The organism is Pseudacidovorax sp. DMC4 (genome assembly GCF_056314265.1).
The window spans coordinates 540,771-596,494 of record NZ_JBQUYR010000002.1 but is presented as its reverse complement, the minus strand read 5'-3'; the positions used below and the strand labels follow the sequence as shown (position 1 = coordinate 596,494).

At 71.2% G+C, this 55,724-nt stretch carries 50 protein-coding genes (2 of these 50 cut by a window edge); 24 read left to right on the top strand and 26 right to left on the bottom strand.

The genetic code is table 11. The features are described from left to right. A protein-coding gene (locus ACT54X_RS06490) for a bifunctional helix-turn-helix transcriptional regulator/GNAT family N-acetyltransferase (RefSeq protein ID WP_476345625.1) crosses the window boundary here: on the top strand, positions 1–771 show its 3' portion. 198 nt of this gene lie to the left of the window's left edge; 771 of the gene's 969 nt are visible here — the last part of the coding sequence; its start codon lies beyond the left edge, outside the window; its stop codon occupies positions 769–771. On the opposite strand, the gene ACT54X_RS06485 is transcribed toward ACT54X_RS06490, so the two are convergent. The 4 genes from ACT54X_RS06485 to ACT54X_RS06470 form a co-directional block, all read right to left on the bottom strand. After that, entirely contained in the window at positions 761–1,543 is a 783-nt protein-coding gene (locus ACT54X_RS06485) for a 3-hydroxybutyrate dehydrogenase (RefSeq protein WP_294365532.1), read from the bottom strand. The genes ACT54X_RS06490 and ACT54X_RS06485 overlap by 11 nt on opposite strands. Before the next feature lie 64 nt (positions 1,544–1,607). After that, positions 1,608–2,357 carry an acetoacetate decarboxylase gene (locus ACT54X_RS06480; RefSeq protein ID WP_476345623.1) on the bottom strand — a complete coding sequence of 250 codons (750 nt, stop codon included), beginning with the start codon at positions 2,355–2,357 and terminating at the stop codon, positions 1,608–1,610. Positions 2,358–2,629: 272 nt separating this feature from the next. Beyond that, the gene (locus ACT54X_RS06475; protein ID WP_354320516.1) at positions 2,630–4,141 is read right to left on the bottom strand and encodes a DegQ family serine endoprotease; all 1,512 of its coding nucleotides are present in this window, start codon (positions 4,139–4,141) and stop codon (positions 2,630–2,632) included. Between the two features lie 102 nt (positions 4,142–4,243). Beyond that, entirely contained in the window at positions 4,244–4,720 is a 477-nt protein-coding gene (locus tag ACT54X_RS06470; protein WP_476345621.1) for an Lrp/AsnC family transcriptional regulator, read from the bottom strand. Between the two features lie 102 nt (positions 4,721–4,822). Here ACT54X_RS06470 and mdeB point away from each other — a divergent pair, with 102 nt between their 5' ends. Beyond that, on the top strand, positions 4,823–7,489 hold the full coding sequence (mdeB, locus tag ACT54X_RS06465; protein ID WP_476345619.1) for an alpha-ketoglutarate dehydrogenase: 2,667 nt from the start codon (positions 4,823–4,825) through the stop codon (positions 7,487–7,489). A gap of 27 nt (positions 7,490–7,516) precedes the next feature. On the opposite strand, the gene ACT54X_RS06460 is transcribed toward mdeB, so the two are convergent. From ACT54X_RS06460 to mltG, 7 genes are all read right to left on the bottom strand, one after another. Beyond that, positions 7,517–9,523, bottom strand: a complete 2,007-nt coding sequence (locus ACT54X_RS06460) for a putative bifunctional diguanylate cyclase/phosphodiesterase (RefSeq protein ID WP_476345617.1) — start codon at positions 9,521–9,523, stop codon at positions 7,517–7,519. Positions 9,524–9,729: 206 nt separating this feature from the next. Continuing rightward, positions 9,730–10,419, bottom strand: coding sequence for an ankyrin repeat domain-containing protein (locus ACT54X_RS06455; protein ID WP_304304293.1), 690 nt, complete (start codon positions 10,417–10,419; stop codon positions 9,730–9,732). Then, positions 10,416–11,222: a TatD family hydrolase gene (locus tag ACT54X_RS06450; RefSeq protein WP_354320520.1), complete on the bottom strand. Its 807-nt coding sequence runs from the start codon at positions 11,220–11,222 to the stop codon at positions 10,416–10,418. Before ACT54X_RS06450 ends, ACT54X_RS06455 begins: the two co-directional genes overlap by 4 nt. A gap of 54 nt (positions 11,223–11,276) precedes the next feature. Further along, positions 11,277–11,648 (bottom strand): PilZ domain-containing protein, encoded by a 372-nt coding sequence (locus ACT54X_RS06445; protein ID WP_234191809.1) that lies wholly within the window; start codon positions 11,646–11,648, stop codon positions 11,277–11,279. Further along, on the bottom strand, positions 11,645–12,670 hold the full coding sequence (locus ACT54X_RS06440; RefSeq protein WP_476345615.1) for a DNA polymerase III subunit delta': 1,026 nt from the start codon (positions 12,668–12,670) through the stop codon (positions 11,645–11,647). The genes ACT54X_RS06445 and ACT54X_RS06440 overlap by 4 nt, the downstream gene beginning before the upstream one ends. After that, positions 12,658–13,308 (bottom strand): dTMP kinase, encoded by a 651-nt coding sequence (tmk, locus tag ACT54X_RS06435; protein WP_476345613.1) that lies wholly within the window; start codon positions 13,306–13,308, stop codon positions 12,658–12,660. The genes ACT54X_RS06440 and tmk overlap by 13 nt, the downstream gene beginning before the upstream one ends. Positions 13,309–13,310: 2 nt before the next feature. Beyond that, positions 13,311–14,309, bottom strand: a complete 999-nt coding sequence (mltG, locus tag ACT54X_RS06430; protein WP_476345611.1) for an endolytic transglycosylase MltG — start codon at positions 14,307–14,309, stop codon at positions 13,311–13,313. Positions 14,310–14,432: 123 nt separating this feature from the next. On the opposite strand from mltG, the gene ygfZ reads away from it, so the two are divergent. Next, on the top strand, positions 14,433–15,350 hold the full coding sequence (gene ygfZ / locus ACT54X_RS06425) for a CAF17-like 4Fe-4S cluster assembly/insertion protein YgfZ (RefSeq protein WP_476345609.1): 918 nt from the start codon (positions 14,433–14,435) through the stop codon (positions 15,348–15,350). A 50-nt stretch (positions 15,351–15,400) separates the two neighbouring features. Here ygfZ and ACT54X_RS06420 read toward each other — a convergent pair whose 3' ends face one another. Both ACT54X_RS06420 and ACT54X_RS06415 read right to left on the bottom strand, forming a co-directional pair. Then, entirely contained in the window at positions 15,401–16,279 is an 879-nt protein-coding gene (locus ACT54X_RS06420; protein WP_476345607.1) for a YbgC/FadM family acyl-CoA thioesterase, read from the bottom strand. A gap of 39 nt (positions 16,280–16,318) precedes the next feature. Then, the gene (locus tag ACT54X_RS06415; RefSeq protein ID WP_476345605.1) at positions 16,319–17,275 is read right to left on the bottom strand and encodes an alpha/beta hydrolase; all 957 of its coding nucleotides are present in this window, start codon (positions 17,273–17,275) and stop codon (positions 16,319–16,321) included. Positions 17,276–17,463: 188 nt separating this feature from the next. On the opposite strand from ACT54X_RS06415, the gene ACT54X_RS06410 reads away from it, so the two are divergent. Continuing rightward, entirely contained in the window at positions 17,464–18,600 is a 1,137-nt protein-coding gene (locus ACT54X_RS06410; protein ID WP_294365508.1) for an iron-containing alcohol dehydrogenase, read from the top strand. Positions 18,601–18,694: 94 nt separating this feature from the next. Here the strand turns inward: ACT54X_RS06410 and ACT54X_RS06405 are convergent, their stop codons facing one another. From ACT54X_RS06405 to ACT54X_RS06390, 4 genes are all read right to left on the bottom strand, one after another. Further along, the gene (locus ACT54X_RS06405) at positions 18,695–19,939 is read right to left on the bottom strand and encodes an EAL and HDOD domain-containing protein (protein ID WP_294365507.1); all 1,245 of its coding nucleotides are present in this window, start codon (positions 19,937–19,939) and stop codon (positions 18,695–18,697) included. Positions 19,940–20,184: 245 nt separating this feature from the next. Continuing rightward, positions 20,185–21,255, bottom strand: coding sequence for a patatin-like phospholipase family protein (locus tag ACT54X_RS06400; protein ID WP_294365505.1), 1,071 nt, complete (start codon positions 21,253–21,255; stop codon positions 20,185–20,187). Positions 21,256–21,347: 92 nt separating this feature from the next. Then, on the bottom strand, positions 21,348–22,730 hold the full coding sequence (yjjJ, locus tag ACT54X_RS06395) for a type II toxin-antitoxin system HipA family toxin YjjJ (protein ID WP_294365503.1): 1,383 nt from the start codon (positions 22,728–22,730) through the stop codon (positions 21,348–21,350). 102 nt (positions 22,731–22,832) lie between these two features. Continuing rightward, positions 22,833–25,208, bottom strand: coding sequence for a Tex family protein (locus ACT54X_RS06390; protein ID WP_294365501.1), 2,376 nt, complete (start codon positions 25,206–25,208; stop codon positions 22,833–22,835). A 152-nt stretch (positions 25,209–25,360) separates the two neighbouring features. Here ACT54X_RS06390 and ACT54X_RS06385 point away from each other — a divergent pair, with 152 nt between their 5' ends. The 6 genes from ACT54X_RS06385 to ACT54X_RS06360 all read left to right on the top strand — a co-directional run bounded on the left by ACT54X_RS06385 (position 25,361) and on the right by ACT54X_RS06360 (position 29,863). After that, positions 25,361–26,260 (top strand): hypothetical protein, encoded by a 900-nt coding sequence (locus ACT54X_RS06385; protein WP_476345602.1) that lies wholly within the window; start codon positions 25,361–25,363, stop codon positions 26,258–26,260. A gap of 137 nt (positions 26,261–26,397) precedes the next feature. Next, on the top strand, positions 26,398–26,544 hold the full coding sequence (locus ACT54X_RS06380; protein WP_294365498.1) for a hypothetical protein: 147 nt from the start codon (positions 26,398–26,400) through the stop codon (positions 26,542–26,544). Next, entirely contained in the window at positions 26,541–27,377 is an 837-nt protein-coding gene (locus ACT54X_RS06375; RefSeq protein WP_294365497.1) for a metal ABC transporter ATP-binding protein, read from the top strand. Before ACT54X_RS06380 ends, ACT54X_RS06375 begins: the two co-directional genes overlap by 4 nt. Further along, positions 27,374–28,246, top strand: coding sequence for a metal ABC transporter permease (locus tag ACT54X_RS06370; RefSeq protein ID WP_294365496.1), 873 nt, complete (start codon positions 27,374–27,376; stop codon positions 28,244–28,246). Before ACT54X_RS06375 ends, ACT54X_RS06370 begins: the two co-directional genes overlap by 4 nt. Before the next feature lie 154 nt (positions 28,247–28,400). Beyond that, positions 28,401–29,345: a metal ABC transporter solute-binding protein, Zn/Mn family gene (locus ACT54X_RS06365; protein WP_294365495.1), complete on the top strand. Its 945-nt coding sequence runs from the start codon at positions 28,401–28,403 to the stop codon at positions 29,343–29,345. A gap of 116 nt (positions 29,346–29,461) precedes the next feature. Beyond that, complete coding sequence (locus ACT54X_RS06360) at positions 29,462–29,863, top strand: Fur family transcriptional regulator (protein ID WP_294365950.1); 402 nt, start codon at positions 29,462–29,464, stop codon at positions 29,861–29,863. A gap of 44 nt (positions 29,864–29,907) precedes the next feature. On the opposite strand, the gene ACT54X_RS06355 is transcribed toward ACT54X_RS06360, so the two are convergent. After that, positions 29,908–31,104, bottom strand: a complete 1,197-nt coding sequence (locus ACT54X_RS06355; RefSeq protein ID WP_294365494.1) for an amylo-alpha-1,6-glucosidase — start codon at positions 31,102–31,104, stop codon at positions 29,908–29,910. A gap of 20 nt (positions 31,105–31,124) precedes the next feature. Further along, complete coding sequence (locus ACT54X_RS06350) at positions 31,125–32,459, bottom strand: lytic murein transglycosylase (RefSeq protein ID WP_294365492.1); 1,335 nt, start codon at positions 32,457–32,459, stop codon at positions 31,125–31,127. A gap of 112 nt (positions 32,460–32,571) precedes the next feature. Between ACT54X_RS06350 and ACT54X_RS06345 the strand changes: the two genes are divergently transcribed. The 4 genes from ACT54X_RS06345 to ACT54X_RS06330 are packed head-to-tail and all read left to right on the top strand — an operon-like array spanning position 32,572 to position 35,541. Next, positions 32,572–33,618, top strand: coding sequence for an SAM-dependent methyltransferase (locus ACT54X_RS06345; protein WP_294365491.1), 1,047 nt, complete (start codon positions 32,572–32,574; stop codon positions 33,616–33,618). A gap of 10 nt (positions 33,619–33,628) precedes the next feature. Continuing rightward, on the top strand, positions 33,629–34,417 hold the full coding sequence (locus tag ACT54X_RS06340; protein WP_294365489.1) for a DUF1295 domain-containing protein: 789 nt from the start codon (positions 33,629–33,631) through the stop codon (positions 34,415–34,417). 8 nt (positions 34,418–34,425) lie between these two features. Next, positions 34,426–35,085, top strand: coding sequence for a DUF6134 family protein (locus tag ACT54X_RS06335; RefSeq protein WP_294365488.1), 660 nt, complete (start codon positions 34,426–34,428; stop codon positions 35,083–35,085). A 39-nt stretch (positions 35,086–35,124) separates the two neighbouring features. After that, the gene (locus ACT54X_RS06330) at positions 35,125–35,541 is read left to right on the top strand and encodes a DUF2177 family protein (RefSeq protein ID WP_294365486.1); all 417 of its coding nucleotides are present in this window, start codon (positions 35,125–35,127) and stop codon (positions 35,539–35,541) included. Here the strand turns inward: ACT54X_RS06330 and ACT54X_RS06325 are convergent. From ACT54X_RS06325 to ACT54X_RS06300, 6 genes are all read right to left on the bottom strand, one after another. Continuing rightward, a complete protein-coding gene (locus ACT54X_RS06325) occupies positions 35,519–36,739 on the bottom strand; it encodes a PepSY-associated TM helix domain-containing protein (RefSeq protein ID WP_294365484.1) in 1,221 nt (406 codons plus the stop codon). The two genes, ACT54X_RS06330 and ACT54X_RS06325, sit on opposite strands and share 23 nt — an antisense overlap. Continuing rightward, complete coding sequence (locus tag ACT54X_RS06320) at positions 36,736–39,171, bottom strand: TonB-dependent siderophore receptor (RefSeq protein WP_294365483.1); 2,436 nt, start codon at positions 39,169–39,171, stop codon at positions 36,736–36,738. Before ACT54X_RS06320 ends, ACT54X_RS06325 begins: the two co-directional genes overlap by 4 nt. 168 nt (positions 39,172–39,339) lie before the next feature. Further along, the gene (locus tag ACT54X_RS06315) at positions 39,340–40,293 is read right to left on the bottom strand and encodes a FecR domain-containing protein (RefSeq protein ID WP_294365481.1); all 954 of its coding nucleotides are present in this window, start codon (positions 40,291–40,293) and stop codon (positions 39,340–39,342) included. Continuing rightward, entirely contained in the window at positions 40,290–40,796 is a 507-nt protein-coding gene (locus tag ACT54X_RS06310) for a sigma-70 family RNA polymerase sigma factor (RefSeq protein ID WP_234191784.1), read from the bottom strand. The genes ACT54X_RS06315 and ACT54X_RS06310 overlap by 4 nt, the downstream gene beginning before the upstream one ends. A gap of 224 nt (positions 40,797–41,020) precedes the next feature. Next, positions 41,021–41,701: a ChrR family anti-sigma-E factor gene (locus tag ACT54X_RS06305; RefSeq protein WP_476345598.1), complete on the bottom strand. Its 681-nt coding sequence runs from the start codon at positions 41,699–41,701 to the stop codon at positions 41,021–41,023. Continuing rightward, on the bottom strand, positions 41,698–42,393 hold the full coding sequence (locus tag ACT54X_RS06300; RefSeq protein WP_476345596.1) for a sigma-70 family RNA polymerase sigma factor: 696 nt from the start codon (positions 42,391–42,393) through the stop codon (positions 41,698–41,700). Before ACT54X_RS06300 ends, ACT54X_RS06305 begins: the two co-directional genes overlap by 4 nt. A gap of 83 nt (positions 42,394–42,476) precedes the next feature. On the opposite strand from ACT54X_RS06300, the gene ACT54X_RS06295 reads away from it, so the two are divergent. From ACT54X_RS06295 to ACT54X_RS06285, 3 genes are read left to right on the top strand one after another with little or no spacing between them, the layout of a single operon-like run. Further along, on the top strand, positions 42,477–43,862 hold the full coding sequence (locus tag ACT54X_RS06295) for an NAD(P)/FAD-dependent oxidoreductase (RefSeq protein WP_476345594.1): 1,386 nt from the start codon (positions 42,477–42,479) through the stop codon (positions 43,860–43,862). After that, positions 43,859–44,740 carry a DUF1365 domain-containing protein gene (locus ACT54X_RS06290; RefSeq protein WP_476345592.1) on the top strand — a complete coding sequence of 294 codons (882 nt, stop codon included), beginning with the start codon at positions 43,859–43,861 and terminating at the stop codon, positions 44,738–44,740. The genes ACT54X_RS06295 and ACT54X_RS06290 overlap by 4 nt, the downstream gene beginning before the upstream one ends. Beyond that, a complete protein-coding gene (locus ACT54X_RS06285; protein WP_476345590.1) occupies positions 44,737–45,981 on the top strand; it encodes a class I SAM-dependent methyltransferase in 1,245 nt (414 codons plus the stop codon). The genes ACT54X_RS06290 and ACT54X_RS06285 overlap by 4 nt, the downstream gene beginning before the upstream one ends. Positions 45,982–46,081: 100 nt before the next feature. On the opposite strand, the gene ACT54X_RS06280 is transcribed toward ACT54X_RS06285, so the two are convergent. Then, positions 46,082–46,690, bottom strand: a complete 609-nt coding sequence (locus tag ACT54X_RS06280) for a Crp/Fnr family transcriptional regulator (RefSeq protein ID WP_294365456.1) — start codon at positions 46,688–46,690, stop codon at positions 46,082–46,084. Positions 46,691–46,932: 242 nt separating this feature from the next. Here ACT54X_RS06280 and ACT54X_RS06275 point away from each other — a divergent pair, with 242 nt between their 5' ends. The 7 genes from ACT54X_RS06275 to ACT54X_RS06245 form a co-directional block, all read left to right on the top strand. Then, a complete protein-coding gene (locus tag ACT54X_RS06275) occupies positions 46,933–47,985 on the top strand; it encodes a porin (RefSeq protein ID WP_294365455.1) in 1,053 nt (350 codons plus the stop codon). Between the two features lie 13 nt (positions 47,986–47,998). Further along, the gene (locus ACT54X_RS06270; RefSeq protein WP_294365453.1) at positions 47,999–50,164 is read left to right on the top strand and encodes an acetate--CoA ligase family protein; all 2,166 of its coding nucleotides are present in this window, start codon (positions 47,999–48,001) and stop codon (positions 50,162–50,164) included. A 41-nt stretch (positions 50,165–50,205) separates the two neighbouring features. Beyond that, positions 50,206–51,243, top strand: a complete 1,038-nt coding sequence (locus ACT54X_RS06265; protein ID WP_294365451.1) for a Bug family tripartite tricarboxylate transporter substrate binding protein — start codon at positions 50,206–50,208, stop codon at positions 51,241–51,243. 35 nt (positions 51,244–51,278) lie between these two features. Next, positions 51,279–52,643 (top strand): DUF1254 domain-containing protein, encoded by a 1,365-nt coding sequence (locus ACT54X_RS06260; protein WP_294365948.1) that lies wholly within the window; start codon positions 51,279–51,281, stop codon positions 52,641–52,643. Then, complete coding sequence (locus ACT54X_RS06255) at positions 52,640–54,001, top strand: DUF1254 domain-containing protein (protein ID WP_476345587.1); 1,362 nt, start codon at positions 52,640–52,642, stop codon at positions 53,999–54,001. The genes ACT54X_RS06260 and ACT54X_RS06255 overlap by 4 nt, the downstream gene beginning before the upstream one ends. Then, positions 53,998–55,272, top strand: a complete 1,275-nt coding sequence (locus tag ACT54X_RS06250; protein WP_294365444.1) for an alkyl sulfatase dimerization domain-containing protein — start codon at positions 53,998–54,000, stop codon at positions 55,270–55,272. Before ACT54X_RS06255 ends, ACT54X_RS06250 begins: the two co-directional genes overlap by 4 nt. Positions 55,273–55,337: 65 nt before the next feature. After that, a protein-coding gene (locus ACT54X_RS06245) for a Bug family tripartite tricarboxylate transporter substrate binding protein (RefSeq protein ID WP_294365439.1) crosses the window boundary here: on the top strand, positions 55,338–55,724 show its 5' end (the start). 582 nt of this gene lie beyond the right edge of the window; only the first 387 of its 969 coding nucleotides appear in the window; its start codon is at positions 55,338–55,340; its stop codon lies off the right edge, out of view.

Here is a 55,724-nt window from a genome sequence, read left to right as displayed (position 1 = left end):
GAGCTGGCCCAGGCGCTGAGCCTGGATGCGGGCTACCTCAGCCGCCTGCTCAAGCGTTTCGAATCGCTGGGCTGGCTGGCCCGCGCCACCGATGCGCGTGACGCGCGGCAGCAGCGGCTGTCGCTCACCGAGGCGGGCCATGTGGCCTTCTCACCGCTGCAGCAGCGCTCGCGCGATGCCGCGGCCGCCCTGCTGGCGCCGCTCGCGCCGGCCGCGCGCGACGAACTGGTCCAAGCGCTTGCACGGGTGGAGACCCTGTTTGAAGCCAAGCCCGCGCCCCTTCGCACCGCCGTGCTGCGCGACCCTGCCCCGGGCGACTTGGGCTGGGTGGTGCAGCAGCACGGCGAGGTCTATGCCCGCGAGTACGGCTGGGACGGCCGCTTCGAGGCCGCCGTCGCCGACATCGCCGCCCAATGGCTGCGCACCCACGACCCGGCATGGGAGAAGGGCTGGATCGCCGAGCTGGACGGCCAGCGCGTGGGCGCCGTCTTCGTGATCCGCCACAGCCCCGGGGTGGCGCAGCTGCGCCTGCTGGTGCTGAAGCCCGAAGCGCGCGGCCTGGGCCTGGGCGGCAAGCTGGTCGACGAATGCATCGCCTTCGCGCGCGCCCGTGGCTACAAGCAGATGATCCTGTGGACCCACAGCTCCCTCGAAGCCGCCCGCGCCCTGTATGCCGCGCGCGGCTTTGCGCTGGACACCAGCGAGCCGCACGAGGGCTACGGCAGCGGCCCGCTGGTGGCCGAGCGCTGGTCGATGACGCTCACTGCATAAACCAGCCGTGGCTGACCACCAGCGACTGGCCGGTCAGCGCATTGCTCGGGAAGGCCGCGAACAGCAGCGCCACCCGCGCCACGTCGTCGGTGGTGGTGAACTCGCCGTCCACCGTCTCCTTGAGCATCACGTTCTTCACCACCTCCTCCTCGGAGATGCCGAGGGTCTTGGCCTGCTCGGGAATCTGCTTTTCCACCAGCGGCGTGCGCACGAAGCCGGGGCAGATCACGTTGGCCCGCACGCCGTGCTTGGCGCCTTCCTTGGCCACCGTCTTGGCCAGGCCGATCAGCCCGTGCTTGGCCGTGACGTAGGGCGCCTTGAGCATCGAGGCCTCCTTGGAGTGCACCGAGCCCATGTAGATCACGCTGCCGCCACGGCCCTGCGCATACATGTGCTTGAGGCAGGCGCGGGTGGTGAGGAAGGCGCCGTCCAGGTGGATGGCCAGCATCTTCTTCCAGTCGGCAAAGCCGAATTCCTCGACGGGGTGCACGATCTGGATGCCAGCATTGCTGACCAGGATGTCGATGCCGCCGAAGGCCTTGACGGCTTCCTCGACGGAGGCGTCGACCTGCTGCTCGTCGGTGACGTCCACCGCCACGCCGATGGCCTGGGCGCCCGTCGCCTTCAGTTCGGCGGCCGTCGCCTCCGCTGCCTGCTTGTTCAGGTCGGCGATGACGATCTTGGCGCCCTCCTGCGCGAAGAGCGTCGCGATCTCCTTGCCGATGCCGCTGGCCGAGCCGGTGATGTAGGCGACCTTGTCCTTGAGTTGCATGGGGGTTCCTTTCGATGCGAGGTTGAAGAAATGGGAAAGGGGCTCGAGGCCAGGCGCAGGCTGACTACTTCAGATAGTCGAGTTCGACGGTACCCAGCGCCAGCGTCATATCGGCGATGTAGTGCACGGTGGACAGCACCTCCAGGACGGGCAGCTGGGCGACCGGCGCCAGCGCATGCGGATGCAGCTCCAGCGAGCCGGGGCCCGTCCAGGCGCCCTTGAGCTGGACATCGACCATGTGGTAGCGCACCAGCTCACAGATCCGGGCGGTGCCATCCACATGCGGAATGATCTTGAGCAGGAAGTTGGGCTGCGCAATGGCGTCGAGGATCGGCCCGTGTTCCAGCGTGCGGTGCTTGAAGCCCATCGTGGCGGTGGCCACGCGCACGGCGCCGTAGTCGAGCGTGCCGACGATCACATCGGTTTCGTAGCCGAATCGGGGCGTGGCCAGCTTCTTCGGAAAGCCCCACAGCTCCCGCCCGCCGGCGATGGGCGGATGATCGTTGAGGTACATGGCATGCACATACGCGCCCTTCTCCACGCCCTTGGCGGTGCGTAACTGCACCGGGATCACCTGGCCCGACTCGGTGTAGTCGCCGAAGCCGGTGGAATCGGGCATGCGGATGAATTCGTACTTGACCACCGGCTCTGCAATTTCCAGCGGTTCCGGCACCACGGCGCGCAAGGCGTCGGGATCGGTGCGGTAGGTGACGACGATGAACTCCCGGTCGACGAAGCGGTAAGGGCCAGGCGGAAAGGCCGGGCTGGAGAAGGGCATCGCGAAGGCGCGTTCGCGCAGGTCCGAGGCTTTCATGGGGTACGGGGGCAAAGTGGATGGTGAGTATTCATGCTGCGTCGCACAACTTAGCGCAAGCTGAAGTCGCCAGCGTGGCGACGCGAAAGCGGCGCCGTCCTACGCCCACGCCCCGGGCGCGCAGGTGACCACGTTGCGCGGGCCCGGCCACCGGCTGCGCTCTGCTGGCAGAAAAAGAGCCGACCGGCGCGCACGGCACCGGTCGGCTCCTGTGGAACATGGCCGCGGAGGAAGCGCCGGTGCTCGGGCGCTTCCTCCGGGCACGGTGCCCGTCAGCCGATGCGCACCGGCACGAAGATCTTCTCGTCGCCGCGCTGGATCAGCAGGGCCACCGACTTGTCGGACTTGGCGACGGCTTCGCGCACCTGGTCCACGCTCCGGGCGGGCGTGCCGTTGATGGCCAGCAGCACGTCGCCCTGCTGGATGCCGGCACTGGCGGCGGGGCCGCGTGCGTCCTCGATCAGCAGGCCGCCGTTGGTGCCGGCCTCCTTCTGCTCCTGGGGCTGCAGTGGGCGCAGCGCCAGACCCAGCTTGCCCTTGCCGACGGTCTCGTCGGCCTTGGCCACCTTGGTCTTTTCGCTGGCGTTGCCCAGCTGGGCCGTCAGTTCCTTGGCACCGCCATCGCGCCAGACCTCGATCCTGGCCTTCTGGCCCGGCGACATCTGGCCGATGATGGCCGGCAGGTCGCCCGAGGTGGTGATCGGCGCGCCGTCCACCTTCAGGATCACGTCGCCCGACTGGAGGCCGGCCTTGTCGGCAGGCCCGCCCTTCTCCACGTTCGACACCAGCGCGCCTTGCGGCTTGTCGAGCTTGAAGGAATCGGCAAAGGCCTGGTTCACCTCCTGCACGGCCACGCCCAGCTTGGCATGGTCGGCATGGCCGGTGGCGACGATCTGGTCCTTCACGCGCATGGCGATGTCGATCGGGATCGAGAAGGACACACCCTGGTAGCCGCCGCTGCGGCTGTAGATCTGCGAATTGATGCCCACCACCTCGCCGCGCGCATTGAACAGCGGGCCGCCCGAGTTGCCGGGGTTGATCGGCACGTCGGTCTGGATGAAGGGCGTGAAGCCGTCGTCGGGCAGCGAGCGGCCCTTGGCGCTGACCACGCCGGCCGTCACGCTGTTCTCGAAGCCGAAGGGCGAGCCGATGGCCAGCACCCATTCGCCCACCTTCAGGTCCTTGGGGCTGCCGAGCTTGACCGTGGGCAGGTCCTTGGCATTGATCTTGAGCACCGCCACGTCGGTCTTGGGATCGGCGCCCAGCACCTTGGCCTGGTATTCCCGGCGGTCGGTGAGCTTGACCGTCACTTCCTTGGCGCCATCGACCACGTGGGCATTGGTGAGGATGAGGCCGTCCGGGCTCAGGATGAAGCCCGAGCCTTCGGCCCGCGTCGGCACCGAGCGCTGGGGCCCCTGGCGATGGCCGGGCACGCCGCCGAACTGGCGGAAGAACTGATAGAACGGATCGTTGGGCGACATGCCGGGTGGCATGGCGGCGCTGCCGCTGTCGTCGTCGTCACCGCTGGTGTCCAGCGCCGTCTTGGTCATGCCCGAGACGCTGATGTTGACCACCGCCGGGCCCTGCTGGGCCGTGATGACCGAGAAGTCGGGCGCGGCGATGGGCGCCACCATCGGCGCTGCGGCCACAACGGGCGGCTGGGGCGCGGAGCCCAGGGCATGGGCGCTGGTGTAGGCCCCGCCGGCCGCGGCGCCGAGCACGCCTGCGGCAGCAAGGGCGATCACCAGCCGCTTGGGCGATTGCAGGATCGTCTGGGTGTTCATGGTGAGCCTCCTGGCTGCGTGTCGAGTTGCGATGGCGTGACTGTGGAAGCCATCGCTTAGGCACGACTTAAACCCCCAGGCCGGCCTTGCAGGCCGCCCCGGTCAATGCCGCGGCAGGGGCAGTGCGGTCTTGTAGCGAACCTGCTTCAACGCAAAGCTGGAGCGGATCTTCTCGACACCGGGGATCGGCGTGAGCTGCTCCAGGATGAAGCGCTCCAGTGCCGCCATGTCGGCCACGGCGACGCGGATCAGGTAGTCGCTGTCGCCCGTCATGAGGTAGCACTCCATCACCTCCTCATGCTCGGCGATGCGGCGTTCGAAGGACGCCAGCGCCTCCTTGCTCTGCGTGCGCAGGCTGATGGAGATGAACACGTTCAGGCCCAGGCCGAGGGCCGGCGCGCTGCACAGCGCCACATAGCGGGCGATGACGCCCGCGGCCTCCAGCGCCTTCACGCGCGCCAGACACGGCGAGGGCGACAGATGCACGCGCCGGGCCAGCTCCACGTTCGACAGGCTGCCGTCGCGCTGCAGCTCGTCGAGGATGCGCAGGTCCGTGGCGTCGAGTGGAAAGTTGTTCATGTGGCATCCAAGCAGTTCGGCGGCAGTTTATGCCGCAGCCTCCGGGTCGACGCGCCCGATTCCGACAGCACATTTGCCGACTGCCTGCCTAAAGTGCCGAGCATGAATGCCTCCATCCCCGCCGCGCAATTGCTGACCCTCGCCGCCGCCGACTCCAGTGCCGCCGACGCCGACCCCGTCGAGACCGCCGAATGGCGCGAGGCCTTCGTCGCGCTGGTGCATGCCCATGGCCCCGAGCGCGCCCGCTGGATGCTGGATGAGCTGGCCCGCCTGGCGCGCGCCCAGCGCATCGGCTGGCAACCGGAGCTGGCCACGCCCTATGCCAACACCGTGCCGGTGGATCGCCAGCCGCCCTTCCCCGGCGACCTGGCCATCGAGGAGCGCATCGGCTCACTGATGCGCTGGAACGCGCTGGCGATGGTGGTGCGCGCCAACCAGGCCTATGGGGAGCTGGGCGGCCACATCGCCAGCTATGCCAGCGCGGCCGACCTGTTCGAAACGGGCTTCCATCACTTCTTCCATGGCCGCACCGACGCGCACCGAGGCGACCTGGTGTTCTTCCAGCCGCACAGCGCGCCGGGCGTGTATGCCCGCGCCTTCCTTGAAGGCCGCTTGAGCGAGGACGACCTGGCCCATTACCGTCAGGAGATCACGGCGCCGCTGAAGGGGGCGAAAGGCCTGTCGAGCTATCCGCACCCGTGGCTGATGCCGGACTTCTGGCAGTTCCCGACCGGCTCCATGGGCATCGGGCCGATCAGTGCCATCTACCACGCGCGCTTCATGCGCTACCTTACGCACCGCGGGCTGCTGGACTGCGAGGGCCGCAAGGTCTGGGGCTTCTTCGGCGACGGCGAGATGGACGAGCCCGAGTCCATGAGCGCCCTGACGCTGGCCGCGCGCGAGAAGCTCGACAACCTGGTGTGGGTGGTCAACTGCAACCTGCAGCGCCTGGATGGCCCGGTGCGCGGCAACGGCCGCATCATCGACGAGCTGGAAAGGCTCTTTGCCGGCGCCGGCTGGAACGTGGTCAAGCTGGTCTGGGGCAGCGACTGGGACGGCCTGTTCGCCCGCGACACCGACGGCGCCCTGCTGCGCGCCTTCGCCGAGACGGTGGACGGCCAGATGCAGACCTTCGCCGCCAAGGACGGCCGCTTCAACCGCGACCATTTCTTCGGCCAGAACGAGGCCCTGCAACGCCTGGCCCAGGGCATGACGGACGAGCAGATCGACCGTCTCAAGCGCGGCGGCCACGACCTGGTAAAGATCCACGCCGCCTATGCCGCGGCCGCCGCGCATCGCGGCCAGCCCACGGTGATCCTGGCCCACACCAAGAAGGGCTACGGCATGGGCACGGCGGGTCAGGGCAGGATGACCACGCACTCGCAGAAGAAGCTGGACGAGGCCGACCTGATCGGCTTTCGCAACCGCTTCAACCTGCCCTTGAGCGACGAACAGGCCACGTCGCTCGCCTTCTACAAGCCGGCCGAGGACAGCGCCGAGATGCGCTACCTGCGCGAGCGACGTGCGGCCCTCGGCGGCGCCCTGCCCCAGCGCCGCAGCGACTGCGCCACGCTGCCGGTGCCGCCGCTCGCGAGCTACGCCCGCTTCGCCACCGAGGCGGCGGGCAAGGAGATGAGCACCACCATGGCCTTCGTGCGCCTGCTGGGCAACCTGCTCAAGGACGGCGAACTGGGCCCGCGCATCGTGCCCATCGTGGCCGACGAGGCGCGCACCTTCGGGATGGCCAACCTGTTCAAGCAGGTGGGCATCTACAGCAGCGTGGGGCAGCGCTATGCGCCGGAGGACATCGGCTCGGTGCTGAGCTACCGCGAGGCCATCGACGGCCAGATCCTGGAGGAAGGCATCAGCGAGGCCGGCGCCATCGCCAGCTGGACGGCCGCCGCCACCAGCTACAGCGTGCACGGCCTGGCCATGCTGCCCTTCTACATCTACTACTCGATGTTCGGCTTCCAGCGCGTGGGCGACGCCATCTGGGCCGCGGCCGACCAGCGGGCGCGCGGCTTCCTGCTGGGCGCCACCTCGGGCCGCACCACGCTCGGTGGCGAGGGCCTGCAGCACCAGGACGGCAGCAGCCACCTGGTGGCCGCCACCATTCCCAACTGCCGCGCGTGGGACCCGGCCTTCGCCGGCGAGATGGCCGTGATCGTCGATGCCGGCATGCGCGAGATGGTGGTGGAGCAGCGCGACGTCTTCCACTACATCACGCTGATGAACGAGAACTACGCCCAGCCCGACGTGCCCGCGAGTGCGCACGAGGACCTGCTGCGCGGCGGCTGGCTCTACGACGGCTGGCAGCGGCCCGACGGCGCACCGGCGGCCACGCAGCGCGTCACGCTGCTGGGCTCGGGCGCCATCCTCACCGAGGTGGTCAAGGCGGCGCAGGCGCTTGCCATGGAAGGCATCGAGGCCACGGTGTTCAGCATCACCAGCTGGAGCGAGCTGTCGCGCGAGGGCCTCGCCTGCGAGGCGCGGCTGCTGACCAGCGAGGCTGCGGCCGTGCGCATCGAGCCCTTCATCACCCGCCTGCTGGCGGCCAGCGAAGGCCCGGTGATCGCCGCCACCGACTATGTGCGCGCCGTGCCGGAGTCCATCCGCGCCTACGTGCCCGAGGGCCGGCGCTACCTCACGCTGGGCACCGATGGCTTCGGCCGCAGCGACACGCGGGCCGCGCTGCGCGACTTCTTCGGCGTGGACGCCGCCGCCATCGCGACGGCGGCGCGGCGGCTGCTGGCCGCGGCCGGCACCTGAGACAGGCGCTGCTGCGGGCGCCGCGGCTCAGCGCGTGTGGACGATCTCGTCCAGCGGCGCCGGGCGGCAGAGGTGGTAGCCCTGCATCAGCGGGCATTGCAGCGCGCGCAGGGCCATCAGTTCCTCCACCCGCTCCACGCCCTCGGCCACCACGTCGATGCCCAGCGAGCGCCCCATCTGCAGGATGGTGCCCACCAGCAGGCGGTTGTCGCGCGAGGCATCCAGGCCCGAGATGAAGCTGCGGTCGATCTTCACCTGCCGCACATGGTCGCCGCGCAGCGAGGCCAGCGAGGAATAGCCGACGCCGAAGTCGTCGATGGAAATCGCCACCCCCGCGGCGGCCAGCCGCGCGAGCTTGCCCTGCGTGCTCTCGGCGTTGAGGGCCACCTCCTCGGTGATCTCCAGCTGCAGGCGCCGCGGCGGCACGCCATGGCGCTGCAGCGTGTCGAGCACCAGGTCGTCCACGTCCAGGTGCGCCATCTCGCGCGGCGAGACGTTCACCGCCAGCGGCAGATGGCCCATGCCGGCCGCATCGAGCTGGCGCGCGGCCAGGCACACTTGGGTGAGCACATGGTTCAGCAGCCGCCGCGCCAGGCCCGTGGCCGCCGCGGCATGCACGATCTGCTCGGGCGAGACCCAGCCGTGGCGCGGATGCAGCCAGCGCAGCAGGGCCTCGAAGCTGTGCAGCTCGCCGCCCGCAGTGAAGATGGGCTGGTACCACAGCACGACGCCGCCCGTCTCCAGCCCCATGCCAAGGTCGCGCTCCACATCGCGGCGCACCATCAACGCCTGCTGCAGTCCATGGTCGAAGAAGCGGAAGCTGTCGCCTCCCGCCCGCTTGGCGCTGTAGAGCGCCTCGTCCGCGAAGGTGAGCATGTCCATCACGCCCAGGCCGCGCCCGACGCACAGGCCCACGCTTACCCCCAGTTGGCCGCCTTCCATCACGCTGGCCTGCGGAATGCGCTGCGTCAGCAGCCGCGCCAGTTGCTCGGGCGATTGCGCGGAGCCGGGCACGTCGTAGAGCACCACGAACTCGTCGCCGCCCCATCGGCCCACCACGGCGTCGAGCCGCTCCAGCTCCTTACTGAGCCAGCGGCCCACGTCCTGCAGCACGCGGTCGCCCACCCCATGGCCGAACACGTCGTTGATGGCCTTGAAGCCATCCAGGTCCAGCATCAGCAGGCACTGCTCGCGCTCGCCGGCCGCTGCGAGGCGCCGGCCCGCCGCATCGGCAAAGCCGTCGCGATTGAACAGCCGCGTGAGCGGGTCGTGCATCGCGCGGAACTCCAGCTCCCGCGCCGCCGCCTGCGACGACTCGTGGGCCTGGCGCAGGCGGTCCGCCATGGCGGTGGCCTCGTTCTTGAGCCGGCTGCCGCGCTTGAAGGCGGCTTCGCTCTGCACGCCGCTGCGGATCAGCGCGGCCAGGTAGACGAACACCATCAGCGCGAGCATCTGCCGCTCGAAGCCGCCGGCCACCAACAGGCAGGCCGCCACCGACAGCAACGCCGGCGTGATGAAGAAGATGGGCACCCACGCATACGCAATGCCATAGGTGACCGAGCCTGCGGTGATGCCGCACACCACCGTGAGGTAGAAGAGGGTCTGCGGCGAGGTGTAGCCGTCGCACAGCAGCGGGACCATGGCCCAAACCAGGCCCGAGCACAGCCCCAGCAGCGCCGCGGCGCGCAGGTGCCATTCGACGCTGCGCGTGCGCCACCAGCGACCGCTCAGGGCCGGCGCGGCGAGTTCGCCCGACGTGGCCTCTTCGGGCCCACGGTACGGCAGCCGGCACACGATGGCGCGGGTGATGTTGACCAGGGCAGACAGCATCGCCCACACCACGCCCATGGCCAGCTCGCCACCGCTGTAGGCCATGAGCAACGCTGCCACGGTCAGCACGGCATTGATGGGAATGGCGGCCAGCACGCTGTGGCGCACGGCGACCATCTGGTCGTGCCGCACCATCCGACGCAACTCGGCCGCGTCGAGGTGCTCGGCATGCATGGCCGGAGCAGAGACGGAAAGGGAACTCATAGACACTGGACGGCGGCCCCACGCCCGGGCCGCAGGACAGGACGACATCGTGGCGGCACGGCCGTCAAGCCGCACGCCCGATGTCACCTTGAAACGGGACGTTACGCGGGCATTGGGCCATCGCTTGCCGCACGCTTGCAAGCACTTTCGAACGGGGCTTGTCAGCCCGGCGAAGCGTTGAATCCGAAAGTTCTAGGAGCGGCCTTTCACCACTTCCCGGCGCCCGCCGGACGGGGCTTGAGTTGCTGCGCGCGAGTAAGCATTTCGACCGCGTCGGGACGGTTGCCCCGCTTGGCGAAGTCCAGCGCGGTCATGCCCAGCTGGTTCTTCATGGCGATGTCGGCACCCTCGTCCAGCAGCAGCTTCACGGCCTCGGCAGAGCCGTACATGGCGGCCATCATGAGCGGCGTGGTGCCGTTGGGCGACTGCGCGTCGATGAAGGCATGCTGCTCCAGCAGTTGCTTCATGATCGAGATGTGTCCGTTGGTGGCCGCGTAGTGCAGCGGCGCCCAGCCTGGCTTGTTGACGGCCGCGTCGCGGGCCAGCAGCAGGTCGACGTACTCCTGCTGGCCCTTGAGCGCCGCCATCATCAGCGGCGTCTCGTCACTGGCGTTGGTGGCGTCGACGTTGACGCGCGGCGAAGCGATGAGCACCTTGGCCACGCGCGGCGAAGGCTCGCGCAGCGCCAGGAGCAGACCGGTCTGGCCCTTGGGATCGCGGCCGTTCGGGTCGAAGCCCTGCTTGAGCAGCCGCTCCACTGCGCCGGGGTTGTCGCTGATGACGGCACGGAAGAAGTCGTCGCTGGGGCTGGCCGTGGCGCAGGAGGCCGCGGCCAGTGCCGCCGCGAAGGCGAACAGGGTGCGGCGAGCGATGGAGGCGCGGGCAGGAAGGCTCATTGGGCGTGGACCTTGAAAAGCTGTTCGAAGTTGCGGCTGGTGACCTCGGCGACCGCCTCGACCGTCATGCCGCGCAGCTCGGCGATCTGCTTGGCCACGTAGGGCACGTACGACGGGTTGTTGGTCTTGCCGCGATAGGGCACGGGCGCCAGATAGGGGCTGTCGGTCTCGATCAGCACGCGGTCCATGGGCACGAAGGCGGCCACATCGCGCAGGTGCTGGGCGTTCTTGAAGGTCAGGATGCCCGAGAAGGAGATGTAGAAGCCCAGGTCGAGCGCGGCGCGGGCCACCTCGGCCGTCTCGGTGAAGCAATGGAAGACGCCGCCGGCGGCGCCCTCGCGGCCGTCCTCGCCTTCCTCGCGCAGGATGGCCAGCGTGTCCACCGAGGCTTCGCGCGTGTGGATCACCAGAGGCTTGGCCACCCGCTGCGCGGCGCGGATGTGCACACGGAAGCGCTCGCGCTGCCAGTCCAGGTCGGCCACGGTGCGGCCGCCCTTGCGGGCGTCCATCTGGTAGTAGTCCAGGCCGGTCTCGCCGATGGCCACCACCTTGGGCTGCGCCGACAGCGCGACCAGCAGGTCCACGTCGGGCTCGCGCACATCCTCGTTGTCCGGATGCACGCCCACGCTGGCCCAGAAGTTGTCGAAGCGCGCGGCCAGGCCCTGCACGGCCTCGAACTCCTCCAGCGTGGTGCAGATGCACAGCGCGCGGTCGACCTGCGCCTGCGCCATGTCGGCGCGGATGCGGTCGATGTCGGGCAGCAGCGAGGGCTCGGTGAGGTGGCAGTGGGAGTCGACGAACATGGGCGAAGCGAAGAAGAAGGCAAGGGACGCGGCGCCTCGTGCGAGGCCGGCACGTCAGAGGGTCTGGGTGGGCCGGTCGGAGGCCAGGCTGGCGCCGAGGATCTCCTCGATGCGGGCCTTGAGCTGGCGCGACTTCTCGTCGCCCGGAAAGCGGATGCCGATGCCCGGCGAGCGGTTGCCCGCAGCCTGTGGCGGCGTGATCCACGCCACCTTGCCGGCCACCGGGTAGCGCTGCGGATCCTCCGGCAGGGTCAGCAGCACGTAGACGTCGTCGCCGAGGCGGTATTCGCGCGCGGTGGGAATGAAGATGCCGCCATCGGCGAACAGCGGGATGTAGGCCGCGTACAGCGCGCCCTTCTCCTTGATGGCCAGCTGGATGACGCTGGGCCGCGGGATCGGGGCGGACGGGGCGGCGGTCGCGTTCATGGGCGTTCGGGGCTGCGGGAGTTTAGGGCGGCCTGCGCCTCGCTCACCAGGGCCTCGATCATCAGCCCCGCGTTGAACGGATGCTCGGCCGTGCGGGCCGCCTTGAGCAGCGACGCCGACCAGCGCGCCAGCACCGGCGCCGACGGCGGTGCCGGCAGCGAGGCGGCCTCGAAGAAACGGGGCTGCCCGCCGCCGGCCACCGCCATCAGGTCGTGGCAGAGCTTCTGCAGGGTGTCGATGGCGGCGGGCGGCGGCTGGTCCGCCAGCGCCGTGATGTCGCCCCGGCGCATGGCCTGCGGCAGCAGCGACCAGGCCTTGGCCGAGGTGCCGCCGCGCGCCAGTCGCAGCGCGTCGGAGGGCCGGCCGCCCGCCGCCCGCAGGAGCGCATGGGCCTCGGCCGCCGGCACGCCCTGTGTCGCCAGCCAGGCTTCCGATTCGCCTTCGGCTGGCCAGGGCAGCGTGAAGGCCTGGCAGCGGCTGCGGATGGTAGGCAGCAGTTGCCAGGCGGCTTCGGTGGCGAGCACGAAGCGCACGTCGCCGACGGGCTCCTCCAGCGTCTTGAGCAGCGCATTGGCCGCGATGGCATTCATGCGCTCGGCCGGATAGACCAGCACCACCTTGCCGCGCCCGCGGCCACTGGTGCGCTGGGCAAAGCCTACGGCGTCGCGCATGGCCTCGACGCGGATCTCGCGGCTGGGCTTGCGCTTCTTGTCGTCGATCTCGGCCTGGGCCTTTTCGTCGATGGGCCAGCCCAGCTCCATCATGGCGACCTCGGGCATCAGCACCGCGAGGTCGGCATGGGTACGCACGGCGATGGCATGGCAGCTCGGGCAGTGGCCGCAGGCGCCCTCGGATACGGGCTGCTCGCACAGCCACGCGGCGGCCAGGGCCAGCGCCAGGTCGTACTGGCCGAGGCCCGACGGCCCCTGCAGCAGCAGCGCATGGCCGCGCTGGCGCAGCAGCTGGTCGCGGGCGCGGGCCAGCCAGGGCGAGAGCGCGGGCGCCTCGTTCAGTTCAGCCATCCGCGCTCCTGCAGGGCGGCTTCGACCTGCACCCATACCGCCTCGCGATCCCTGTCGGCGTCGATGCGGGCGAAGCGGCCGGGCTCTTCCGCGGCGCGCCTTGCGTAGCCCTCGCGCACGCGGCGGAAGAACTCGGCCGGCTGGGCCTCGAAGCGGTCGGGCATGCGGGCGCCGGCCAGGCGCTCCGCGGCGACCTCGGGCGCCAGGTCGAACCACAGCGTGAGCCCGGGCTGCAGCAGTGCCGACCCGGCCTCCTGCTGCTGCACCCAGCGCTCCAGCGTCTGCAGCACCGCGAGGTCGAAGCCGCGGCCTGCGCCCTGGTAGGCGAAGGTGGCATCGGTGAAGCGGTCGCACAGCACCACGGCACCGCGCGCCAGGGCCGGCTGGATCACCTGCACGACATGGTCGCGCCGGGCCGCAAAGACCAGCAGCGACTCGGTGAGCGGGTCCATGGCTTCGTTCAGCACCAGCGCGCGCAGCGACTCGGCCAGCGGCGTGCCGCCGGGCTCGCGCGTGCGCACGACCTCGCGGCCGGCCTCAGCGAACAGCCGCTCGATCGCATCGAGGTGGCTGGACTTGCCGGCGCCGTCGATGCCCTCCAGGCTGATGAACTGCCCCCGGCCCGCCTGCTGATCCATGCTCACCGCACTCCCCGCTGGTATTGGTTGACCGCGCGGTTGTGCGCGTCGAGCGTCTCGCTGAACTGGCTGGTGCCGTCGCCGCGCGACACGAAGTACAGCGACTTGGTGCGTGCCGGCTGCACGGCCGCCAGCAGCGAGGCCTTGCCCGGCATCGCGATGGGCGTGGGCGGCAGGCCCTGGCGCGTGTAGGTGTTCCAGGGCGTGTCGATCTGCAGGTCGCGCTTGCGCAGGTTGCCGTCGAAGGCGTCGCCCAGGCCGTAGATGACGGTGGGATCGGTCTGCAGCGGCATGCCGATGCGCAGCCGGTTGATGAAGACGCCGGCCACCTCGGCGCGGTCGCTGGCCTTGCCGGTTTCCTTCTCGACGATGCTGGCGAGGATCAGCGCGTCCTCGGGCGACTTGAGCGGCAGGTCGGGCGCGCGAGCGGCCCAGGCAGCCTCGAGCTTGCGGTCCATGGCGCGCAGGGCGCGCTGCAGCAGCGCCACGTCCGTCGAGTTCTTGGAATAGGTGTACGTGTCGGGGAAGAAACGGCCTTCCGGATGCTGGCCCGGCCGGCCCAGGCGCGCCATCAGGTCGGCGTCGGAGAGCGCGGCGGTCTCGGGCTTGAGCATCTCGGCCTTGGCCAACGCGGCGCGCACCTGGCGGATGTTCCAGCCCTCCACCAGCACCACGCTGCGGGTGGCCTCGCGGCCGCGCACCAGGATCTCGAGCAGCAGCCGCGGCGTGACGCCGGCATCCATCTCGTAGCTGCCGGCGCGGATCTGCCGGTCCTTGCCCGAGACACGGAACCAGGCATAGAGCAGCCGCGGATCGACCGCCACGCCGGCATCGGCCACGGCCTGTGCCACGCCGCGCGGGGTGGTGCCGGGCTCGACCGAGAGGTCGACGCTGACCGCTGGCAGACGCAGGGGCTGGTGCAGCCACCAGAGCGCCCAGCCGCCCACGGCCAGCACCGACAGCAAGACCAGCAGGAACAGGGAGGCGAAAAAACGACGCACGGCGGATGGGTGGATCGGGAACGGCCGAAGGGCGGGATCGGCGGGCCGCCGGGGCCGGCGGCGCGGGCTGGAGCGAGTGTCCCGCGCAAGGCGCCGCCAAAAGCCGGCCATGATAATTCAGGCATGACCTCTCCCCTTTTTCAAGGTGTGACGCCCCCGCTTGCGGCGCTGGGCGTGATCCGCGCGGAGGGCGCCGATGCGGCGGCCTTCCTGCATGGCCAGCTCACGCAGGACTTCCTGCTCCTCAAGGACGACACGGCCCGCCTGGCGGCGCTGTGCTCGCCCAAGGGCCGCATGCTGGCCAGTTTCGTCGCCTGGCGGCAGGCGCCGGAGCAGTTCCTGCTGGTCTGTGCGCGCGACCTGCTGGCACCCACGCTCAAGCGGCTGTCGATGTTCGTGCTGCGCGCCAAGGTCAAGCTGAGCGACGCCACGGCCGACTTCGATGTGCGCGGCCTGGCCGGCGCGGCCATCGCGGCGGCCGGCGCCGATCCTGCCGCGGCGCCCGGCCAGCGCCTGGCGCCCGCCGAGGGCCTGAGCGTCGTGGCCCTGCACGGCTGCGAAGGCGTGCCGCGTGCCCTGTGGCTGGCCCCGGCGGGCACGCCCGCCCCGGCCGGCAGCACGTTGAGCCCCGAGACCTGGGCCTGGAGCGAGGTGATGAGCGGCGTGGTGACCATCAGCGCGCCCGTCGCCGACGCCTTCGTGCCGCAGATGCTCAATTACGAGTCCGTGGGCGGCGTCAACTTCAAGAAGGGCTGCTACCCCGGCCAGGAGGTGGTCGCCCGCAGCCAGTTTCGCGGCACGCTCAAGCGGCGCGGCTATGTGATGACGGCCGAGGCGCCCCTGGCCGCCGGCCAGGAGGTCTTCGGCGCCGACCCCGAGCAGCCCGTCGGCACCGTGGCGGCGGCGGCCCCGGCACCGGGCGGCGGCTGGGCGGCGTTCGTGTCGATGCAGACCGCGGCCCTGGAAGCCGGCGGCCTGCGCGCGGGCGAGGCGCCGCTGATCGTCCAGCCCCTGCCCTATCCGCTGCTGGAAGACATCTGAAAAGGTGCACAGGCCGGATGCGGGCCCGTGCGCCGCCGTGCGTGAATGGACTACAGGGCCCGCTGCATCGTGATGTGCGCGATCCCCGCCTCCTCGAAGGGCTCGCCCACGGGCTCGTAGCCCAAGCGCGCATAGAAACGCTCGGCGCTGCGCTGGGCATGCAGCGCCACCGCCTTGTCGCCGCGGGCGCGGGCGGCGGCCTCGAGCGCGCGCAGCACCCGTTCGCCATGGCCCTGGCCGCGCAGCACGCGCTCGACGGCCATGCGGCCGATGCGCGCGACGCCCTGCGCATCCGCCGGCAGCAGCCGGCCGGTCGCGATCGCGTGGCCCAGGCGATTGCGCGCCAGGCCGTGGAGGCTGGTGGCGTCGTCGTCGTCCCATTCGAGCGCCTCGGGAATGCCCTGTTCCTGCACGAAGACCGCGCGGCGCAGCGCGCCGGCCGCCTCGCCGAGCGTGGCCCAGTCGCCGGTGAGCACCTCGGACATGGACTCGCCGGCCTCGTAGCCCTTCAGCACCGCCCGCAGCGCAGCCGGCACCGGCCTGGAGGTCTGCGTCGCCGGGTCGGCATACACATAGACCAGCTCGCAGCCGACCAGGTACTGGTCCTGGCGGAACAGCGCGCCCTCGAACACGAGGGACGAATTGCCGATGCGTACGCACTTCATGGCCACGTCGACCACGTCGTCCACCCGCGCCGAGGCGCGGTAGTCGACCGTGGCCTTGCGCACGTACAGGTCGCCGCCGAGCGCATGCATCGACGACTCGTAGGCCATGGCCAGCGCCCGCCAGTAGTCGGCGATGGCCGTGTCGAAGTACATCAGGTAGTGGGCGTTGAAGACGATCTTCTGCATGTCCACCTCGGCCCAGCGCACGCGCAGGCGGTGGAAGAAGCGGAAGTCGACGCGGCGGGGCAATGTCTCGGTGCTCATGGTCTTGGAATGGGAATGTCCGGCCGGGCCGGCATGGGATCAGGGCTGCAGCGCGGCCGCCAGGGCATGCGCGGCATCGGCATGGGCCTGCTGCGCCTCCGGGATGGCGCGGCCCATCTTGATGAACTCGTGGATGACGCCGCGGTAGATCTCGAGCGAGACCGGCACGCCCGCCAGCCGCAGCCGGTCGGCATAGGCCACGCCCTCGTCGACCACGGGGTCGTGCTCGGCCAGCCCGATCCAGGCCGGCGCGACGCCGTCCAGGTCTTCGGCCAGCAGCGGCGCGAAACGCCAGTCGTGGCGGTCCGCGGCGTCGATGTACTGGGCGAAGAACCAGTCCACCAGCGCCTTGGTAAGCACCGGCCCGTCGGCGAAGCGGCGGTACGAATCGGTGTCGGCCGACGGCCCGGCGCCCGGGTAGAAGAGCAGTTGCAGGGCCAGCGGCAGCCCCGCGTCACGGGCCAGGATGGCGCACACCGCGGCCAGTGTGCCGCCGGCGCTGTCGCCGCCCACGGCCAGGCGCGCGCCGTCCAGGCCCAGGGCCTCGGCGCCATGGCCGGCGATGTACTGGAAGGCGTCCCAGGCATCGTTCGCGGCGGTGGGAAAGCGGTGTTCCGGCGCCAGGCGGTAGTCGACCGACAGCACCGCGCAGCCCGAGCGCTGCGCCAGCACGCGGCACAGCGTGTCGTGGGTGGCGACGCTGCCGACCACGAAGCCGCCCCCATGGAAGTACAGCAGCACCGGCAGGCGCCCCGCGGAGGGCGCATACAGCCGTGCGGGCAGCAGCGTGCCGTCGCGTGCGGGGATGTGCAGGTCTTCGATGCGGGCCAGCTCGGGCCGGGGCACTTCGAGCACGGCCGCGCCCTTTTCGTAGGCCTGCTTGGCCTGGGCGGGTGTGAGGGCGTCGAGGGGCGGATGGCCGGCGCGGGCCATGCGCTCGACCACGCCCGCCATGCGGGGCGTGAGTCCGGCCATGGCCGAGGATTCAGGAGGCATGCGAAGCGGGGGAAAGGGTCAGCGGAACGGTGCGCCATCGTAGTGGACGGTCGCGCGCAGCCCCGGTCGCGGGGGCAACAGCGCGCAGCGATGGGGCCGAGGGCATGCAGGCTGTCTCCGGGTTGAATGGCCGCGGCGGGGCTTCGCCTTAGGATGCGGGCGAATCCTCAACGCGGAGACACCCGACGATGGCGCTCATCAACTACCTCACCCAGATCCAGTTCGAGTTCGGCGCGCTGCGCCTGCTGGCCGACGAATGCCGGCGCATCGGCATCGAAAGGCCGCTGGTCGTGACCGACGCCGGCGTGCGTGCCGCCGGCCTGCTGGACAGGACACTCGCCGCCCTGGGCGATCTGCAGGCCTCGGTCTTCGACCAGACGCCCTCCAACCCCACCGAGGCTGCCGTGCGTGCCGCCGTCGAGGTGTACCGCCAGGGCCGCTGCGACGGCCTGATCGCCGTGGGTGGCGGCTCGGCCATCGACTGTGCCAAAGGCGTGGCCATCGCCGCCACGCACGAGGGACCGCTCAAGACCTACGCCACCATCGAAGGCGGCTCGCCGAAGATCACCGAGCAGGTGGCGCCCCTGATCGCCGTGCCCACCACGGCGGGCACCGGCAGCGAGGTGGCGCGGGGCGCCATCATCATCGTGGACGACCACCGCAAGCTGGGCTTCCACAGCTGGCACCTGATGCCCAAGGCCGCCATCTGCGACCCCGAACTCACCCTCGGCCTGCCCGCCAGGCTGACGGCCGCCACCGGCATGGACGCCATCGCCCACTGCATGGAGACCTTCATGGCCGGCGCCTTCAATCCGCCGGCCGACGGCATCGCACTCGACGGCCTGGAGCGGGCCTGGAACCACATCGAGCGCGCCACCAAGGACGGCAGCGACCGCGAAGCCCGCCTGAACCTCATGAGCGCCTCGATGCAGGGCGCGATGGCCTTCCAGAAGGGCCTGGGCTGCGTGCACAGCCTGAGCCACAGCCTGGGCGGCGTGGACCCGCGCCTGCACCACGGCACCCTCAACGCCCTCTTCCTGCCCGCCGTGGTGCGCTTCAACGCGGGCGCCGAGTCGGTCCAGAAGGAACTGCGCCTGCAGCGCATGGCCCGCGCCATGCACCTCGACCAGCCGGGCGACATCGGCGAGGCCATCCGCGACATGAATGCCCGCCTCGGCCTGCCCAAGGGCCTGGCCGAGGTCGGCGTCACCGAGGCGATGTTCGACAAGGTCATCGACGGCGCCATGGCCGACCACTGCCACAAGACCAATCCGCGGCTGGCGACGCGCGAGGATTACCGGGAGATGCTGGCCATGTCGATGTGAGGCGCGGCACCGGCCGGGCAGGTCTCGCGCCCGGGCGATCGGCCGCGCGGCGCCCGGCTCCTTCTCGCAGGCGCAGGCGCCGGACGGGGCAGGCTCAGACGCCCAGTTGCTCGGCCCAGCCCAGGGCCTCGACATGCATGGCCAGCAGCCGGTCCACCGGCACGCGGTAGCGCTGCGAGACGATCTCCAGCAGCCCGGCGTCCGCGCTCTCGCAGGCCTTGGCCAGCTCCAGCAGGCCGGCGAACGGCCCGCTGCCCTGCACGATGGCCTCGCGCACCGCGTCGGGCAGCGGCATGAGCGCCAGGGCCTCGCGCAGCGGCGTGGACATCAGCACGTCGAGCATCGAGAACAGGCCGGTCATGAAGGCCTGGTCGGCATCGCCCGGCGACATCTCCTGCAACGCCAGCAACTCCATCAGGCGCCCGCGCACGACCGCCGTGGTGCCGGCCGCGGGTGCCACGCTGCCGGGCGCGCTGCCCGCCAGCAGCAGGGCCGACCAGCGCAGCAGCGGCTTCATGCCAACGGCCATCACGGCATGGCGGAAGGACTCGATCTTGTGGCCGAAGCCGATGCCGGCCGTGTTGAGGTGGCTCAGCAGCTTGTAGGCCAGCGTGGGCTCGTGCTTGAGCAGGGCCTCGATTTCGAAGACCTCGGCCTCGCGCGCCACCAGGTTCAGCAGCTTGATGAGCGAGGCATAGGACAGCTGCACGCTGCGGTCGGCGACGGTGGGCGGCTGCAGGTACCAGCGCCCCTCGAACAGGCGCACGCCGGCGGCGGCCAGTTGCTTGAACTGCACCGGCGTGCGCACATGCACCGCCAGCGGAATGGCCTGCGTGGTCTTCTGGATGGCCCGCGCCATCATCGAGGCCAGGTCCAGCGGCAGCACGCCCATCTCCAGGATGACGTAGGAGGCCAGCGGCACCGAGGCCTCGTATTCCTTGAGCAGCCGCACGTCGAAGGCGAGCTTGAAGCCGCGCGCACGGGCGGCCTGCAGCAGATCGGTGTCGAGGCCACGCTGCGTCCCACCGCCGGCGATCTGCAGCACGACATGCTCGGTGTCCAGGCCGTCGAGCGCACCCGCGGCGATGTCGTCGCAGCTGCAGGCGAGGAAGGTGGGGCTCTTGAGCGCCGGCATCGAGCCGTCATGCGGCTCCCGCAGGCTCGGGTCCATCAGCCGTTCGGAAGGCCGGCCGCGCAGCGGCACCGCCTGGTAGCCGCCCAGACGCCGGTGCGCATCGACGATCACGCGCCGGCCCAGCGAAGGCCTTGCACCGTCCTGCGCCAGGGCGCCGGTTTCGTCACCGGGCACGGGCAGCGAGGGCGATTGGGTGTTGAGCATGGCAAGCCTTCCATGGGACTGATCCCTTAGCGCGATATCGGCAGCGTCACCCCCGTCTTTAGCTTTTTCAAGAAAAATCTTCTTGATTTAACACAGTGCCGGACAAATTTCGGCATTTATTAAATCCAAAGGATTCAATTTCGCAGTAGTCCTCCACGACGCGGCGCGCCGCCCGCGCGGCATGAACTTACGCGGTGGGAAGGATCGAGTGGCCGCGGAGCAGGCCAGGCGCCGCCGGCCAGGAGCTACAGCGGCAGGAGCCGGGCCGGATCGGGCCGGCGCAGCCATTGCGCCCATTCATCGGCCAGCCGGCGCGCCTCGGCCACGGCGGTGCCCCAGGCCCGCATGCGCGCGGCCGGGTCCAGCTGGAGGTCGGTGAAATCGGTGCGGTCGGGCAGCTTGCCGCGCGGCAGGCTGCGCACCCAGTCCGGATCGGGCGCGATCAGCACCATGCGGTCGAGCGCGGGCGTGGACCGATGCCGCCACTTGAGGCCCTTGTCCAGCCAGCCCGGCACCACCGCCTGCTGGAAATGCGGATAGAGCACGAGGCCGTCGTCGGCCCGGTAGCGCAGGTGCAGGTGATAGTCGGTGATGCCGCCATCCCAGTAGGCACCCGGCGGCGCGCCCGGGATGTCGTGCACAGCCTTGAGCACGAAGGGGATGGAGCAGGAGGCCTGCAGCGCGGGATGGAAGTTGGCCGCGTCCAGCGGCACCCGCCGGGTGCGGAAGTCCTGGGCGTCGAAGGGCAGTTCGGCACCGCCGGCCGAGAACACGCAGCGCTCCAGCCAGGCGCCCAGTCCGCGCCGGTGCACGCCGTTGGCGACGAAGGCGCCCAGGTAGCCGGCCACCGTGCGCGCGCCGCCCTCGCGGCCCAGCAGATGGCGGCCGCGCGCGGTGACGACATGCAGCCGGTAGCGGGGATGGGCCAGCACCTCGGCGGCCCGCGGGCCGAAGAAGCCGCACAGGTCGGCATTGAAGCGCTCGCTGACCTGCTGCGCCGTCATGCGGCGCGCGCCCGCTGGCGGATCGAAACGCTGGGCGATGTAGTCGCGCTCGAAGCGGGCGAAGGCCTCGGCCGGGTCGTGGAGGCAGGCGGTGGCGAGGCGCCAGGCGCCAATGGAGGCGCCGACCAGGTCCACCGGCTGGCCGGACTGCGGCAGCCATTCGCCGAAGATGAAGCGGTCGAGCGGCCCGAGGATCAGCCCCTTGGGCCCGCCGGCCGCGCCGGGGATCACGCGGATGTGCTCGGGCGCGAGGCCGTGCTTCTCGATGTGGGCGCGGGCCGCGGGGCCGGCGTGGATGCGCAGGGCTTTCATGGAATCGGGAAAGGCGGCGGATGGTGCGGAAGGCCGGGGTTTGCGCCGCGGGGCAGGCGTGGACTGGCGGCGCAGCGAGCAATGGCGGGCATTCAGGCCCGTTCCGCCAGCGACCGCAGCGCCTGCGCGTGCTGGCCGCACAGCGCCCGGAAGCCGTCGCTGATGCGCACGTCGACCGCTGCAGCCTCCCAGAAGCCGAGGGCCGCGGTGCAGGCTTCGTGCCAGCCGGGCCGCTCCTCGGGCAGCGGCAGGGCGAATTCGGGGGTGCGCACCGGCAACTCGCCGCCAGCCAGCGGCGCCAGCCGCATGGGCAGCATGTCGTAGGCCGGCGCGAGCGTCAGGCGACCCTCGTGCGGCGCGAAGGCCAGGTTGCCGGTGTGCATGTCGCTGTTGGCGATGAGACGGCCGAACCACCAGAGCCGCTGCACCGCGGGCGCGACGCCCTCGGCGAGCAGGCCCAGGCCGTCCAGCGCGGCCGTCAACGCCGGCCATTGGCTGCCGCCGCGGCCCAGGAAGGCGGCGTCCAGTACGTCGAGCGCGCACAAGGCGCTGCGGCCGGCGTCGCCGTGCCGGTCGAAGCGCTCGACTTCCAGGAAGGTGCGCCCGCCGCCGGCCAGAATGCGGCTGCGTGCGGCCCGCAGGCCCGGCAGCGTGGCCGCCGCTTCGAGCGCCAGGTGCTCGCAGACCAGCAGGTCTGCCCAGCGGCGCACGGTGGTGGAATCGTCCGCGCCCGAGAACTTGACGATGACATGCGGCGTGGCCGCGCCCGCCAGCGCCCGCGCCGCCGTGAACTTGGGGAACTCGCCCGCCGCGCTGGAGCCCGCCACGCCCGCCGCCACGGCCTCGTCGGCACGCTGCAGGTAGTGCGCCACGTGCTCCGCCTCGGCCATGGGTGCCTGGGGCTGCGCCCGCTCGGCCAGCCATTGCTGGCAGGCGGCCTCGCCCACGATCAGGTTGCCGCTCAGGTCGCTGCCGGCCACGCTCATGACGAAGAGCGCGTCGTCGTCGCTCCAGCGGGTCACATCCTCGGGCACCTGCAGCCGGCGGTGGGACAGGCGCGCGAACTGCCGGCCCATGTAGCCTTGCGGCCGCATCTGGTGAAGGGGGTACGGCAGGCCGGGCCACCAGCCGTCGCGTGCCTCTTCAGGCACGGGCCAGCCGGCATCCGCCAGCAGAAGGTGGCTGCCCTCGGGCTGGGTGAGCGTGAGCGGGCCGACGGCCTGCAGCCGGCCCTCCCGGTCGACGGCAAACACGGGCAACTGCGAGGGGCCACCCCGCAGCCGGCGCGCGAGGGCATGCCGCGTGCGCCGGGCCCGCCCCGCGCTGATGACCTCGCCCGCCGGCAGACGGGCCATCTGCCGATGCAGGGTCGGGACGCTGACGCCGAGCGCCGCCGCCAGCTCGGGTGCCGCCTGCGCCGGCTGGAGCGCCAGCTGTTGCCGCAAGGCTTCCGGGCTGAGTTGAACGGGTCGCATGGTTATGAAACGATTTCTGAAATGATTTTATTCAGAAATTCCCTTTTCAATCAGCCACTTGGAAACCTTCAGGCCCGTTTTTCGAGAAGATTCCCAAAATGGTCAACGCTTGAGGCTTTGCAGCTTGGCAAACGCCGCGGCCATCTGCCCGCCGGCCTGCGGCGCGGAGTCGCGCCGAGGCCCCTGCCCCCGGCCAGCAGGCTCGAAGCGGTTGCCGTCCCGCGCGCCATCGCGACGGCCGCCCGTGGGCGCATCCAGCTTCATGGTCAGGCCGATGCGCTTGCGCACCACGTCCACTTCCATCACCTTCACGCGCACGATGTCGCCGGTCTTGACGACCTCGCGCGCGTCGTTGACGAACTTGTGCGAGAGCTGGCTGACGTGCACCAGGCCGTCCTGGTGGACGCCCAGGTCCACGAAGGCGCCGAACTGGGCCACATTGCTGACCGTGCCTTCGAGCACCATGCCTTCCTTGAGGTCGGCGATGTCCTCGACGCCCTCGTTGAAGCGGGCCACCTTGAAATCAGGGCGTGGGTCGCGGCCGGGCTTCTCCAGCTCGGACAGGATGTCCTTGACCGTGATGACGCCGAACTTCTCGTTGGCGAAGAGCTCCGGCCGCAGCGTCTTGAGCATGTCGGCCCGGCCCATCAGTTCGGCCACCGGCTTGCCGGTCTTCTCCATGATCTTCTGCACCAGCGGATAGGTTTCCGGGTGCACGCCGGTCATGTCCAGCGGATCGGCGCCGCCACGGATCCGCAGAAAGCCCGCGCTCTGCTCGAAGGCCTTGGGCCCGAAGCCGCTGACTTCCAGCAGTTGCCGGCGCGTGGAGAAGGCGCCGTTGGCCTCGCGCCAGCGCACCACCGCCTTGGCGACGCTGGGCGTCAGGCCCGACACGCGGCTGAGCAGCGGCACGCTGGCCGTGTTCAGGTCCACGCCCACGCCGTTCACGCAGTCCTCGACCACGGCGCTCAGCGTGCGGGCCAGCTCGCTCTGATTGACGTCATGCTGGTACTGGCCCACGCCGATGCTCTTGGGGTCGATCTTCACCAGCTCGGCCAGCGGGTCCTGCAGCCGGCGGGCGATGCTGGCGGCGCCGCGCAGGCTCACGTCCACGTCGGGCATCTCCTGGCTGGCGTATTCGCTGGCGCTGTAGACCGAGGCGCCGGCCTCGCTGACCACCACCTTCTCCACATGCGGCGCGGGCGCGCCGGCCTGCTCGCTCATCTTGCCCAGAAGCTTGATCAGGTCGGCCGCCAGCTTGTCCGTCTCGCGGCTGGCGGTGCCGTTGCCGATGGCGATCAGGTTGACGCCATGCTTGGCGCACAGCTTGCCCAGGGTGTGCAGCGAACCTTCCCAGTCCTTGCGCGGCTCGTGCGGGAAGACGGTGGCGGTGTCCACCAGCTTGCCGGTGGCGTCGACCACCGCCACCTTCACGCCGGTGCGGATGCCGGGGTCCAGACCCATCACCACGCGCGGGCCGGCCGGCGCGGCCAGCAGCAGGTCGCGCAGGTTGTCGGCGAAGACCTTGATGGCGACCTTCTCGGCCTCCTCCCGCAGGCGCGAGAACAGGTCGCGCTCGCTCGACAGGCTCAGCTTGACGCGCCAGGTCCAGGCCACGCACTTGCGGATCAGGTCGTCGGCCTTGCGGCCCTGGTGGCTCCAGCCCAGATGCAGGGCGATGCGGCCTTCGGCGATGCTGGGCTTGCCCGGCTCGGGCTCGACGGGCAGCACCAGCTTGGCGTCCAGCACCTCCAACTGCCGGCCGCGAAACACGGCCAGCGCCCGGTGCGAGGGCACGCGGCCGATGGGCTCGTCGTACTCGAAGTAGTCGCGAAACTTGGCGACCTCGGGGTCATTCTCGTTCTTGCCCCCCACCAGTGAGGACTTGAGCAGGCCCTCGGCCCACAGCCATTCGCGCAGCGACTGCACCAGCGCCGGGTCTTCGGCCCAGCGCTCGGAGAGGATGTCGCGCACGCCGTCGAGCACCGCCATGGTGGTCGAGAAATCGGGGCCCGGCTTGCCGTCGTCCAGCGTGGTCGGCGGCTTCAGGAAGGCCTGGGCCTCGGCCACCGGGTCCAGCGTGGGGTCGGCCAGCAGCTTGTCGGCCAGCGGCTCGATGCCGAATTCCCGGGCGATCTGCCCCTTGGTGCGGCGCTTCTGCTTGAAGGGCAGGTAGATGTCTTCCAGCTCCTGCTTGGTCGGCGCACTGGCGATGGCCAGGCGCAGGGCGTCGGTCAGCTTGCCCTGCTCGTCGATGGCCTTGAGCACCGCGCCGCGGCGGTCCTCCAGCTCGCGCAGGTAGGTCAGGCGCACTTCCAGTTCGCGCAGTTGCGCATCGTCCAGGCCGCCGGTGGCCTCCTTGCGGTAGCGGGCGATGAACGGCACCGTGGCGCCGCCGTCCAGCAGGTCGGTCGCAGCCTGGACCTGGTGCTCGCCCACCTTCAGCTCGGCGGCGATCTGGCGAATGATCTTCTGCATGCTTGCTTGGTTCTACCCAGGGAAAAAGGGCGGCAGTTTGCCATAGAGGGCCGGTATTTCTGGCAAGGCCGGGCTGCGCGGCCAACGGACCTGCCTACCATCGGCCGCGGCTGCAGCCCACGGCGCAGCCGATTTGTCATAAGGGAGGAATCATGTTCGACAAGAAGCACCACGGCGTGCGCGCAAGCACGCTCGTCCTGGCCGCCATCGCGGCCACCATAGCCGCCTGCGGAGGGGGAAACGATTCCCCGACCTTCGCGCCACTGGCCAACGCACCCGCGCCCGCACCAGCACCCGCAGACCCGCCTGCAGCGGATCAGGGCTCCGGGCCCTGCACCAACGAAGCGGACTACCGGGAAGGCACGACCGTCTCGTTCAAGGCCACGATCGCCGACACGCCGGGCAGCGCAGCTGGATTTCAGCGACGCAGCGTGACGGGGCCGCGCGAAAGTTTCGCCAATGCCAATCCGGTGGGCTTCGTATTGGCCGCCGATGTCCGCCAGAGCACCATGACCGGCGCCGATCCCAACGCGAGCATCACGCTCACGACGACGGATGTGCGCAAGGAGTACCGCGAACTGGCCGGCGGCAAGGTTCTCATCTACGGGGACAAGTCCGTCGCGGAAACCGTGTTCTCCAATGCGACGTCCGGGGCTGTTGGCGGCACGACGACCGCAACGACCCAACGCACCTTCGACCCACCCCTGGCCTACCCAGCCAACATGCAACCGGGCGAGGTGGCCAGCCAGCGCACGATCCGGACGACCACCCGGCTCACCACAGGCTTGCTGTCCGCTCCGGCCTCCACTTCCACGGACGAGGGAAGGTTCGACCTGACCTACCAGGGCCGCGAGCGCATCAGCACACCCCTGGGCACGTTCGACAGCTGCAAGTTCACGTACCAGTTGACAGCGGCCCAGTCCGGCGCATCCCTGCAGACGAGCCAGGACACTTGGGTCGCTGCCGAAGGGCCTTACCGCGGCCAACTGCTCCGCCAAAAGAAGAGCGGTGCCATCTGGGATGTGGTGACGCTGGACTATTCGCCAAGCTAAGCCCCTGCAGCGGCAGTCCTTGTCGCTGCTGATCGTTGAACCGGCCCGCGCACTGCGCGGGCCTTTTTACTGGAATCCAAAAAGCGCCGTTCGATCAGCCGAGCGCCGCCCACTATTGATAACGTACAATCGTTATCGTGTTCTCCCCGCTTCGTGACGCCATCTCAACCCGGGCCCCTTCGCCCACCAGCCTGCTGAGCCTCGGCGCAGGCGTGCGTCTGGCGCTGGCCGCGCTCCTCATGGCGGCGCTGGCACTGGCCGCCTGGTGGGCGATGCTGGAATGAGCGCGCTCCGCCCTTCCGCCGCGTCGAGCACGCAAACCGCGGCGTCGCCCGTGCAGGCGGTCCAGACCTGTCCCATCCGCCTTCAGGACCTGACGGTGGCGTACCGGGGCCATCCGGCGGTGCACCATGTGTCGGGCGATTTCACGGCCGGTGCGCTGACCGCCATCGTCGGCCCCAACGGCGCCGGCAAGACCACCTTGCTGAACGCCATCATGGGCCGGTTGCGGCCGAGCACCGGCCGGGTCGAGCTGGCCGCGCACTGCGCCGGCCGCATCGCGTGGCTGCCGCAGCAGGCCGAGATCGACCGCGCCTTTCCGCTGCAGGTCTTCGACCTGGTAGCCATGGGACTGTGGCGGCAGATCGGCAGCTTCGGCCGGCTGCGCGCCACGCACCGCGCGGCCATCGTCGCAGCGCTCCAGACCGTCGGCCTGGGCGGCTTCGAGCGGCGCAACATCGGCGAGCTTTCGGCAGGCCAGTTCCAGCGCGTGCTCTTCGCCCGCACGCTGCTGCAGGACGCGCCGGTCATCCTGCTCGACGAACCCTTCAACGCCGTGGACGCCCGCACCACCGACGACCTGCTCGCCGTGGTCCAGGGCTGGCGGGCCGAGGGCCGCACGGTCATCGCCGTGCTGCACGACATGGCCCAGGTCCGGGCGCATTTCGACGAGGCGCTGCTGCTGGCCCGGCGCTGCGTGGCCTGGGGGCCCGTGGGCGAGGTGCTGCAGCCCGCGCACCTGGCCTCGGCGCGGCACATGGCCCAGGCCTGGGACGAACAGGCGCCGGTGTGCGAAGGCGCGCCAGCGCTGCATCGGGTCAGGAGCGCCGCGCCATGACGCTGCATGAACTGCTGATACAGCCCTTCGTCGATTTCGGCTTCATGCGCCGGGCGCTGGTCGGCGCCTTGGCCCTGGCCCTGGGCAGCGCGCCCATGGGCACGCTGCTGGTGCTGCGGCGCATGAGCCTGATGGGCGATGCCACCGGCCATGCGCTGTTGCCCGGCGCGGCACTGGGCTTCCTGATCGCCGGTCCGTCGCTGGCGGCCATGAGCATCGGCAGCTTCCTGGCCGCCATCGGCGTGGCGCTGGGCGCGGGGGTGGTGGCGCGGGCCACCGCCCAGCGCGAGGACGCCAGCTTCGCCGCCTTCTACCTCATCGCCCTGGCGCTCGGCGTGATGCTGGTGTCGCTGCGGGGCACCAGCGTCGACCTGATGCACCTGCTCTTCGGCACCATCCTCGCGGTGGACGATCGCGCGCTGCTGCTGATCTGCGGCACGACCTGCGTCACGCTGGCGGTGCTGGCCCTGCTCTGGCGCCCGCTGATCGCCGAATGCGTGGACCCCGGCTTCCTGCGCAGCGTGGGCGGGCCGGGCCGCTGGGTCCACCTGGCCTTCCTGGTGCTCACCGTGGCCAACCTGGTGGCCGGCTTCCAGGCCATGGGCACGCTGATGGCCGTGGGACTCATGATGCTGCCGGCCACGGCCGCCCGCTTCTGGGTGGGCCAGGTCGGCGGCCTGATCGCGGTGGCGGCGCTGATCGCCGCCTTCTCCGGCTTCGCCGGCCTGCTTCTGTCGTACCACGCGCAGTGGCCGTCCGGCCCGGCCATCGTGCTGGTGGCCGGCGCCATCTACCTGCTGTCGCTGTTCGTGGGCAGCCGCGAGGGCCTGCTGTGGCAGCGGCTGCGGCGGCCGCACCGGCTGGCATGAGCATGCGCCCTGGCGCCGCAGCCATGCGATCCAGCACGACGGCCCCAACCGTCCGCCCTCAGCCCGTCGAAAGGCAGAACAACGCGTCGGCCTCACCGATGCGCGAACCGGGCGCCTCGTTCGCATTCCATTCACCCTCGCTTCGTCCCGAAACATGCCGTCCCTGCTGATCTCCCGCCGTCCCTTTCTGATCGGCCTGCTCGCCGTCGCTGCCGGCGCCAGCAGCGCTGTCCACGCCCAAGAAAAGCCCCTCCAGGTCGTGGCCAGCTTCTCGATCCTGGCCGACATGGTGCGTCAAGTCGGCGGCCCGGACGTGCAGGTCCAGGCGCTGGTCGGGCCGAATGCCGACGCGCATGTGTTCCAGCCCACGCCGGCCGACGCCCGCGCCCTGGCCGCCGCTGATCTGGTGGTGGTCAACGGCCTGGGCTTCGAAGGCTGGATCGACCGGCTGGTGAAGACCTCCGGCTACCGGGGCAGCGTGGTGGTCGCCAGCGCCGGCGTCACGCCGCGCAAGGCCGACGACGACGAGGCCGAACACGGCCACGACCATGGCCACGGCGAGGGCACCGATCCGCATGCCTGGCAGGACCTGCGCAATGCCGTTCGCTACGTCGCCAACATCCGCGACGCCCTGGCCCAGTTGCGGCCGGCCCATGCCGCCGCCATTGGCGAACGGGCGGCCGCCTACACCGCCAAGCTGCAGGCGCTGGACCGCGAGGTCCGTGCGCGCTTCGCCGCCATACCGGCCCAGCGCCGCCGCATCCTCACCTCGCACGACGCCTTCGGCTACTTCGGCGCGGCCTATGGCGTGACGCTGCTGTCGCCGCAGGGCATCAACACCGATGCCGAGCCCTCGGCCGCCGGCGTCGCCCAGCTGATCCGCCAGATCCGCAAGGGCCAGGTGAGCGCGGTGTTCATGGAGAACATCTCCAGCCCGCGCCTGGTGGAGCGCATCGCCCGCGAATCGGGCGTGGCCGTGGGCGGCAAGCTGTATTCGGACGCGCTGTCTGCGCCGGGCACCGAGGCCGCGAGCTATCTGCAGCTGTTCCGCTTCAATGCCGACGCCATCGCGACGGCGCTGACCGCCAGGGCACGGTGAAGGCGGTGCCGTCCTGCGCCGGGCCGGCCGACCGACTCGATAGACTGCCCGCCATGAGTGCCGCCCACCGCCATTCCCACGACCACGAGGACGACGCTCCCGCGTCCGACGAAGGCATGGCGCCGGAGGGCGCGATCGGCACGCGCGGCACCCGCCAGCGGGCCGCCATCCGGCGGGTGATCGACGAATCGCCCCGGCCGCTGCTGCCAGCCGAGATCCTGGCCGTGGCCCAGCAGGAGGTACCGGCGCTGGGCATGGCCACCATCTACCGCAACCTCAAGCTGCTGCTGGAAAGCGGCGCCATCCGCACCGTCGAACTGCCCGGCGCAGTGGCGCGCTACGAATCGGCACGGCATGCGCACCACCACCACTTCCAGTGCCGACGCTGCGACCGGGTCTTCGACATCCATGCCTGCCCCGGGGACCTGTCGGGCCTGGCACCGACGGGCTTTGCGGTCGAGGCGCATGAGCTGACGCTGTACGGCGTGTGCGCCGACTGCGGCGCCGCAACCCGCTGAGCCACCGTCGCCCGTGTGCGGCGTGATGGCGTCGCGCGGCGCGGTCAGCCCGCCCGGCCTGGAGACAGCGCCGATTCCCTCAACGCCTTCGACGCCATCAGGAAGGCGGCCGCATTCCAGCTCTGCCCGGCCATGCCCATGGGCGCCAGCGTCTTGCCGTGGAACCACTCGGTGAAGCGCCAGTCGTCGTGCGCGTTCGCCCGGGCCAGCTTCACCAGCTCGGCGTTCGCCTGGTCGTGCAGTCCGAGCTGCGCCAGCACCATCACCCAGAAGCCGCCGACGAAGGGCCAGATGCCGCCGTTGTGGTACTGGTGAAGGTAGTTCTGCTGGTGACGCCCCATGTAGGGCCGCCACAGCGGATGCTGCTGCGACAGCGGATGCAGCACCACCCGCACCGGCCAGGGCTCACTGGCCCGCGCCTCGCCGATGCGCTGAACGATGCTGGCCGCCATGTCCGCATCGGCCAGCCCACTCTGCACGGCGAGCACGTTGCCGAACACATCGCCCTCGTCGCCCACGAAGGACAGGTTGACGAAGCTGAGGTACATGCCCGGATCGCGCCGGCCCCGCCGCGCATAGTGGCGCAGCAGGCGGGCGCGGTGGTACTCGGGCAGGTCCTGCTGGAAGGGGTTGAAGAGGTGGTTGAAGTGGTGCTTCGTCTCGTCCGCATGGGCCAGGCCGAAGCGGCGCTTGACCTCGTACCACAGCGCATTGGTGTAGAGCACAAAGCCCGAGCGCGGCATGATGTCCGCCCAGTCGCTGGCCTCGTTCTGCTGCAGCAGACGGAAGTGCTGGTGCTCCTGCGCCAGCAGCCACTGGATGGCCAGCGCCTCGCCCGCGGCCCACCGGCCGCCCGGTACGCGGCCCAGGCCGCGCAGATGGTCGATGGCGATCAGCCACCACAGCGTCGCGTCGATGCAGCCCAGGTACCAGAAATCGGCGTCCTGGCCTTCGGGGTCAACGTACTTCGGGATCTGCCCGTTGGCCGCCTGCTGGTCGGCCAGGGCCTGGACGCTGGCGACGGCGCCTTCCTCCAGCGCCGGCACGCCGCTGCCGGCCATGGCCATGATGCAGATGGCCGCGTCGCGGCCGAAGATGCGGGTGTAGCGCCGCGCCACGGCCGCCTCGGTGCGGCTGGCCGCCAGGATGCCGTGCGGCGAAAGGTTGCGCACCAGCAGGTCGAGCGAGGCCTGCTCGCACTGGGCAATGAGGGCGCGGTCGTCGGGGCTCAGGTCCTTCATCGGCAAGGGGGCATGCAGGTTCAGTGCCCGCGCAGTTGCTGGAGCATCTGCTGGGTGGGATAGCCGTCGGCCGGCTGGCCGCTGCTGCGCTGCCAGGCGCGGATGGCGCCGCGGGTGGCAGGGCCGAGCAGGCCGTCCGGCGTGCCGGGGTCGAAGCCGCGTGCGGCCAGGGCCTGCTGCAGCGCCAGCATGTCGCTGCGGCCCAGCGGCGGCAGGTCGCGCGGCCATTCGGCGATGACGCCGGGCCCGCCTGCGATGCGCTGGGCCAGCAGGCCGACGCCGAGTGCGTAGCTGGTGGCGTTGTTGTAGCGCAGCAGCGCACGGAAGTTGGGGCCGACCAGGAAGGCGGGGCCGCGCGCGCCGGCTGGCAGCAGCAGGTACGCGTCACTTAGCTCGGGCAGCGAGCCGCCCGTCGCCGCACTGACGCCCTCGGCCGCCCATTGCGCCGAGGACTGCCGAACCGACGGGTCGGCCCGCGCCAGGTCGAAGCCGGCCGGCAGCCGCACCTCCGCGCCCCAGGTCTGGCCGCGCTGCCAGCCTTCGCGCATCAGGAAATTGCCGGTGGAGGCCATCACGTCGGCCATGCTGCCCCAGATGTCGCGCCGGCCATCGCCGTCGGCATCGACCGCGTAGGCCAGGAAGTTGGTCGGCAGGAACTGCGTCTGCCCCATGGCACCGGCCCAGGAGCCGATCATGTGGGCGGCGTCGATGTCGCCGTTCTGCACGATGCGCAGCGCGGCGATCAGCTGCTGGCGCGCCCAGTCGGCGCGCCGGCCGTCGAAGCCCAGCGTGGCCAGCGCGTCGATGGTGGCGATGTCGCCGTAGTTGCTGCCGAAGTTGCTTTCCATGCCCCAGACGGCCACCAGCACCTCCGCCGGCACGCCATAGCGGACTGCGGCGGCATCGGCGGCGGCTGCCGCTTCCTGCCGCTTGGCCTGGCCGCGCGTCACGCGCTGGGGCGAGACGGCACTGTCCAGGTAGTCCCACACGCTGCGGGTGAATTCGGGCTGGCTGCGGTCGCGCTCGACCACGGCCGGCAGGTAGTGCGCGCCGTCGAGCGCGGCACGGAGCGTCGATTCCTGGATGCCGGCTGCCAGCGCCTGCTGGCGGAACTGCGACAACCACGTAGCAAATGCCGGGCTTCGGTCATCGGCCTGGGCCGACGCAGTACGGCCCGGCGCGGGCGGGGCCACGGTGGCTTGCGACGTCGCCGCGCTCGCCCCGGGCGCCCGGGGCAGGCCGGGCGTCGTAGGCGCTGGCACGGTCGAGGGCGCCGACGCACAGCCGGCCAGGAGAAGGGCACCCACCAGCGCGCAGGTGCGGGGGGCATGGCGGTTCGAGAGGCGCAGGAGCATCCGGACCATTGTGCACAGCCGCCCGTTGCCCACCCCCTGCAAATCCAAAAGCCCGCAGTCTGCGTACAGACGGACACACCCGCTTTCGTCCCACCGCGACACGAACACCGCCATGCCCCGAGACAACACCGCCACCGCCATCCGCTGGGTCGAACAGGGCTATGTGCCCGACAGCGTGATCCGCCTCGGCATCCGCCGTCTGCTGCGCGAGCGCATCGAGGAGCTGCAATGCGGCAACGCCGAGGCCGTGGCCCGACAGACCCGCGACTTCCTCGCCAGCATGCGCACCGCCCCGCTCGCGCCCCTGCCCGAGAAGGCCAACGAGCAGCACTACGAAGTGCCGGCGGATTTCTTCGGCGGCGTGCTGGGCCCTCACCGCAAGTACAGCTGTTGCGAATGGGGCCCGGGCATCGAGGACCTGGACGCCGCCGAGGCAGCCGCCCTGGCCACCACCTGCGAGCGCGCCGGGCTGGTCAACGGCCAGCGCATCCTGGAACTGGGCTGTGGCTGGGGCTCGCTGTCGCTGTGGATGGCGGCGCGCTATCCGGCCAGCCCGATCACCGTGGTCTCCAACTCGCACTCGCAGCGCGCCTACATCGAGGCACAGGCCGAGCGGCGCCATCTGTGCAACCTGAAGGTCATCACCTGCGACGTCAACGCCTTCGACACCGACGAGCGCTTCGATCGCATCGTGTCGGTGGAGATGTTCGAGCATTTGCGCAACTGGCCGGCCGCCTTTGCCCGCGTGGCCAACTGGCTGTCGCCGGAAGGCCGCTTCTTCATGCATGTGTTCGTACACAAGGAGGCGCCCTACCCCTTCGTCGAACGCGACGCCAGCGACTGGATGACGCGCTACTTCTTTGCCGGCGGCATGATGCCCAGCGACGACCTCGCCATGCAGTGCCAGGACGACCTTCGGCTGGTCGATCGCTGGCGCTGGGACGGCCGGCACTACGCCCGCACTGCCCGCGCCTGGCTGGACAACATGGACGCCCACCGGCCCGAGTTGCTGCCCGTTATCGCATCCGCCTATGGCGCCAACGAGGCCGACCGCTGGTGGATGCGCTGGCGCCTGTTCTTCCTCTCGGTCGAGGAGCTGTTCGGCTGGGACGAAGGCCAGCGCTGGTGGGTAGGCCACTACCTGTTCCAGAAGCGCTGAGGATCGGACCATGCTCCACGCCGCGCTCCTGGGCCTTCTGGTTTCGCTGCCGATCGCGCTGGCCGGCTGGCTGGCCAGCCTGTGGAAGCGCGACGCCAGCCTGGCCGACCGCATCTGGCCCTGGCTGATCACGGTGCCGGCCCTGGCTTATTCGGCCGCCATGCCGGCCGCCGACCCCACCCGCCGCCTCGTGATGCTGGGCCTGGCACTGGCCTGGGCGCTGCGGCTGTGCGTCTACATCAGCTGGCGCAACTGGGGCCATGGCGAGGATCGCCGCTATGCCGAGATGCGCGAGCGCCATGGCCCGGCCTTCGCATGGAAGAGCCTGGTCATCGTGTTCGGCCTGCAGTGGGCGCTGGGCTGGATCATCTCGGCCCCCCTGCTGGCCGGCATGGCAGGCAGCCGCCCCTTTGGCGCGCTCGACCTGCTGGGCGCGGCGCTGGCGCTGTTCGGCATCGTGTTCGAGGCGGTGGCGGATGCGCAGATGGCCGGCTTCCGCGCGAAGCGTCGCGGCGGCCATGCCGTCATGGACCAGGGCCTGTGGCACTACACCCGCCATCCCAACTACTTCGGCGAGAGCTGCGTGTGGTGGGGCCTGGCGCTGATGACGCTGGAGGCCGGCGGCGCAGGCGCGCTCTGGTGCTTCGTCTCGCCGGTGCTGATCACCTTCCTGCTGCTGCGCGTATCGGGCGTGACGCTGCTCGAAAAGGACCTGAGCGCTCGGCGTCCGGCCTACCGCGACTACGTGGCGCGCACCAGCGCCTTCATTCCCTGGCCGCCCCGGCGGCGTGCGGCATGAACCCGGCGATGGCCGCAGCGGATCGCACCCGTCCCGCACGCAGCGGCGGCGGCGGCGGCGGCGCATCCTTGCCCAATCGCGCGGCGCTGGCAGGGCTGCTGGCCCTCGTCCTGCCCCTGGGCGCCTGGGCGCAGCAGGTCTGGTCCTTCGAAGCCTCCCTCGACGGCAAGCCCATCGGCCAGCATGTCTTCACGCTGGAGACGCAGGACGGCGGCGCCCGCAGCCTGCGCAGCGACGCCCGCTTCGACGTCAAGCTGCTGGGCATCACCGTCTACCGCTACCGCCATCAGGCGCAGGAGCGCTGGCAGGGCGACTGCCTGAAGTCCCTCACCGCCGACACCGACGACAACGGCGACAAGCTCGCCGTGCGGCTGGAGCCCGGCGACCCGCTGCTGGCCGGCTGCGCCATGAGCTTCGCCTACTGGAACCGCGCGATCCTGAAACAGCGCGAGCTGCTCAACGCCCAGACCGGCAAGCTGGAGGCAGTGCGCATCGAGCCGCTGCCAGCCGCCAGCATCGACGTGCGCGGCCAGCCGGTCGAAGCCCAGCGCTGGCGCATCGTGGCGCTCAAGCAGCGCATCGACCTCTGGTACGACGGCGGCGGCCGCTGGGTGGGCCTGGACGGCACACTCGAAGGCGGCAAGCTGCTCAGCTATCGCCTGCGCTGAGCGCGGCCCCCATTCATCCACCCTCCCCGCCGAACGACCATGGCCCTGCCCTTCTCGCACTACCTCACCGCCTACGGCATCGCCGCCGTCGTCTTCCTCGGCCTGGACGCGATCTGGCTGGGCACGATGGCGTCGCGCCTGTACCGGCCCTCCATCGGCCACCTGATGGCGGACGGCTTTTCGGTGGCGCCCGCCGTCATCTTCTACCTGCTCTACCTGGTGGGAATGATGATCTTCGCCATCGGCCCGGCACTGGAGGCACGCAAGCCCATGCAGGCGCTGGTGATGGGCGCGCTGCTGGGCCTCTTCTGCTATGCCACCTATGACCTCACCAACCAGGCCACGCTCAAGGATTGGCCCTGGCAGGTCACGGTCGCCGATCTGATCTGGGGCACCTTCGTGACCGGCGTGGCCTCGGCGCTGGCCACGCGGCTCACGCTCGCCTGGCGCGGCTGAGGATTCGCGCCCTGCGCTTCTTCTGCCACACCATCACGCCCGTGACGGTGATGACGACCACGGCGATGCCCAAAACGAAGACGAAGACCTGGTAGGGCCGCCCGAACACCTGCGCCATGTGCAGCGCGCCCATCCAGTTGCTGACCGTGTTGCCCGCGGGGCCGCCGGTGGGCAGCCAGCGGCCCATCGGCACGCCCGTGTCGGCGTCGATCAGGATCGCGGTGTTGCCGGCGTCGCTGCGCAGGTCCACCGTCGAATGCACGAGGTAGGCATAGACGCCGCGGCGCCGGTCGAGCTGGAGGCGGTCCTCCCGGTCGACGGTGAAGCCGACCTCGGCCGCCATGTCCTGCATGGCACGCCGTGCGGCGGCATGGGCTGCCGGCCAGTCCAGCCGCGGTGCCAGGACGGGCTTCGGCCGCACGGGGACGGTGCGCCACGAGTCGTCGAATGGAAACACGACGCCCATCACCGGCCGGAACACCGGCTCACGCAGGTTGAACATCACGCTCGACCAGGCGAACAGCAGCAGCACGGCCCACAGCCACAGCCCGCCGGCGCGGTGCAGGTCCAGCGTGGCGCGGTGAACACCTGCCCGCCACTTGACCAGCCATGCTGGCTTCCACTTTGGCAGGAAGGGCCTGCCCTTGGGAAAGGTCAGCCAGGCGCCGACGAAGCAGTCCAGCGTCCACAGCAGCGAGATCACGCCCAGCAGCAGCGTGCCCCAGATGCCCGGCAGCGCCAGGCTGTGATGCACCTTGTAGAGCAGCGGCACGGCCTGCTGCGCGGTGAAGGCGATGGCCTCGCGGGCGCGGCGGCCCTGGATGTCGCCGGTGTGCGGGTCCACGAACACCTCGTCATAGCCCAGCCGGTGGAAGCCACCGGCACCGTCGGGATTCGGCGCGACGGGAAAGCGCGCGGTCCGGCCTGGACGCAGGTCGAGCACCACGGCATCCACCCGGCCCTGGGGCGCCACCTGCTGCGCAACGCGGGCGCGCAGCGCAAAGGGGTCCAGCAGTGGCGCCGCGGCGGGCGAGCGGGCCACGAACAGCTCGGGCGCCAGCCATTCGTCCAGCTCGTCCCGGAAGGCCAGCACGCTGCCCGTGGCGGCGGCCACGACCAGGAAAGCCGCCATCAGCAGGCCGACATACCGGTGCAGCGCCACGACATGCGCACGCTCCAGGCGACGCACGCCGGTCACCAGCGGTAGGTGGCCCGCACGATGGCGTTGCGGCCGTCGCCGTAGAAGCAGGTGGTGGTCGCGTAGTAGCAGGACTGCACGTAGGTCTTGTCGAACAGGTTGCCCACGTTGAGCGTGATGCTCCAGGGCCCGCGGTCGTAGCCGATCAGCGCGTCGATCACCGTGTAGGCCGGCAACTCGGCCGGCGTGGGCGTGCTGCCCAGCACATAGCCGCTGGTGCCGATGACGCGGCGCACGCCCAGGCCCACCTTCACGCCGGGCAGGATGTCCTGCGGCAGGCGGTAGCTGGCCCACACCGACAGGTTGTGCCTGGGCACGCCGGGCGGCGCGGTGCCCTGGTCGCCGTTGTTGCTGCGGGTGATCTCGGCGTCGGTGTAGCTGTAGGCGCCCATCAGCTCGAAGGCGCGGCCGATGCGGGCCTTGGCCTCGAGCTCCAGGCCGCGGGACTTGATCTCGCCCGCCTGCACCGAATAGCCGGGATGGTCTGGGTCGGTGGTGAGCACGTTGGTGCGGCGCAGGTCGAAGACCGCCGCTGTCATCGACACCGGGCTGTCCGGCGACTCGTACTTGATGCCCGCCTCGTACTGTCGGCCGCGGGTGGGCTTGAAGGTGTTGTTGTTGTAGTCGAGCGCACCGGACTCTGGCTCGAAGGAGGTGGCGGCGCTCAGGTACGGCGCCCAGCCACTGTCCATGAGGTAGACCGCGCCGAGACGGCCCGTGGTGGCCGATACGTTGTCGCGGAGGTTGACCGGCGTGATCGGGCTGGTGGCCGAGCCGTTGGTCACCCGGCCGGTGATGTCGCTGCGCGCGCTGTCGTGCCGCACGCCGGCCATCAGCACCCACTGGCGGTCGATCTTGACCTGCTCCTGCAGGTAGACGCCGAGTTGGCTCGAATCGGTCTTGAGCACACGGCTCGGCTGGAAGTTCGGGACGATGGCCGAGCCGTACACCGGCGCATAGAGGTCGAGCGCCCCGACCGTGCCGCGGCGCTCGTTGCGCACCCAGGGCACGTCGGCATAGTCGATGCCCGCCAGCGTGGTGTGCTCGAACACGCCATGGCGCCATTTGGCCTCCACCTGCGTGTCGATGTTGAAGGACTTGTAGTCGTCGGCGCGGATGAAGGCGAAGCGGTTGAGGCGGCGCTGGTTGGCCGCCTGCAGGCCCGAGCCATAGGCCGAGTCCCAGGTCATGTCCGACTGGTACCAGCGGGCGTTCTGCCGCAGCGTCCAGGTGTCGTCGAACTGGTGCTCGAACAGGTAGCCCAGCGTCCAGGTGCGGGTGTTGTAGCGGTCGAAGCCGGGCTCGCCCGTGAAGGTGCTGCGCGACAACTGGCCGTTGCGGTTGGGCAGCAACGTGCCGGCGACCGGCAGGCCCCAGTTGTAGGCCGTGTCGGTGTTCTGGTAGCTGGCCAGCAGCGTGAGCGAGGTGCGGGCCGACGGACGCCAGGTGATGGCCGGCGCGACGTATTGCCGGTCGTTGGGGATGTAGCGGGTCTGCGTGTCGGCGTCGCGCGCCATGGCCGTCAGGCGGTAGGTCCATTCGCCCGCGTCGTCGAGCTTGCCGCCCAGGTCCAGGCCAAGCTGGCGGTGGTTGTGGCTGCCGGCCTGCAGGTCGACCTCGCGCAGCGTGTCGGCGGTCGGTCGCTTGGAGACCACGTTGACCAAGCCGCCAGGCGTGACCTGCCCGAAGAGCACCGAGCCCGGCCCGCGCAGCACGTCGATGCGCTCCAGGCCATAGGGCTCGACGGTCGAGGCATACATGGCCGGCGCCTGGCGCAACCCGTCGCGGAACACCGGCGTGTTGGACGACGTGGCCAGCCCCGCCGCGAAGCCGCGCACGTTGAACGAGTCGTCGGTGAGGTTGACGCCGCGCGTGCCGATCAGGCCGGGCGTGTAGCGCAGGGCGTCCTGCAGCGCGGGCGCAGCGCCCTGCTCGTCCATCTGGTCGCGCGTGACCACGCTGATGGCCTGGGCGACCTCGATGTTGGGGGTGTCGGTCTTGGTGGCGGTCGCGTTGCGCCGGGCCTGAGGACCGAAGGTCGAGCTGCCGCTCTGCGCCTGCGCGCTGACGGTCAGCGCAGGCAGCGAGGCAGAAGCCGCAGGCTGAAAGGTGCCGGCGCGCACGGCCGCGGGCGCCCTGCGCAGCGCGTAGCTGCCGTCGGCGGCGCGCAGCGCTTCCAGCCCGGTACCGGCCAACAGCGCATCGAAGCCCTGCTGCACGGTGTAGCGACCGGAGAGGCCACGGGTGCTCAGCCCGTCGGTGAGCGCGGCGTCGAAGGACAGCACGACGCCAGCCTGCGCTGCATGGAGCGACAGCGCACGGCCCAGCGGGCCGGCGGGAATGTCCCGCTGCATGACCACCGACGCGCCGGCGGGGCTCGCCTGCGCCCAGGCGACGGCGGTGCCCGCCAGCTGCAGGGCCAGGGCGGCCATGACGGCCTGGGCCGTCGGACGAAGCAGGGATCGAGAGGGCGCGCAAGAGCGCGGTCGGCGGTGGCGCTGGGCCATGGGCTTCTCCTGGAGATGATGTCGTTCATCTCCTTGCCAATCGAAACGCCGAAAGTGACAGGCCCCGCTCGAAAAAATCTTTCACAGGCCCGATCAGGCGGGACCGATGCGCACCCACCAGCGCGTCAGGCGATGGACCCGCACCGGCAGCGCGCGCGTGGCAGCCGCCAGGGCGCGGTCGGTGTCGTCCAGCGGAAAGGCGCCCGACAACCGCAGCGCGCCGACGGCCGGGTCACAGGACAGCACCCCGGGGCGGTAACGCGAGAGTTCGGCGGTGAAGTCCGCCAGCCGCATGCCATCGGCCATCAGCAGGCCCTGGGTCCAGGCATCGGCGCTCTCCGGCGCGGGCTGCACGGGGCCGACGCCGTGGCGGTCCAGCCGGACGCTGCGGCTGGCGTCCACCCTTACCGGCGGCGTGGCTGCGGCCGTGGTGTGCTGCGCCTGAACCGCGCCTTCCAGCACGGTCAGTTGCACGACCTCGTCCTCCTGCCGCACAACGAAGCGCGTGCCGATGGGGCGCAGCTCGCCGAAGCGCGTCGCCACCACGAAGGGCCGCTGCTGCGGGTCGTGCGCGGTGCGGACCTGGATTTCGCCCCGGCGCAGCGTCACGCGGCGCAGTTGCCCGTCGATGTGGACGGCTACCTCCGTGGCGGTGTTCAGCATCAGCGCGGTGCCGTCGTCGAGCGTGAGCGAGCGCCGCTCGCCGGTGGCCGTCTGGTAGCGGCCGGGCTCGCCGCGCCAGGGCGTCTGCTCCCAGGCGAGCCAGCCGGCACCGCCCGTCACGCCCAATGCGGCGATGGCACGCAGGGCCCGGCGGCGCGCCTCGGGGCGCGGGCGTGCGAGCGCCGCCATGCCGGCTGCCGGCAGCAGCAGGCCGAAGCGCTGGCTGATCGCCTCCACCTGCGCCCAGGCCTGTTCATGGGCCGGATCGCTGCGCCGCCAGGCCAGCCAGGCCGCGCGGTCGGATTCCGCGAACTCGCCCGAGGTGGCCCGGGAGAACCACAGCGCCGCCGCACGCGCGACCTCGGGGTCGAGCGAGGGCGTCATCGCAGCAGCAGGCAGTTCTGCATGGCCCGCGCGATGTACTGCCGCACCGAGCTGACCGAGACGCCGAGTTGCGCGGCGATCTCGGCATGCGTCAGGCCTTCGAGTTGCAGCAGCAGGAACGCGCGACGCACCTTGGCCGGCAGGCCGTCGAGCAGCGCATCGATCTGCACCAGCGCGTCGACGACCAGCGCGCGCTCCTCCGGCGACGGCGAGGCTGCCTCGCCATGGCAGGCCAGCGCCTCCAAATAGGCGGCTTCGAGGCTGCGCCGGCGCAGCAGGTTGACCATCAGGCCATGGGCGATGGTGCCCAGGAAGGCGCGGGGCTCGCGGATGTGGGGGGCGTCGTCGCGGCTGAGCACCCGCACGAAGGTGTCGTGCGTCAGGTCGGCGGCGTCGAAGGCATTGCCCAGCTTGCGGCGCAGCCAGCCCTGGAGCCAGCCCTGGTGTTCGACATACATCGCGCCCACGAGGTGGCGCTGCACGGAGTCGGAGACGGCAGGCATGAGGAACGAGGCGAGAACGGTCGGCGGGCATGGCGCGGCCGGCCACGGACGCCATGGCACGACGGCCACCGCGCCCCGCCCTGCCACGCAGTGTCGGAGAGTCGCCATCTTAAACGATAGTGGTTCTCATCTTCATCCAGCTGACCGCTGGATGTGGCGAACCTGCCGAAAGCGCCGAGCCCCGGCGACCGGCACGTCCCCAACGGACGGCCGGTGCCGCCCGGTCACATGCCGACGAGCGATCCCAGCGTGCGCGCGAGGAAGCTGTCGAACACCACGCGGCCGTCTACCGAGGCGAGGCAGATGCATTCGCTGCCCGCCTGCACCACCGGCTGGTGGTGGATGTCGCCATCCGCCGCATCGAAATCGCCCGGACCGAAGAGGGCCCGGCCGTCATGGAAGCTGCCCCACAGCACCTGGGTCAGTTCCAGTTCGCTGTGCGTGTGCGGCGGCAGGAACTTGCCGGCGCCGATGCGCAGCAGGAAGACGTTGGCCGCCGGATCCTGCGGCAGGTGCAGGCGGCTCCACCGCATGCCAGGGCCGATCCAGCGCCAGGGCGTGGCGCTGCAGACGTCCAGGGCACGCGGCCAGTGCGCGCCGGCCGGAAGCTCAGGACGGGAGAGCCGGTGACCGCGCGCCCGCCGCGCAGGGGACGGCGTGACACGCGTCGCCGCCGGCGCGTCGATGGCGGCCAGCGTGAGGGCCAGCGCCTCAGGCGCCAGGCCGGCATCCGGCAGTTCCTCCAGCAGGGCGCCGCCCAGGGCTTCGAGGTCCATCAGGCGCCCGGCACAGGCCGGGCAGGTTTCCACATGGCAGGCCAGCACGGCCGCCGGGCCGGCGGGCAGCGTGCCCGCGGCAAGTGCGACCAACATGTCGTCGGTCGGGTGATGTCGGATCGTCGTCATGCCAGGCCGTCCAGCAGCTTGCGCAGATGCGCCACGGCCAGCCGCACGCGCGACTTGACCGTGCCCAGGGGGATGCCGAGTTCGTCGGCGATCCGCGCATGCGGCTGGTCCTCGAAATAAGACAGGTGGAGCACCCGCACCTGATCGGGCGGAAGGCGCCGCAGCGCCTCGCGCAACCGGTGCTCGCAGCGGCGGGCGTGCAGGCGCTCGTCCGGTGCGGGGGCATCCTCGGGCATGGAATCCAGGTCGGCCTGCTCGGCCGAAAGCACCTCCACCGCCCCACCCTGCCGGCGGTAGCGGTCCACGCGCAGATTGCGCGCGATGGTGAAGACCCAGGTCGACACGCCGGCCTGCCGCGCATCGAAGAGCGCGGCCTTGCGCCAGAGCGCCACCATGGTTTCCTGCGCGAGGTCCTCGGCAGCATCCGGGTCGGCCCCTGCACGCATGAGATAGGTCTTGACGCGCGGCGCGAAGTGCTTGAAGAGCACCGCGAAGGCCGTCCGGTCCTGGTGCTCCGCCACCGCGCGGACTAGGTCGCACAGCTCGGCGGAGGTGGGGAGTACGGCTTGGGCGTCGGCGAGGTTCACGATGGACACGGGCAGCAGACGCTTCCGTGGCGGGGGGAGGTTCGACGGCTGGTACCGGGCTTCCATGATGAAGGCCTTTACGCTGCCGCCGGCGGATTGGATCACGGCATCCGCTGCATCGCCTGTAGGACAGGACGAATCCAAAATCCACGGCCGGCCGTATAGGCGGCATGCACCCTGGAGTTCCGATGAGTCTGACCACCCCTGTCGCCCCCGGCCTGCCGCCCGCGCCCGTCGCCTCAGGGGATGCGCCGCTGAACATCGCGGTGGTCGGCGGCGGCATCGCCGGCCTGTCGGCCGCCTGGCTGCTCAACCAGCGCCACCGCGTGACGGTCTTCGAAAGCGAGCCTCGCCCGGGCGGCCACAGCCACACGGTCGATGCGCCGGCCACCGGCGGCGGCCATGTGCCCGTCGACACGGGCTTCATCGTCTACAACGAGCCGTCGTACCCCAATCTCACCGCCCTGTTCGCGCACCTCGAGGTGCCGACGGTGGCCTCGGACATGTCCTTCGCCGTCAGCCAGGACGGCGGCGCGCTCGAATACGCCGGCACCGACCTGCAGGGTCTGTTCGCGCAGCCGCGCAACCTGCTGCGCCCGCGCTTCTGGGCCATGCTGCGCGACCTGATGCGCTTCTACCGCGAGGCACCGCCGCTCGCGGCCCAGGCCGGCCTGCAGCCGCTGGAGGAATTCCTGGACGCCCATGGCTACGGCCGCGCCTTCCGCGAGGACCACCTCTATCCGATGGCGGCGGCGATCTGGTCCACGCCCGCCGGGCAGGTGGGCCGCTACCCGACCGAAGCCTTCATCCGCTTCTGCGAGAACCATCATCTGCTGCAGGTCAACGGCCGTCCCGTCTGGCGCACCGTGAAGGGCGGCAGCCGGGCCTATGTGCAGCGGCTGACGGCCGGCTTTCGCGAACGCATGCACCTCGACCAGCCGGTCGTCGCACTGCGCCGCGATGACGAAGGTGCCTGGGTGCGCACGGCGGCCGGCTGGTGGCCCGAGCGCTTCGATGCCGTGGTCGTCGGCGCGCATGCGGACCAGGCGCTGGGCATGCTGCAGGATCCGAGCGAAGAAGAGAGCCGCCTGCTGGGCGCCTTCCGCTATTCGCGCAATCACACCGTGCTGCACAGCGATCCGGCGCTGATGCCGCGGCGCCGCGCCGTCTGGTCGAGCTGGAACTACCTGTCCGACCGCCGCCAGCCCGACGGCGCGCCCTGTGTCACCTACTGGATGAACCGGCTGCAGGGCATCGACGAGAAGACGCCGCTGTTCGTCACGCTCAATCCCATCGTCGAACCGCATGGCGATCACCTGATCCGCACGCAGGTCTACGAGCATCCGCTGTTCGACGCGCGGGCCATCGAGGCGCAACGGGCACTCTGGTCGATCCAGGGTCAGCGGCGCGTGTGGTACTGCGGCGCCTACTTCGGCTCGGGCTTCCACGAGGACGGCCTGCAGTCGGGACTGGCCGTGGCCGAGGCCCTGGGCGGCGTACGCCGGCCGTGGCAGGTCGCGAACGAATCGGGCCGCATCCACATCGGCGCCCGGCCGGCCGAGGTGGCCGCGTGAGCGGGCGTCCGGTGGCTGCTGGCGCGCACGACGCCGCACAGGGCGACGGGCAGGCGCTGTACCTCGGCCGCGTGATGCACCAGCGCCTGCGGCCCCGGCGGCATCAGCTGGGCTACCGCGTGTATTCGCTGCTGCTGGACATCGACCGCGTGCCGGCCCTTGCGGCGCGCAGCCGGCTCTTTTCGCTCGGGCGCTTCAACCTGTTCAGCCTGCACTGGCGGGACTACGGCGCCGGCGATGCGCAGGGGCCTCGCGCGCACGTGGAGCAGCAGTTGCAGGCCGCCGGCCTGCCGACGGGCGGGCGCATCCGCCTGCTGACCATGCCGCGCATCCTCGGCTATGCCTTCAATCCGCTGAGCGTGTACTTCTGCGATGCGCCGACGGGCGGCCTGCAGGCCATCCTCTACGAGGTCAACAACACCTTCGGCCAGCGCCACAGCTACCTGCTGCCCGTCGCGGCGGACCACGCCGGTGTCATCGAGCAGCGCTGCGACAAGCAGCTGTACGTCTCGCCCTTCCTTGGGCTGGACATGCACTACCGCTTCCGCATCCGTCCGCCCGAGACCGCTGCCGGCGCCGACGGCCGGCTGGAGGTGGGCGTGGATGCGGTGGACGCCCAGGGCCCGCTGCTGGTGGCGCGGCTGGACGCGCAAGCGCGTCCGCTGGGCGACGCCGCACTGCTGCGGGCCTTCTTCAGCCACCCGCTGCTCACGCTCAAGGTGATCGGCGCGATCCACTGGGAGGCGCTGCGGCTGTGGCTCAAGGGCGTCGGCCTGGTGGCCAGGCCGGCGCCTCCCCAGAATCCGGTTACCGTGTCGCCGGCAGAGTCCCCGGCCCTGCCCTCCGGCCCGTCCGCCACCTTGCGTCCCACGCCATGACCGCTCCCCTCGATCCCTCCTGCGACCTGACACCGCCGCCCGACTCGCGACGGCCCGGCCTGCTGGCGGCGCTGCTGGCACGGCGCTGCATCCGGCCCCTGCTGCGGCAGCTGAAGGCCGGGCACCTGATCGTGCAACTGCCGCACGGCGAGCGTCTTGAGGCGCGGGGCACGCTGCCCGGTCCGCAGGCGCTGATCCGGCTGCACCGCTGGCGTCCGCTGCTGCGGCTGCTGGCGCAGGGCGACCTGGGGCTGGCCATTGCCTATCGTGAAGGCGAATGGTCCACGCCCGACCTGCTGGCCGTGCTGGAACTCGGCGCCGCCAACGAGGCCGCATGGCAAGGCGCCATCGACGGCATGCGGCCGGCCCGGTGGCTGGCCCGGCTGGCCCATCTGCGCCGCGACAACAGTCGCGCGGGCAGCCGCGACAACATCGCTTTCCACTACGACCTGGGCAACGCCTTCTACGAACGCTGGCTCGACCCGGGCCTGCAGTACTCCAGCGCCATCTACGCCGACGATCACGAGACGCTCGAAGCCGCACAGGCCCGCAAGCTCGGTCGCATCGTCGAGCTGCTCGACGTGGCGCCCGAGCAGTCGGTCCTGGAGATCGGCTGCGGCTGGGGCGGCCTGGCGCGCCAGATAGCCCAGGCCGGTGCCCGCGTCACCGGCCTCACGCTGTCCACCGAGCAGCTGCGCTGCGCCCAGGACCGCGCGGCGCAGGCCGGCCTGCACGAGCGCGTCGACCTTCGGCTGCAGGACTACCGGGACGTGCAGGGCCAGTTCGACCGCATCGTCTCCATCGAGATGATCGAGGCCGTGGGCGAGGCCTGGTGGCCGACCTATTTCCAGGTGCTGAAGAACCGGCTGGCGGCCGGCGGCCGCGTCGTCGTCCAGGCGATCACCATCGACGAATCGGCCTTCGCGCGCTACCGCGCCGGTGCCGACTTCATCCAGCGCTTCATTTTCCCGGGCGGCATGCTGCCCACGCCCACCCTCATGCGCGAGCAGGGCGAGCGGGTGGGCCTGAAGCTGGCCGAGGTGCAGCGCTTCGGCCACAGCTATGCGCTGACTCTGGCCGAATGGCGCCGCCGCTTCATGGCGCAATGGGCGTCGATCCAGCCGCTCGGTTTCGACGAACGCTTCCACCGCCTGTGGGAGTACTACCTGGCCTATTGCGAGGCGGGCTTCCGCGAGGGACGGATCGACGTCGGGCTGTACGTCTTCGAGCACGGCCGCTGAGCAGCGGCGCGGGGGCGTGCGCCGCGCCAGGCTGCGCCCTCGGAGGGTGTGAATGAAACCGGCGCGGCCGAGCGGCCATGGCGGCTTCGGTCAGACCTTCTCAGGTCTCGACAAGCCGCTGCAGGGCCGCCAGATCGACGATGCGCAGGCGCTTGTAGCCTCCCCCGTAGTCGACCAGGCCCAGGCCGCGCAGGTGGGCGAGTTCCTTGTTGATCGTCTGGCGCGACAGGCCGAGCATCGCGGCCAGGTCGGCCTGCGACACCTGCAGGAGGCCCTCGCGGGCGGGTTGCCCCGACAGGTGGTAGCCCATCTCCATGTTCAGCAGGGTGGCCGCCAGCCGTCGCTGGATCGAGCCCACCATCTGCGCGCGCAGCGAGCCCACGCTCAGCCGCTGCCGGTACAGCGCCAGCCGCGCCACCTCGCGCCACAGGCCCGGGTCGGCGTCCAGCACCTCGATCACGGCGTCGGCCGGGATGTGCAGCACCACCGAATCCTCGTGCGCGTCGTAGCCATAGCTCAGCGGCACGTCGTCGAGCAAGCGCACCAGCGGGACCACATGGCGCGGTCCCAGCAGTGAGTTGACATAGCGCCGGCCGGACTCGTTGACCGCGGCCACCTCCAGGCTGCCCGACACCACGACCAGCAGTTCGCGCCGCGCGCTGTCATGCCCCAGCACCTGCGCACCACGACGGTAGCGCCGCAGCCGCACGGCCGGGATCAGCCGCTGGAGGCAGTGCGCCGGCCAGGTGGAAAACAGCTCGCACCAGCGCAGACCGCGCTCGATGAGCGCCGCCTGCGAGGCCGGCCGGATGGAGCCCGTCTTCGGGTTCGCCAGGGGGTGCTCTCCGTATTTGTGTCGGTGGATTGACAGATTTTGGGCTTTCGCCTGCCTATCGTGGAACCCGTTCAAACCACGACAAGGGCCGGACGGCCCCACGGAGACAAGCAAGCATGAAGACTTTCCTGGCAGCCGGCCTCGGGCTGGCGGCGGGCGCCGGCGCGTGGGCGCAAGGCGTCACGATGTACGGCACGGTGGACCTGTACGTGGCCCACGCCCGCAGCGGCAGCAGCTCGTGGACGCGGATGCAGGACGGCGGCCACACCGCCTCGCGCCTGGGTTTTCGCGGCACCGAGGACCTGGGCGGCGGGCTGCGCGCCGGCTTCGTGCTCGAAAGCGGCATCTCGCCCGACACCGGCCTGGGCAACCTGCCCGGCCCGGAGCTGAGCTTCACGCGCCAGTCCTTCGTGAGCCTGGCCGGCGCCTGGGGCCAGGTGGACCTGGGGCGCATGTACACGCCGATGTTCTACACGCTGTTCCGGGCCGATCCCTACGGCCTCAACGCCGTGTTCTCCCCGCTCAACCTGGTGGCGGCGACCGACGCGCAGCCGGGCGCGCAGGCCTTCGCCGGGCGGGCCAGCAACATGGTGCGCTACCGGACGCCGCAGGGCGACGGCTTCTGGCTCGATGCGGCCTTCGGCTTCGGCGAAGCCGCGCAGGCCAGCCGGCGCAGCGGCCAGTTCGAGGGCGCCGCGGCGGGCTGGACGGGCGAGCGGCTGACGCTGGCCTATGCCTTCCAGCGCGCGCATGGAGGCAGCGCCACCGCGCCCCTGGCCGATCCGCCCCGCACCACCTACCAGGCGCTGAGCGCCACCTACAAGCTCGGCGACCTCGACCTGTACGCCAACCACGTGCGTGTGCGCTCCAGCCTGGCGGGCGTGCCGCAGGCCCGGTTGACCAGCCTGGGCGCGCGCTACAGCTTCACCGCGATGTCGCAGCTGATGGTCGAGGCGGTGGACCGCCGGGTGGACGACAGCGCGCGCCGCCAGCTGGGCTGGACGCTGGGCTACGACCACCACCTCAGCCGGCGGACCACGCTCTACGCCCGCTGGCTGGGCCTGGGCAACCATGCCGACGCCTCGGCCACGCTGGCCGGTGTCACGGTGGCCGCCAACAGCGGCGACGCAGTGCGCGTGCTGGCCGCCGGCATCCGGCACAACTTCTGAGCCTGCTTTCCCCATGGACACCCTGCACTCCCTCCAGAGCCGGCTCGACAGCCTCTCCGCCCTCTTCAACCCGCGCGCGATCGCCGTGGTCGGCGCCTCGGCCAACCCGCAGAAGATCGGCGGCATCCCGGTGGACTACCTGCGGCGCTTCGGCTACGAAGGCCGCCTCTATGCGGTCAATCCGACCACCGACCAGGTCCAGGGCCTGCACGCCCATGCCAGCCTGCAGTCCATCGGCGCGCCGGTGGACCTGGCCATCCTGTCGGTGCCCGCCGCCCGCGTCGAGGACGCGGTGGAAGACGCCATCGCGGCCGGCGTGCGCGGGCTGGTGCTGTTCTCGTCGGGCTATGCCGAGATCGGCGGCGACGGCGTTGCCGCGCAGGCGCGGCTCGGCCGGCGCGTGCGCGAGGCCGGCATCCGGCTCGTGGGCCCCAACTGCCTGGGCTTCATGAACCTGCGAAACCAGGTCTACGCCACCTTCTCGCCCGCGCCCGGCGTGGGACGGGTCGCGCCGGGCCGCATCGGGCTGGTGAGCCAGTCCGGCGCCTTCGGTGCCTATGCCTATGCCATGGCGCGTGAGCGGGGCGTGGGCCTGTCGCTGTGGGCCACCACCGGCAACGAGGCCGACGTGCAGTTCGCCGACTGCCTGGCCTGGCTGGCCCGCGACCCCGGCACCGACGTGATCATGGGCTACATGGAAGGCTGCCGCGACGGCGAGCGGCTGCGCGAGGCCCTGGCCCTGGCGCAGGCGGCGGGCAAGCCGGTGGTCATGGTCAAGGTCGGCCAGACCGCGCTGGGCGCCGAGGCCGCGGTCTCGCACACCGCCGCGCTGGCCGGCGACGACGCGGTGTACGAGGCCGTGATGCGCCGCCATGGCGTGATGCGCGCCCACACGCTCACCGAGTTCTTCGACCTGGCCCACAGCGCGGCCGTGGCCGGCCGGCCGCGCAACCGCAGCCTGGGCCTGTTCACCCTGTCGGGCGGCGTGGGCGCGCTGATGGCCGACGCCGCGCACGCCCAGGGCCTGGACGTACGCCCCCTCAGCCCCCAGGCCCAGGCCACGCTGCGCGAATGGGTGCCCTTCGCGGCACCGCGCAATCCCGTGGACATCACGGGCCAGGTGACCAACGACTTCACCCTGATGGAGCGCAGCGCGCGCCTCATGCTGGAGGACCAGGGCTTCGCGTCGTGGATGGGCTTCCTCGCAGCGGCCGGCGCGTCCGAGGCGTTCTGGCCGGTGCTGCGCTCGTTGGTCGCCTCGCTGCGCGAGGCCTTCCCCGACACCCTGCTGGCCATCAGCACGCTGATGCCGGCTGCGCGCCGGGCCGAGCTCGAGGCCATGCGCTGCCTGGTCTTCGCCGATCCGTCCGACGGCATCCGCACCATCGCCCGCCTCGCCGGGCAGGCACCGCGTGTGGTGACCGAGCCCGCCTCGCGCGGGGCGCCGATCCGCCTGGCGCCGGGCGCCCTGAGCGAGCCGGCCGCCCTGGGGCTGCTGGCCGAATGCGGCGTGCCGGTGGTCGCGCACCGCTGGGTGCACGGCGCGGCGGAGGCGGCCGATGCCGCGCAGTCGGTGGGCGGCACCGTGGCCCTGAAGGTGGTCAGCGCCGACCTGCCGCACAAGACCGAGGCCGGCGGCGTGATGCTGGGGCTGGAGGGCGCCGCCGCCGTCCAGGCCGCCTACCGCGAACTGCAGGCCCGCGTGGCGCAGCGCCGCCCCGATGCGACGCGGGACGGCGCCCTGGTGGCGCGCATGGTGCAAGGCGGCACCGAATGCATCGCCGGCGTGCGACAGGATCCGGTCTTCGGGCCGGTGCTGCTCGTCGGCCTGGGCGGCATCCATGCCGAGCTGCTGCGCGACGTGGCCGTTCGGGTGCTGCCGGTGGACCGTGAGGAGGCACTGGCGATGGTGCGCGAGCTGCGCGCCTTCGCCGTGCTCGACGGCGCGCGCGGCCGGCCGCCGGCCGACCTGGACGGCCTGGCCGACACCCTGTGCGCCCTGGCCGATCTGGCCCGCCGGGCCGGCGACACGCTGGAGAGCGCCGAGATCAATCCGCTGATCGTCCGCCCGAGAAGCGAAGGCGGCTGCGTGGCGGTGGATGCCCTCGTGGTCGGCCGGTCGCCGTCACCGCCCGCGGCCGGCGCCGCGCATGCCATCGGCACGAAAGGCCAGGCATGAACGGCCCGACGCGCCCTTCGCCATCTGCTGGCGCCGCAGGCATGCGCAACCGGTCGGCGGATGGCGCGCAGACCGCCGATGCCGGACGGCGACGCCTTCTGGCGGGCCTGTCCGCCCTGGCCGCGGGCGCACTGCCGCTGCGCACGACGCAGGCCTCCACCCCGGCCACCGACGGCTGGCCCAGCCGTGCGCTGCGCATCGTGGTGCAGTACGCGCCCGGCGGCTCCACGGACACGTTGGCCCGGCTCCTGGCCGAGGCACTGTCGCCCCGCCTGGGCCAGCCCGTGATCGTGGAGAACCGCGCCGGCGCGGGCGGCATCATCGGCACCGATGCGGTAGCCAAGAGTGCGCCCGACGGCCTCACGCTGCTGCTGACCGTGCCAGGACCGATCGCCGCCAACCTGGTGCTCTACAAGCGTCTGCCCTACGACCCGCGCACGGATCTGCGCATGGTCTCGGACGTGGCGACGCCCCGCACGGTGCTGGCGGTGCATCCGTCGGTGCAGGCGCGCGACTTCGCCGGGCTGATCGAGCGCATCCGTGCCCAGCCGGGACGCTTCGCCATGGGCTCCTGGGGCGCCGGCACGCAGCCGCACCAGATCCAGGTCTTCATGGACCGGCACTACGGCCTGCACACGCTGCACGTGGCCTACAAGGGCGAGGCGCCGATGGCCATGGACCTCGTGGCCGGCACGGTCCAGATGACCGTGGGCTCGACCACCACGCTGGCGCCCTACATCCAGGCGGGCCGGCTGCGTGCGGTTGCCACCGCCGGCACCACGCGCGCGCAGGTGCTGCCCGAGGTGCCCACCTTCGCCGAGCAGGGCTTCACGGACGAGGTCTATGCGCTGACCGGCCCCATCTCGCTGATGGCGCCCGCCCGGGTGCCCGACGCGGTGGTCGAGCGGCTGGGCCGGGAGGTCCAGGCCGCGCTCCAGAACCCCGCACTGCGCGCCCGCATCGCCGCCCTCGGCGCCGAGCCCATCGGCAACCTGCCGGCGCAGGCGGCCGACAGCTACCGCCGCTTCCTGCCCGTGTCGATGCGCCTGGTCGAAGCCACCGGCGCGCGGCTGGACTGAGCCACCCATCAACCCCTTTGCATCCGCCCATGATCATGACCTCCCCTGACACCCTCACCGGCCTGGACGCCGGCCGCCGCGACCTGGCCCGCGCCGTGGGCCTGACCGCCTTCGTGCACGGCTATCCCCTGGTCGAATCGGTGCGCACCTGCCGCCTGCAGACCGGCCATCCGGGCCTGGCGCCGCGGGCCCCCATCAACGCGCTCCATGCCATCACCCGACCTTCCACCGACCAGGACCGCGACATCGTCACGCCGGCCAACGACCTGCTCTACACCACGGCATGGATCCACCTGGGCGACGGCCCCTGCGTGCTGACGGTTCCGGCGGCGGCCGAGCATCCCGGCCGCTACTTCGTGCTGGCGCTCTACGACGCCTACACCGAGAACTTCGAGAACCTCGGCCCGCGCAACTGCAGCGCCCAGGGCGAGCAGGTGCTGCTGCTCGGACCCGGCCAGCGCGCCCCGGCGGCGCTTGCGCACCTGCGGCACGTGCCCTGCCCCACCACGCTGGTGTGGCTGATCGGCCGCATCCTGGTCGGCGACGAGGCCGACTGGCCCGCGGCCCGTGCCCTGCAGGCCGGCATCCGGCTCGCGCCGGCCGAGGGCACCGGCCCGAGTCGTGTGCCGGCCTGCGTGGCGGCCTGGGAGGGCGAGCCCGTGGACGCCATGGCCGACATGCAGGCCGGCGTGCCCACGCACGACGTGGCCAGGCGCTTCTTCGGCAACCTCTGCCGCGCGCTGGCCGATGCCCCCGGCCGGCCCGAGGACGTGGGGCTGGTCGCATGGCTGGGCCAGGCCGGGTTGCGGCCGGGCTCCGGCTTCGACTGGGCGGCCCTGGACGCGCCCACGCGCGAGGGTCTGCAGCAAGGGCTGGCCGAGGCGACCCGGCTGGTCGGCGAAGCGGCACGCAGCCGACGCCGCAAGCCCTGGGTGCTGGCCGGCCGGGCCGGGCGCTATGGCAACGACCACCTGACCCGTGCGCTGACGGCCTACATCGGCCTGGGTGCGCTGGCCACCACCGAAGCGCTCTACGCGGCGGGCCATTTCGATGCCGCCGGCGACGCCCTGGACGGCAGCCGCCGCTACACGATGCGCTTCGAGGCCGATGCACTGCCGCCGGCCGACGCCTTCTGGTCGGTCACGCTGTACGACGCGGACCGCTTCCTCCATGCCAATGCGCTCGGCCGCCATGCCATCGGCGACCGCACGCCCGGCCTGCGGCGCGATGCGGACGGCGGCCTGCGGCTGGTCTTCAGCCACGACCGCCCGGCCGACGACGCCAACTGGCTGCCGACGCCGGCGGGCCGCTTCTACCTGATCCTGCGCCTCTACCATCCGCGCGAAGAGGCCCGCACCTGGCGCATACCCGCCCTGCAGGCCTGGGGAGCAACGGCATGAGCCCCGCGACCAGCACCGCCGACCGCGAGGCCATCGTCTATGCCTATCCGCTCTACGAAATGCGCCGCATGCGGGCCGCGACCTCCCCCAGGCGGGTGGCGGCCCACGGCGAGGCGCCCGAAGGCCAACGATGGTGCAACGTCTTCACCCACAGCCGCAGCCTGCTCGCGCCCGGGCGCAGCCGCGTGGTCACGCCCAACAACGACACGCTCTACTCGACGGCCTGGCTCCATGTCGACGACGAGCCGCTGGTCGTCGAAGTGCCCGACACACAGGGCCGCTACTACGTGCTGGGCCTGCTCGACTTCTTCACCAATCCCTTCGCACATCTGGGCACGCGACTGACCGGCAATGCGGCGCGGCGCTTCGTGCTCACGCCGCCGGGCTGGCAGGGCGAGCTACCGGAGGCACTGCAGTCGGCCGACACCCGCGTGCCCTGCCCCACGCCCTGGGTCTGGGTCATCGGCCGCATCCTGGTGGATGGCGAGCACGACCTGCCGGGCGCCCATGCCGTGCAGGACGGACTGCGGCTGCACCGCCTTGGCGACTGGGTCGCCGGCCGCCCGCCCAGGCCGCGGGCCTTCGACCCCGACTGCGATCCGTCGGCGCCCGCCGGGCCGGCGCACTTTGCCCACCAGGTGCGGGCGGCACTCGGCGAAAACCCGCCGCCCGCCTCCGACCTGCCGCAGATCGCCGCGCTCGCGGCGCTGGGGCTCGATCCCGCCGGGCCACCGCCGGCGGACGAGGCCTTGCGCCGCCTGGGCCAGGCCCTGGACGAGGCGCTGGCCCTGTTGCGCAACACCGAGACGGGACGACAGACGGCCGAAGGCTGGACGCTGCCGCCCCTCGTGGAAGGCAGCTTCGGCGACGACCACCGGGCGCGGGCCCTTGTGGCGCTCAAGTACATCGGCATGCTCGAAAGCGCCGAGGCCTACTACCCCCTGGCCTGGAAGGATGAGGACGGCGAGCCGCTCACCGGCCGCCGCGTGTACGCCCTGCACTTCGCGCCCGGTGCCACCCCGCCCGTCGACGCCTTCTGGTCGATCACGCTCTACGACGCCCGCGACTACATGCTGGTCGCCAACCCCATCGACCGCTACGCCATCGGCGACCGCAGCGCCGGGCTGGCCTGGGCAGCCGACGGCAGCCTCACGATCCACATCGCGCACGAGGCACCGCAAGAGCCGGACGTGCGCGCCAACTGGCTGCCCGCGCCAGCCGGCGAGTTCTACCTCTGCCTGCGGGCCTACATCCCGCGGCCGGCCCTGCTGGAGGACCGCTGGCGTCCGCCCGCGCTGCGCGTGACCGGCCGGCCCGCGGGAACGGCGGACGCCCCGGGTCCGGAGTCACGCGCATGACCCTGCCGCAACCCACGCCGGGCGGCGCCAGCGCCGAAAAGCCCTTCCTCATCGTCGGCGAAGGCAGCGAAACCGTCGGACCCGGGCTGCATCTGCTGCGCGGCCAGGGCCATTCCTTCGCGGCCGAAACCGATGTGGGCCTGGTGGTGATGGACGCCGGGCCCGGCGGCCGGGTCACCGCGGGCATGATCGATGCGCTGCGCGCGCTGAGCGATGCCCCGCTGCACGCCCTGTGCTTCAGCCATGGGCACCTGGGCTACAACGCCGGCGTGGACCAGTGGCTGGCCCATGCCGCGCAGCGCGGCGATCCGCGGCCCCGGGTGATCGCCCATGCAGGCGTGCTGCGCCGTCACGCGCGCTACCGCGAGACAGCCGGCCTGCAGCACCGGCTGGCGGAGATGCAGTTCCGCCGGCCCGCCGCCTTCTTCGAACGCCACCTGGCGCTGCACGACCCCGACGAGACCTTCGAGGACCGGCTGACGATCGGGCACGACGAGCGGCGCGTCGAGCTGAGGTGGGCCCCATCGGAGACGGACGATGCCATCGTGCTGTGGTCGCCTGCCCAGCGGGTGCTCTATGGTGGCGCGGCCCTGATCGACTCCATGCCCAATGTCGGCACGCCGCTGCGCACGCTGCGCGACCCGGTCCGCTGGGCGCGCACGCTGGAGCAACTCGCCGCGCTGCGCCCGGAGGTCGCCGTCCGCGAGTTCGGCCCGACGCTGCGTGGCGCCCAGCGCGTGCAGGACGTGCTGCTGCACACGGCGCGCGCCCTGCGCTGGTTGCGGGAGCGGACCGTCGCGCTGATGAATGAGGGACTGGACGAGCGCCAGATCCTCGCGCGGCTGGACTATCCCAAGGAGATCTTCGGCGTCGACTGGCTCAAGCCCACCTATGGCGAGCCGAGCTATGTGGTGCGGGACGTCTACCGCGCCGAGAACGGCTGGTGGGACCGCAACCCGACCAGCCTGCATCCCGCCCCGCCCGACCGGGTCGCGCGGGAGGTCGGCGCCGCCATCACGGACAAGGCCGGCGTGCTGGCCCGCGCCGCCGCACTTGCGTCGCGTGGCGAATGGCAACTGGCCCTGCACGTGGTAGACCTGCTGGCCACCGCCGAGGGCGAGGCGGCCGAATTCGCCGAGGCCCGCCGGCTCAAGGCTGCGTGGCTGCGCGAGCGCGCCGGCCAGGTGCGCAGCTATGTGTCGCGCAATCTCTTTCTCAGCAGTGCCGAGCGCCTGGACGCCACCCTGCCCCCGCGGCCGGGCGCTGGCTGACGGCGCCCCCTCCCGCGCCCTTGCCCACCTGCCGGCCCTGCAACATCCCGATCACGGAGACACCCATGCCCACCATCCTGCGCCACGGCGCACTTTTCCTTGCCGCCATCTGCGCGTCCAGTCACGCCGCCGAACCGTACCCACAACGTCCGGTGACGCTGATCGTGCCCACTGCACCGGCCGGTGGCACGGACACCATCGCGCGCATCATGGCCGAATTCCTCGGAAAGCAACTCGGCCAGCCCTTCGTGGTCGAGAACAAGCCGGGTGCCAACGGCGTGCTGGGCGTGGAGGCCGGCGCCCGGGCGGCACCGGATGGCTACCGGCTGCTGTTCACCTATGCGGCGTCGGTGGTGGTCAATCCCGGCCTCTACCGGAAGCTGCCCTACGACCCGGTCAAGGACCTGGCACCCATCGCCCAGATCGGCCGCGGCGGCAACCTGCTGCTGGTG

What these genes read in the sequence shown, in the direction of transcription:
- ACT54X_RS06485 (WP_294365532.1), bottom strand. Translation starts at nt 1,543, where the DNA reads ATGCAACTCAAGGACAAGGTCGCCTACATCACCGGCTCGGCCAGCGGC.
- ACT54X_RS06480 (WP_476345623.1), bottom strand. Translation starts at nt 2,357, where the DNA reads ATGAAAGCCTCGGACCTGCGCGAACGCGCCTTCGCGATGCCCTTCTCC.
- ACT54X_RS06475 (WP_354320516.1), bottom strand. Translation starts at nt 4,141, where the DNA reads ATGAACACCCAGACGATCCTGCAATCGCCCAAGCGGCTGGTGATCGCC.
- ACT54X_RS06470 (WP_476345621.1), bottom strand. Translation starts at nt 4,720, where the DNA reads ATGAACAACTTTCCACTCGACGCCACGGACCTGCGCATCCTCGACGAG.
- mdeB (WP_476345619.1), top strand. Translation starts at nt 4,823, where the DNA reads ATGAATGCCTCCATCCCCGCCGCGCAATTGCTGACCCTCGCCGCCGCC.
- ACT54X_RS06460 (WP_476345617.1), bottom strand. Translation starts at nt 9,523, where the DNA reads ATGAGTTCCCTTTCCGTCTCTGCTCCGGCCATGCATGCCGAGCACCTC.
- ACT54X_RS06455 (WP_304304293.1), bottom strand. Translation starts at nt 10,419, where the DNA reads ATGAGCCTTCCTGCCCGCGCCTCCATCGCTCGCCGCACCCTGTTCGCC.
- ACT54X_RS06450 (WP_354320520.1), bottom strand. Translation starts at nt 11,222, where the DNA reads ATGTTCGTCGACTCCCACTGCCACCTCACCGAGCCCTCGCTGCTGCCC.
- ACT54X_RS06445 (WP_234191809.1), bottom strand. Translation starts at nt 11,648, where the DNA reads ATGAACGCGACCGCCGCCCCGTCCGCCCCGATCCCGCGGCCCAGCGTC.
- ACT54X_RS06440 (WP_476345615.1), bottom strand. Translation starts at nt 12,670, where the DNA reads ATGGCTGAACTGAACGAGGCGCCCGCGCTCTCGCCCTGGCTGGCCCGC.
- tmk (WP_476345613.1), bottom strand. Translation starts at nt 13,308, where the DNA reads ATGGATCAGCAGGCGGGCCGGGGGCAGTTCATCAGCCTGGAGGGCATC.
- ygfZ (WP_476345609.1), top strand. Translation starts at nt 14,433, where the DNA reads ATGACCTCTCCCCTTTTTCAAGGTGTGACGCCCCCGCTTGCGGCGCTG.
- ACT54X_RS06420 (WP_476345607.1), bottom strand. Translation starts at nt 16,279, where the DNA reads ATGAGCACCGAGACATTGCCCCGCCGCGTCGACTTCCGCTTCTTCCAC.
- ACT54X_RS06415 (WP_476345605.1), bottom strand. Translation starts at nt 17,275, where the DNA reads ATGCCTCCTGAATCCTCGGCCATGGCCGGACTCACGCCCCGCATGGCG.
- ACT54X_RS06410 (WP_294365508.1), top strand. Translation starts at nt 17,464, where the DNA reads ATGGCGCTCATCAACTACCTCACCCAGATCCAGTTCGAGTTCGGCGCG.
- ACT54X_RS06405 (WP_294365507.1), bottom strand. Translation starts at nt 19,939, where the DNA reads ATGCTCAACACCCAATCGCCCTCGCTGCCCGTGCCCGGTGACGAAACC.
- ACT54X_RS06400 (WP_294365505.1), bottom strand. Translation starts at nt 21,255, where the DNA reads ATGAAAGCCCTGCGCATCCACGCCGGCCCCGCGGCCCGCGCCCACATC.
- yjjJ (WP_294365503.1), bottom strand. Translation starts at nt 22,730, where the DNA reads ATGCGACCCGTTCAACTCAGCCCGGAAGCCTTGCGGCAACAGCTGGCG.
- ACT54X_RS06390 (WP_294365501.1), bottom strand. Translation starts at nt 25,208, where the DNA reads ATGCAGAAGATCATTCGCCAGATCGCCGCCGAGCTGAAGGTGGGCGAG.
- ACT54X_RS06385 (WP_476345602.1), top strand. Translation starts at nt 25,361, where the DNA reads ATGTTCGACAAGAAGCACCACGGCGTGCGCGCAAGCACGCTCGTCCTG.
- ACT54X_RS06375 (WP_294365497.1), top strand. Translation starts at nt 26,541, where the DNA reads ATGAGCGCGCTCCGCCCTTCCGCCGCGTCGAGCACGCAAACCGCGGCG.
- ACT54X_RS06370 (WP_294365496.1), top strand. Translation starts at nt 27,374, where the DNA reads ATGACGCTGCATGAACTGCTGATACAGCCCTTCGTCGATTTCGGCTTC.
- ACT54X_RS06365 (WP_294365495.1), top strand. Translation starts at nt 28,401, where the DNA reads ATGCCGTCCCTGCTGATCTCCCGCCGTCCCTTTCTGATCGGCCTGCTC.
- ACT54X_RS06360 (WP_294365950.1), top strand. Translation starts at nt 29,462, where the DNA reads ATGGCGCCGGAGGGCGCGATCGGCACGCGCGGCACCCGCCAGCGGGCC.
- ACT54X_RS06355 (WP_294365494.1), bottom strand. Translation starts at nt 31,104, where the DNA reads ATGAAGGACCTGAGCCCCGACGACCGCGCCCTCATTGCCCAGTGCGAG.
- ACT54X_RS06350 (WP_294365492.1), bottom strand. Translation starts at nt 32,459, where the DNA reads ATGCTCCTGCGCCTCTCGAACCGCCATGCCCCCCGCACCTGCGCGCTG.
- ACT54X_RS06345 (WP_294365491.1), top strand. Translation starts at nt 32,572, where the DNA reads ATGCCCCGAGACAACACCGCCACCGCCATCCGCTGGGTCGAACAGGGC.
- ACT54X_RS06340 (WP_294365489.1), top strand. Translation starts at nt 33,629, where the DNA reads ATGCTCCACGCCGCGCTCCTGGGCCTTCTGGTTTCGCTGCCGATCGCG.
- ACT54X_RS06335 (WP_294365488.1), top strand. Translation starts at nt 34,426, where the DNA reads ATGGCCGCAGCGGATCGCACCCGTCCCGCACGCAGCGGCGGCGGCGGC.
- ACT54X_RS06330 (WP_294365486.1), top strand. Translation starts at nt 35,125, where the DNA reads ATGGCCCTGCCCTTCTCGCACTACCTCACCGCCTACGGCATCGCCGCC.
- ACT54X_RS06320 (WP_294365483.1), bottom strand. Translation starts at nt 39,171, where the DNA reads ATGGCCGCCCTGGCCCTGCAGCTGGCGGGCACCGCCGTCGCCTGGGCG.
- ACT54X_RS06315 (WP_294365481.1), bottom strand. Translation starts at nt 40,293, where the DNA reads ATGACGCCCTCGCTCGACCCCGAGGTCGCGCGTGCGGCGGCGCTGTGG.
- ACT54X_RS06310 (WP_234191784.1), bottom strand. Translation starts at nt 40,796, where the DNA reads ATGCCTGCCGTCTCCGACTCCGTGCAGCGCCACCTCGTGGGCGCGATG.
- ACT54X_RS06305 (WP_476345598.1), bottom strand. Translation starts at nt 41,701, where the DNA reads ATGACGACGATCCGACATCACCCGACCGACGACATGTTGGTCGCACTT.
- ACT54X_RS06295 (WP_476345594.1), top strand. Translation starts at nt 42,477, where the DNA reads ATGAGTCTGACCACCCCTGTCGCCCCCGGCCTGCCGCCCGCGCCCGTC.
- ACT54X_RS06285 (WP_476345590.1), top strand. Translation starts at nt 44,737, where the DNA reads ATGACCGCTCCCCTCGATCCCTCCTGCGACCTGACACCGCCGCCCGAC.
- ACT54X_RS06275 (WP_294365455.1), top strand. Translation starts at nt 46,933, where the DNA reads ATGAAGACTTTCCTGGCAGCCGGCCTCGGGCTGGCGGCGGGCGCCGGC.
- ACT54X_RS06270 (WP_294365453.1), top strand. Translation starts at nt 47,999, where the DNA reads ATGGACACCCTGCACTCCCTCCAGAGCCGGCTCGACAGCCTCTCCGCC.
- ACT54X_RS06265 (WP_294365451.1), top strand. Translation starts at nt 50,206, where the DNA reads ATGCGCAACCGGTCGGCGGATGGCGCGCAGACCGCCGATGCCGGACGG.
- ACT54X_RS06260 (WP_294365948.1), top strand. Translation starts at nt 51,279, where the DNA reads ATGACCTCCCCTGACACCCTCACCGGCCTGGACGCCGGCCGCCGCGAC.
- ACT54X_RS06255 (WP_476345587.1), top strand. Translation starts at nt 52,640, where the DNA reads ATGAGCCCCGCGACCAGCACCGCCGACCGCGAGGCCATCGTCTATGCC.
- ACT54X_RS06250 (WP_294365444.1), top strand. Translation starts at nt 53,998, where the DNA reads ATGACCCTGCCGCAACCCACGCCGGGCGGCGCCAGCGCCGAAAAGCCC.